This window comes from Paenibacillus pasadenensis (genome assembly GCF_023715725.1).
GTDB classification, from domain to species: domain Bacteria; phylum Bacillota; class Bacilli; order Paenibacillales; family Paenibacillaceae; genus Paenibacillus_O; species Paenibacillus_O pasadenensis_A.
This window is the reverse complement of sequence record NZ_JAMBOT010000005.1, coordinates 1-57,144: the sequence shown is the minus strand read 5'-3', so window position 1 is coordinate 57,144 and position 57,144 is coordinate 1. Positions and strand designations below refer to the sequence as shown.

Here is a 57,144-nt window from a genome sequence, read left to right as displayed (position 1 = left end):
CTGGAAGGCCGATTCAGCGTGGACGTACTCCATCGGCCGTCCAAGACCAGCTGCGGCCCGGCTGATGGATGCAGCCAAACAGGCGATGCTGCGGGGCATCGCGGAATGCCGCATGGGCAGGCGAATCGGCGATATCGGAGCCGCCGTCATGCATTCGGCAAGGCAGACCGGGTATTCCGTTGTGACGAGTTTTGCGGGACACGGAATCGGCCGCTCCATCCATGAGAGCCCCGAGGTTGGCAACGGAGGTCCAGCGGGCAGCGGCATGCGGCTGGAGGCGGGAATGGTGCTGACGGTCGAGCCGATTTTGTCGGCGGGAGCGGGCGAAATATGGCTGGACCGCGACGGCTGGACGGCGCGCACGCGGGACCGTTCCTGGTCGGCGCAATTTGAGCATACCGTCGCCGTGACGGAGCAAGGCCCGGTTATTTTGACCTGCTTGTAAAGGGATTATCCACGGAATTATCCACATATACACATTTTGTATCCACATTATCCACATCCCTGTGCGGATAAACAAAAGCTTGATAGAACAGTGATTGAGCGATCTGTGGAGAACATGAACGCCAAAACAGGTTGTCCCCCTGTGGATAAAATAGCGAAGCCTTTCCTTGAAATAGGGAAGGGCTTTTTAGGTTTTTCGCCAGGGTTTATCCACAAGCGTCTCTTTTGGTTGACCCGGAATGCGTCAGGTGAGACAATGTTCCCGGTTGCAACTCCGGCCGCGAGCCGGCACTGTGATTGTTAGGTATTTTAAAGCAGATACAGCAAGCCCAAGCCCCGTATTATTGTAAAGATGCGGAGTTAAGGCAACTTGTTCATAGAAGAACTGGAGGAGTGCAGACATGCTGAACAAACTTAAAGTCACGCAGGCTGTTGCCGATGCAGGCGTTGTAGCGGTGCTTCGCGCCGATACAGCGGAGGAAGTGGCGCGTATGGCCCGTCATGCCGTCAAAGGCGGCATCAAGGCGATTGAGATTACGATGACGGTGCCGGGCGCGCTGCGCGCAATCGAGCAGCTGGCAGCGGAATATTCGAGCAAGGAGGACCCTTCCTCCGACAAATATGCCGTTATTGGCGTAGGGACGGTGCTTGATCCTGAAACGGCGCGCGCCGCTATTTTGGCTGGAGCGGAATTTGTCGTGGCGCCTTCGCTTAATCCGGCGACCGTACAGCTGTGCAACCGTTACTCGGTTCCAGTCATGCCGGGCACGATGACGATTCAGGAAATTCAAAGCGCGCTTGAGCTTGGCGTGGATATTGTGAAGCTGTTCCCGGGAAGCGCGTTTGGACCAAGCATTGTGTCTGCGATTAAAGGGCCTCTTCCTCAAGCGAACGTAATGCCGACGGGCGGCGTATCGCTCGGCAACTTGGCGGAGTGGGTAAAAGCAGGGGCAGTAGCGGTCGGAATCGGCGGCGATTTGACCAAGGAAGCGGTCAAAACCGGCGACTTCACGCTGATCGAGCGTCAGGCTGAAGCCTATATGAAAGCCTATCGCGACGCCAAAGGGCTTTAGAGGCTTCGGACGGAAACCGGCTTTTGCCGCAGCGCTGCCTATATACTCGGAGCTCCGGCCTCAGGACAAGCCTGCCCCTGCTTTCATAAAGCGGGTGGCAGGCTTGAATTTTTTCCGTTAAAATGAATAGCGGTAAAGCTCGGACGGAGCGTCCCGGCGCAAGGCGGACGGGCGAACTGGCACAGGCATGGCGGGCGGACGGCCCGCATCCATTCAGCAAGTTGAGTAAGCGGTTTAACGAGTTCAAGGAGGCGGACAACGAATGACGGAATATCGGATTGAGAAGGACACGATGGGTGAAATCAAGGTTCCCGCAGATAAGCTGTGGGGCGCGCAAACGCAGCGCAGCCGCGAGAACTTCCGAATTGGCTGGGAGAAAATGCCCCTTGAGATTGTAAAAGCAATGACGATCGTCAAAAAAGCGTCGGCTCAGGCGAACGCCAAGCTCGGCGTGCTGGAGCAGGAAAAAGCGGATGCGATCTGCCGCGCTGCGGACGAAATTCTGGATGGCAAACATGACAGCGAGTTTCCGCTGGTCGTTTGGCAGACCGGCAGCGGCACGCAGACGAATATGAACTGCAACGAGGTAATCGCCCGCCGCGCCAATCAGCTGCTCGAAGAAGGCGGCTCCTCAGTGCGCATCCATCCGAACGATGACGTCAACCGTTCCCAAAGCTCCAACGATACATTCCCGGCGGCGATGCATATCGCGGCTGTTATTGCCGTGCAAACCCGCCTGCTGCCTGCGCTGGAAACGCTGAAGGCGACGCTGCATGACAAAAGCGTGCAGTTCGACGATATCGTCAAAATCGGCCGCACTCATTTGCAGGATGCAACTCCGATTACGCTCGGCCAAGAAATCAGCGGCTGGGAAGCTATGCTGGAGAAGTCTTCCTGGATGCTGACGAGCAGCACCGACGCAATCCGCGAGCTGGCGCTGGGCGGAACGGCGGTCGGCACGGGCATCAACGCCCATCCGGACTACGCGGTACAGGTAGCTGCTCAAGTGACGGAGGTTACGGGCCATAACTTCGTGACCGCCTCTAACAAGTTCCATTCCTTGACCTCGCATGATCAGATCGTATGGGTGCACGGCGCAATCAAAGGCCTGGCGGCCGACCTGATGAAAATCGCCAACGACGTTCGCTGGCTGGCAAGCGGCCCTCGCAGCGGCATCGGCGAGATTACGATTCCCGAGAATGAGCCGGGCAGCTCCATTATGCCGGGCAAGGTTAACCCGACCCAGTGCGAAGCCATTACGATGGTTGCCTGCCAGGTTATGGGCAACGATGCGGCGATCGGTTTTGCCGCCAGCCAAGGCAACTTTGAGCTGAACGTATACAAGCCGGTTATTGCCTACAATTTCCTGCAGTCCGTCGTGCTGCTCTCCGACTCCATGCTGTCGTTTAACGAGCATTGCGCCGTCGGCATCGAGCCGAACCTCGACACGCTGAAGCACAATCTGGAGCAATCCTTGATGCTCGTTACGGCGCTCAACCCGCATATCGGCTACGAAAATGCGGCCAAAATCGCCAAACAAGCGCATAAGGAAGGCACAACGCTCAAAGAGAGCGCAATCAAGAGCGGCCTGCTGACGTCCGAGCAATTCGACGAATACGTTCGTCCGGAGAAAATGACCGGCAAGCGTTAAGCTAGTGAGCTTCTTTTTCGATTGCGCTCCTTCCTAGCGTAACTTTAAAGCCATTTCGCGCTAATTCTCCCGATTCGGGATAGCTTGGCGACACTTCTAACGCAACTGTAAAGCCCTATTTGCCGAAATCGGCGCGTTTCGGAAACCTAACGCAACTGAGCCGCCTTATTTAAGCATTTTGACTGCGAGATGTGCTGAAAAGCGCTTAATAACGCTTGTCAGTTGCGTTAGAATTTCAAATTGGCGAAAAGAGGATGAATAACGCTTGTGAGTTGCGTTAGACGTTCCAGCGGGTGTCCCGACGTCGGGACACAAGCGTGAGACATCCCGGAGGAAGCGCTAAGGAAGAGCTGCGTGCGAGGCGTTCTAACGGAGCAGCCGTGACGAAAAGCGAATGGTAGTGTTCAAGTAAACAAGGGACCTTCTCCGCCATCCACAAGAATGGCGGGGACGGTTCCTTTTTGATAAGAGAGCGCCAGCTTGGGGACGTCAGCAAGGCATCCATGAACAGCCACGCCGCCTGTGGTATGATGGGAGCACGACAGTTCGAGATTCCAAGCAAAGAAAGACGGGGCCTGATATGCATCTGTTATCGGTAGAACATTTGACAAAAACCTACGGCGAGAAAAAGCTGTTTGAGGATGTCAGCTTCGGCATCGCCGAAGGGGACAAAATCGGCATTATCGGCGTGAACGGCACGGGCAAGTCCACTTTTCTGAAGGCGATCGCCGGCATGGAGCCAGCCGATTCCGGCAAGGTCATCATTCCGCCGCGCGTCAGCGTGCGCATGCTGCTTCAGAATCCGGAGTTTGATCCGGAGGAAACGGTGCTGGAGCATGCGCTTGGCGGCGATACGCCTCAGCTGCGCGCCGTACGGGAGTATGCGGCGGCGCTGGAAGCGCTGGAGCTCAGCCCGTCCGACGAGGCGCTGCAGCAGCGGCTGCTGCGGGCGAATGCGGCGATGGACGAGCAGGATGCCTGGCAGCTGGAGAGCGACGCCCGTACGGCGCTGTCCAAGCTTGGCCTGAACGATTACGAGGCCAAGCTCGGCACGCTTTCCGGCGGCCAGCGCAAACGGGCGGCGATGGCTGCGGCGCTGCTGTCGCCATCCGACGTGCTTATCCTGGACGAGCCGACAAACCATATCGACAACGAGTCGGTTGCCTGGCTGGAGGGGATGCTCCAGAAACGGCGCGGAGCGCTGCTCATGGTCACGCATGACCGCTACTTCCTGGACCGGGTGAGCAACCGGGTCATTGAGCTGGACCGCGGCCGCGCGTTCTTTTATACGGCGAATTACAGCCGTTTCCTTGAGCTTAAGCTGGAGCGAGAGGAGCGCGAGGCGGCAAGCGAGTCGAAGCGGCAAAATCTGCTGCGGAACGAGCTGGCCTGGATTCGCAGAGGAGCAAAAGCCCGCACCACCAAACAAAAAGCGCGCATCGAACGCTTCCATGACCTGAAAGAGGCTGCGCCGGAGAAAGCCTCCGGCAAGCTTGATTTGTCCGTTGCTTCCTCGCGGCTCGGGCGCAAAATTGTCGAACTGGAGCATGTGGGCAAATCGTACGGGGATCGCACGCTCATCCGGGACTTCAGCTACATTGCTGTGCCGGAAGATCGCGTTGGCATCATTGGCCGCAACGGAAGTGGCAAGTCGACGCTGCTCAAGCTGATTGCCGGACGGCTGCAGCCTGATGCCGGAGAGGTCGCGCTTGGGCCGACCGTGAAGCTCGGTTATTTTTCGCAGGAGCATGAGGAAATGGATGAGTCGATGCGCGTCATCGAATACATCCGCGAGCAGGCGGAGCAGGTCCGCACAGGTGACGGAACGACAATATCCGCAGGACAGCTGCTGGAAAGATTCCTGTTCCCGCCAGCGATGCAGTGGTCGCCGATTGCGAAGCTGAGCGGCGGCGAAAAACGGCGCCTGCAGCTGCTGCGCATTTTGAGCGGCGCGCCGAACGTGCTGCTGCTGGACGAGCCGACCAACGATCTGGACATCGCGACGCTTAGCGTGCTTGAGGATTATTTGGAGGATTTCCCTGGCGTTGTGCTCGTCGTTTCCCATGACAGGTATTTTCTGGACCGCACGGTGGAGCGCATCTTCGCTTTTGAGGGCAATGGGGCCATTACGGAGCACACCGGCAATTACACCGAGTATGAGGAAAGCCAGTCGAAGCGAGGCGGTGCGGCAGAAAGTGCCTCTGCAGCCGGCGGCGGCAAGCCGGCCGCCAAAACAGCCAGTCCCGCAGAATCCGCCGGAACGGAGTGTTCTGCGGAAGGTTCCTCCCGCCGCGAAGCCCGTCTGCGCATGTCCTACCAGGAGCAGAAGGATTTCGAAGCCATTGACAGCTGGATTGCGGAGGCTGAAACCAAGCTGGCCCGCGTTCAGGATGACATGGGCGAGTCGGGCAGCGATTCTGTTAAGCTGCAGGCGCTGATGGCCGAGCAGGAATCGCTTGAGGCGCGCCTGGAGGAGCTTATGGAGCGCTGGACCTATTTGAACGAGCTGGCCGAGCAGATTGAAGCCCAAAAATCCAGAGGCAGGAGCTGAGCAAACCGATGACCAACGATTACACCGATCATTCTGCGATCCGCAACATTTACTGCATTGGACGCAATTACCGCCTGCATGCGCTGGAGCTGGGCAACGAGGTGCCGAAGTCGCCGATGGTATTTACAAAGCCGACCCATGCGCTCGTTCCGATGGACGGCCGCGAGGTGGAGCTTCCCGGGGATCAGGGAGAGATCCATTTTGAGCTGGAAATCGTGCTCCGTGCGGGGCGCGACTGGGAGCCGGGCATCGCGGCGGACGAGCTGTTTGATGCGATGGCGCTTGGATTGGACCTGACGCTGCGCGACGTGCAGAGCAAGCTTAAGGAAAAAGGCCATCCGTGGCTTGCCGCTAAAGGTTTTCTCGGCTCCTCGCCGCTCGGGCCGTGGCTGCCCTTCCCGGGACTCGCCGGACTGGCAAAAGCGGATTTCTCGCTGCTGCGAGGAGGGGATACCGCTCAGCTCGGCAATGCCTCCGATATGATTTTTCCGCCGGATGTGCTTGCCGAGCATATCGGCTCGCGTTACGGGCTGCGCCGCGGCGATATCATCTACACCGGTACGCCGGCCGGCGTTGCAGCTCTGCTGGACGGAGAGAGTCTGACCGCGCTGTGGAACGGAGAAGCGGCGGGCTCGCTTAGCATACGCCTTCGTTCTTAGCCCAGATTCTTTTAGCTGAAAATGCCTCTGCAACCGGCTCTTTGTCCTGCGCGGACCGAGGGCTGGTTCTTAGGCATGGCCGCCGCCGCATAGTCTTGTAAAAGGAACAAGAGGCTGCGAAGGCGGTGAGGCAGAGGTGACGAAATACAAGCGGAAGCCGGAAGCCCATGACCGGGCCAACCGGCTGAAATTCCACAACGTCAAGGAACAGCATATGTCGGTGGACGAGGTCGCTGAGCGCCTGCTGCGGTTTGTGGCGGAAGACCCGCGGGCGAGCTATCATTTTGCAATCGGTACGGACTGCCAGGTGCATCCCAATCATACCAAGTTCATCACCGGGCTGGTGCTGCATCGGATCGGCCGCGGAGCATGGGCTTGTTACCGACCTTATGTGCTGGGCCGCGAGCTGGATTCCATTCACGAAAAGCTTGCCTTTGAGACGACGCTTTCTCAGGAAATGGCCGCTTATTTGGAGGAGCTGTCCGTTGTCCGCCGGATGGAGGAGCTGCTGCTTCCTCATGTTTATCAGGGAGCGGAGCTGTGCACCTTTATCGATATCGATGCGGGAACCGAACCTTGCGTCAGTCCTACGGCGCTGTATGTTCAAGAGATGGTGGCGCGTATTCAAACGATTGGCAGCTACGTTGCGCGCGTCAAACCGGAGGCGTATGTCGCCTCCAGTTATGCTAACCGCTTTACCAAACGTCCGGCTCGACTTGTCATGTAAACAACATGGCAAGTCAAAAGCCCTTCCCGAAGCGTTCGGGAAGGGTTTTTTGCGTTGCAGAGCCAGGCTCGGAGAAATGCCAATATAAAGAATCGCTTGACACCTAAGATAAATTCGGATAGATTTAAACAATCATTTAAAACACTTGTTTAATTTAGTCCTAAAGGGAGAGATCAGAGTGAGTCAAGCAATCATAATGTTTTTGAAAAGACCGACTACAATAGCCGGGTTCGCGGTAGCCCTTATGATGCAAATTATTTTTTCGGTATTGTGGATGACGGGATACGACGGCGTCGGGGGAAGAGCCAGTGAGCTCGGCATTGCTGTCGTCAGCGATGACCGCCAGGCTGGGGATGCCGCAGCAGAGCAGATTACCAGCACATTGCCATTTCAAATGTCGCGGGTAAAGACTCTTGACGATGCCAAAAATATGCTTGATGAACGTAAAGTCCATTTGGTCGTTTATTTCCCGGCTGACTTCACGGCCAAGGCCGCGGCGGCAAAAGAGGGAACAGCGATTCAATATTGGATCAACGAATCGAACCCGATGAATATTAAAAGCATTATGTCCGGAGTGATTCAGCAAATTACGCAAAGCGTTAACAGTCAAACGACAGCGACAGGCATAAGCGCCGTGCTGGAAGGGCAAGGAATGGACAAAACGGCAGCTGCTGCCGCAGCGGGACAGCTGTCCGTCCGTGTCCACGCCGAGACAAACTCGATGCACGCCGTGCCCAATTTAAAAGATCAGATGGTGCCGATGATGATCGTGCTTTCGTCTTGGGTCGGAGCGATGATCATGGCGCAAAATTTCAACACATCATCGATGGCGATGGGAGCATCCGTCGGCAAGTGGAAAAAGTTTGGCGCCCAGCTTATCGTTACAATCGGTGCGGGAGTGGTCATCTCGCTGCTGAGCGCTACGCTGCTGTCCTTGCTCGGCGACAAGATGGAGAGCGGCTTTCTAGCCTTCTGGCTGTTTGAATTGCTGATGCTGGTTACGTTTATGCTGACCGCTCAAATGTTCATTTATTTGCTGGGCACGACCGGCATGTTCTTGAATGTCCTGTTCATGTCGCTGCAGCTGGTAAGCTCGGGAACGACCGTGCCGCGCGAGCTGCTGCCAACCTTTTTCCACGATATCGGGGCGTTCCTGCCGGCAACTTATTCGGTTCAAGGCATTATGAACCTGCTGTTTGGCGGACCTTCCGCTGGTCAAGATATTCTTATTCTGGCGCTAATGGCGGCGGCCGCGCTTATTATCAGCATCGCATCTGTCGGCTTGAAGAAAAGCCGGACCGTACCTAATGCGGTTGCGGCCAACGCCGTGCAGCGCTAAGCTAAAGACAGGACAGAATTTTCGGTTAAGAAAGGGTGGGAAGGGATCGAAAAGGCGGAGGAAAAGGACGTAAGAGCCCGAATACTGCGTGCGGCCAAGAGCCTGTTTGCTTCCCAGGGCTTCGATAAAACGACGGTAAGGCAAATTTGCGAGAAGGCAGATGCGAATATCGCGCTCGTATCGTATCATTTTGGCGGAAAAGACGGCGTGTTCAACGCGCTTTTTGACACATACTTTCCGCTAGATACGATCAGGAAGATATCTCCTGTGCTCAGGCCGGACATACACTTGTGTATGTTCATCCGGGAAATGGAGCTGTTCCGCTTTAAGGATCTGGAGCTCGGCGCGATTTTAAAGCAGGAAGTTGTGTTTCCATCCCCGCGCAAGGAAGTGATCCAAAGCCGCCGAAACATAACGTGGGGCGTTTTGGACCAGCTGCTCGAGCTTGGGCGGAACGAGGGCTATTTTCACTTCCGGTCGCTGGACCGGACAAAAGCGTTTATCATTGGCACATTGCTCTCCGTTCCGGGTCTGGCAGGGCTGCAGCAGACACCTGAGATGGAGCTGGACGAGCAGGAGCAAGAACTGATTATTGAAGATTTGCAGGTGTATATTTTCGGCGCGTTGCGCTGTCCGCTTCCTGAGAATATGCACTGAGTTTTGGAACAAAATCAGGCCGTACCGGCTTTCTCCCGCAACAAGCGGGCGTTAGCCGGTACGGCCTTTATCTTATTCAGCTTATTCGGCTGCAAATGCATCCAGCATCCAGATATGCTTTTCCAGCCCTTCTGCGATCCCAATCAGCATGTCGGCGGTCGCCGCGTCGCCAGCCTCCTCAATCGCTGGAATGGCTTCCTTCAGCTCCTTGGTCATCGTCCGGTAGTCGGCAGCGACAGACCGTACCATATCCAGGGCGTTTTCACGGCCGGTTCCTTCGCTAAGCGTCGAAGCGGTCAGGTAGTCCCGCATCGTGGACAGCGGGCGGCCTCCAACGGCCAGCACGCGCTCCGCCAGCTCGTCCGTCCGCAGTGCGGCTTCTTCGTAGAGCTCCTGGAATTTCTCGTGCAGAGTGAAGAAGTGAGGGCCTTTTACGAGCCAATGGAACTGATGCAGCTTGACGTACAGCACGCTCCAGTTCGCCAGTTGGACGTTGAGCGAGGAGGAAATATCCGCAACGGAAGAGTTTACGTTAACAGCAGCTTGAGTCATGAAGAACAGCTCCTTTTGTTCTAGATTATTATTTTTATTAAATTAAAATTATTATAAATAAGAACGAATGTCAAGCAGTCTTTTCACTTTCGGATGAAATATTTAGAACATTCGGATAGTGCCCTCCTGCAAATCAGTCCGCCCGCCGATAACGATAGCATTCAAATATATAAATACAGAGAGAACCGAGGGGGAGAGAGCGATGTTTGACTGGCTTGGTTTTCGTACGGGACTGCCGTTGTGGGTTTCCTGCCGCTTGAATCGGAACCGGATCGGGGACGTCAAAGAGATATTTGAGGGCATTGCGGCTACGCGAGCGGCGCTGCTGCAGGATTGGGCCGCCGAATATTGGGGGCATATGGGCAGGCTGCGCCAGCGGCTGGAGCAGGAAGCCGGGGAACGATCTATAGCTGAATTCGCGGCGAGCGAAGCGGGAGCCCATTTTCAATTGGAGGAAGCGTACCGGCGGGCCGTTCATTTCACGGAGCTGTTTTTTGTTGACGGAGACGGAGCAGTGACCGCAACAACGTACGCTCCTCATCTGGGCCAAGGATATGAGCTTGAGAGCAGGGGCGGATTAGAGCTTGGACTGTCGCATGCCAGCAGCAGCGGGGGACGCTGTTTGTATGGCCCGTTTCGGGATGAGATTACGCTGGCGGCCGGTCCGCGAACGTCTAGTTTTCACGACCGTGTCACGCTGATGTTTATTGAACCGTTTTTCAAGGATGGAAAGTGGTTAGGGGCGCTGTGCGGACGGGTGCCGGGGGATGTGCTTGGCGATCTCATTCAACGGGAGTCCGGCCATGTATATCCGGATTCGGGGGATAATTATCTGTTCATGGCCAAGCCGGAGCTGGACCTCTCCATTGAGCCTGGAGTTGCGCTTTCGCGCAGCCGCTTTGAGGACCGCACGTTTACGCATGGCGATAACTTGAAGGATGGCGTCCGCACCGACTACGGCATCGTTAAAGTTGAGGAGCATACGGAGCTTGAGCTGAAGTTCACCGATCCGTCCACGGGAGAGCTGCATCCGGGCGTTGCCAATACAATTCGCAGCGGCTCCAATCTGTTTGTAGAGTTTCCGGGTTATTCGGATTACCGCCACATTCCCGTCATTGGAAAAGGAGTTACGTTCCGTCTGCCGCATCATCCTGATCTGTGGGGAATGATGTGTGAGGGTGACTTGGAGGAAGTGTACCGGATTCGCGGAATCGATTGGCAAACCCGCCGCAGCACGATGCTGTCGCTGTTCGTAAGCGTGCCGCTGTTTGCGCTGCTGATGCTGGCATTGGTGCTTATGGAAAGCAGCGCAGCTGTCGTTGGAGCCGTCGCGGTAGGTGCTTATACGGCGCTTGGCATCGTTGTGCCGATGTTGTCCCGGCGGCGCATCACAAGGCGTACGGCGGAGCGTCTGGGAGCTGTTACCCGTTTCATTCGGTTGAATGCCGAGGGCGGAGGAGATTTGACGCAGCGGCTGCGGGTTGAGGATTACGGACAGGATGAGACGAGAGAGCTCGCCAAATGGATCAACAATATGATCGACTCCTTAGAGGGAATCATGCTGCGAGTCCGCTTGGCATCGGGAGACGTCAGGCTGAGCCAGGGGGAGCTAAGCGTGAAGGCGGTGGAGCTGGCTTCCAATACGGAGCGTGTCGGAGAAGCAATGGGCCAGATGATAGCCGGAACGGCCAGCCAGCTGAAGGATATTGAAGGCGCAAAGGCGTCTGCTTTTGAAATGCGGCAGCAGCTGCAGGAGCTGGAGGAGCAGGCGAACCGCGAAATCGGCGTTGCCCGCAGCGAGGTCGAGCGGATCGGCGAGGCGATGCACGATATTTCCCGCAGCATGGAGCAATCGGGGCAGAAGATCGGCGGTCTGGTCGGGGCGGTGAACCAGGTGCGCGAGGTGCTTGGCGCTATTGAGCAGATTTCGTCCCAAACGCATTTGCTGGCGCTAAACGCATCCATTGAAGCGGCGCGCGCAGGCGAGAGCGGACGCGGCTTTGCGGTTGTCGCAGGGGAGATTCGCAAGCTGTCGGAGCTGACCCGCCAATCGACGGAAAGCGTACGGAACATCATTGCTCAAATTTATGAGGAAATGGAACGGACGACGGCCTCGATGGAGGAAGGCGGCCAGGCGGTTGAATCCGGGCGTCTGCTTGTTGAGGCGGCCAGCGGCATGCTCATGGCAGCGGCAGCGGGTGACGGCCGCAAGCAGGAGGTAGCGGGCGAGGTAGCCCGGCTGATGGAGCGGATTGCGGAGGTCAGCCTGCTTAACCGCGAGACGAGCGCCAAGGCGGAGCTGCACATGCAGGAGCTGCAGCGGGAAATGGCCCGCGTGAAAGCGACCGCCGGGGAGGCGGAGGCGATTACGGGGCTGCTGGAAGGAATGGTCGCCCAGTTCCGGTTGACGGAATCGCGGAGGAGCGGCTGAACCGGCAGGCGCTGCGGCAAAGCGCCGAAAAGTGGGATATAAGGGCGTTAAACGCCCTTAAGGAAGGCTCAAAGCGCTGAAAAATGGGATAGGGGCGGTTCAACGCCCTTATCCCATTTCCATCTTGTGAGCTGAAAATCACCGAGGCTGCTCTCCTTCGTAATTGCAGTCCCCTCAGCGCCGGATCGCCAATTTTTGCACAGCAAGCACATCTGCAAATGGTTACCGCAAAGCGGCGTCGGCTAATCGTCGCTTCTCAGCCGGATCCGGAACTCGCGGGAGCGCGGGCCGTCAAACTCGCAGAAGTACACTCCCTGCCAACGGCCCAGAGCCAGCCTCCCGCCCTCAATCGGAATCGTTTGGCTGACACCGGTCGTCAGCGCTTTAAGATGCGCGGCGGTATTGCCCTCGGCATGGCGGTAGCGCGGGTGCTCCCACGGGTATACCTCATCCAAGCGCAGCAGAATATCGTGCTTGACGTCCGGGTCGGCATTTTCCTGAATGGTAATTCCCGCAGTGGTGTGAGGACAGTAAATGAGCGCCTCTCCGTTTACCATTCCAGCGGCCTGGATATGGGACTGGATCCGGCGGGTAATGTCGATCATTTCGTCTCTTTTGGAAGTGCGAAGCGTTTCGGTAACCAACATGACAATCACTCCTTAGCCATATAACTGTTAAAGCGGTCTTGTAAGCATAACGCGATGTGGCGCTGTCGTTCAAGAATTGGTACACTATATGGAATGAGGATCTCGTTCTCTATCCCGCCTGACGGGTACAGTGCTAATGACGAATGACTTTATATCTTTAAGGAGTGGTCCAATCTTGACGCATATTCGTAAAGCGATTATTCCCGCCGGCGGTCTCGGCACCAGGTTTTTGCCCGCGACGAAGGCGCAGCCGAAGGAAATGATGCCGCTGATCGACAAGCCGGCCATTCAATACATTGTGGAAGAAGCGGTTGCTTCCGGCATCGAAAGCATTATGATCGTCAGCGGCCGCAATAAACGCGCCATCGAGGATCATTTTGACAAATCGGTCGAGCTGGAGGCCGAGCTGGAGGACCGCGGCAACGAGGAAATGCTGGAGCTGGTGCGCGGCATTTCCCGGATGGCGGATATCGTTTATGTGCGCCAGCGCGAGCCGCTTGGGCTGGGGCATGCCGTATTGTGCGCGCGCAGCTTTATCGGCAGCGAGCCGTTTGCTGTTTTGCTGGGCGACGATATTTTGCGTTCCAAACAGCCGTGCTTGGGCGAAATGATGAAGTATTACCAGGAAACAGGCTCATCGGTCATATCGGTTATGGAGGTTCCGTGGGATCAGACCCATAAGTACGGGATCGCTGATCTGGAAGGCGACGGATTGTTCCCGCGCATTCGCAATCTTGTGGAGAAGCCTGCACAGGGAGAGGCCCCTTCCAATTGGGCGGTCGTCGGCCGTTATGTGCTTGATCCTGCGGTGTTCCGCCTGCTGGAAAGAGCCGAGCCGGGCAAAGGCGGAGAGATCCAGCTGACGGACAGTCTGCAAAAGCTCAACTCCGTTCTGCCCATGCATGCTTACAAGTTCCAAGGACGTCGTCACGATGTCGGCGACAAGCTGGGCTTTGTCCAGGCGACGATTGACATGGCTCTGGAGCGCGAGGATCTTGCCGACGCGGTGCGCGAATACATGCGTGGCAAGCTGACTGCCGTTCCAGCTGCAACCTGACGGGCGAGAATTGAATGTACAGAAGCCATCCAGATGATTGAAGCGTCTGGGTGGCTTTTTCCTTTGGTTTAATGTAAGGGATTGGAAAAGGGTTTTTCTTGGGCTCAAGCTGTGCTTGAGGTACAATTGTTATAGAGTTAGTAAAGAATATCGGAAACGCGAGACGCCTATCGGCGTAAACAGGAAACATCTGCTGCTGCAAAAAAGGAGCGGCGTTTACCAATAGCGGAGGCATGACATTCATGAGCAGGGATTCAGAACATAAACCAATTGGGACGATAAGAACTCCCTGCCCGTACTGCGGTTTCAAGACGCTGGACGATGAAGCGAGCTTTTGCAGCCGCTGCGGCAAACCGCTGCATACGGCGGCATTGCTTGTGCGCAGACGCGAGCGCGCGGAGTGGCTGGAGCAGATTCAGGAGCTCGGCACACCGGGTGAAGCCCGTCCTACGCCAAATGCAGGAGAGCTGCTGCATCGCATGAAAGCGGACGAACATGCAGATATGGCCGAGAACGGGAACGCGGATTTGACCGAATCCGATTCCGGCAGTCAGCAACAATCCAAGAAGCGTTTCCGTCGCAGAACGATGGCGCCCGCATATGCGGAAGCATCCGTATCGGCGGATGACGCGGATAACCCGGAAAGGGTAAGGCGCCGCCGCAAGTTATGGCTGCCTCCGGCGCTTGCGCTGCTGCTGAGCGTCATTCTCGTGATAGGCGTGTACTGGCAGGACAGCCGCACGAATACTCGCGTGCAGAATTTGCAGAAGCAGGCGGAGCGAATGGCGCTTGACGGCAACTATTCAACGGCAGAAAAGCTGCTGCAAAAAGCGGCAGATCTGCGTCCGAGCAGCACCGGCATAATGCGGGATCTTGACATTGTGGAGCAGGCGGACCGCCTGGACGAACAGGTGAAAGAAGCGGCTGACCAGCTGGAGAGCGGCCAGCTGGAGCAGGCGGAGGGGGCGCTTCGGCAGGCTCAGGCTGCCATTGCAAGCCGCCAGGAGCGCTTATTTGAACCTGTGCGCAGCCGAATTGCTACCGAGGGCGCAAGGCTCGCGGTGAAGCGAATTTCGAAGGAGCTGGAGCAGCTGGACAGCGTGCCGGAGCTGGCGGATAGACTGCAGCGTCTGCGTGGAATTCAGGAAGCAGACGCGGTACAACTGCGCCAGCGGATTCTGGATCTGATCGTCGAAACCGGCGTTGCAAATGCAGAGAAGCTGATTAAAAGCAGGGATTTTTCTGCGGCTCAGAATGCGGTTAACGAAGCTCAGAACCATGCGGGAGCGGTGCAGCCGCTCAAGGACATGACAGAGCGTATTAAAGCTGAACGTGAGGAATTCGAACGAAAAGAGCAGGAAAGGATCGATTCCGCGCTGCAGTATGCCTATAACGAGCAGCTTCAAAACCGTACCGCTGCCGTGCAGATTAACGATGTAACGGTTAGCCGCGACGGCTCGGGTAATATGGTCGTTAGCGGGCAGGTGGAGAGCAAGGCGACTAGGGGAATCCATACCGTCCAACTGGAATACAAGCTGGTGAACGAGGAAGGAACGGTCATCGGGGCGGGCACAGCCCGAACGAAGGATAAAGCAACAATTGAGCCGGGCGGCAAGATGGAGTTCCGGGATGTCCATTCGCCTATAGCCGGCAATGCTTCCGTTTTTATCACAAAGGTTTCCTGGTATGTCGAGTAAGAGGTGCCAGGCGGCGAAACGAGGACATAGATCATGAAATGGAACGAAAAGCTGTCCATTGCCGCTGCGATATGTCTGTTGGCGGCAGGGGGAGCAGCAGCTTTGACGCTGCATCATTATATACCTCAGCGGGCAGGAGCTGAGCCGCTGCTGGCGGTGTCTCCCGACCCGGGAGACGGAGCCGGTACGGCTGGAGCGCTGAAGGAGATTATTTTTAATACTCAAAAAAAGGTCGTCACCATTAAAAGCGACAGCGGTCTCGGCTCCGGTTTTTTGTATAACGATCTGGGTGATGTAATGACAAATGCGCATGTGGTGGCGGGCTCGCGCAAGGTCAAAGTAACGACTTCGGACGCGCGTGAGCTTAGCGGCGAAGTTATCGGCATTAGCACCGATGTAGATGTCGCCGTCGTCCGGGTGCCAGAGCTTGCAGGCGTGCAGCCGCTTAAGATGGAGCGCGGGGGCCGCGTAGAGGTAGGCGATCCCATCATTGCCGTGGGCAGTCCGCTTGGCCTGCAGAGCACAGTGACAACCGGCATTGTCAGCGGTCTTGACCGCCGCTTTCAGATGAAGCCGTATAACTACAGCAATATGATTCAAATTTCGGCTTCTATCGCTCCGGGCAACAGCGGCGGGCCGCTGGTCGATCAAAGGACCGGAGCAGTGCTCGGCATGAATTCGGCAAAGATGCAGGACGGCGAAATCGGCTTCAGCATCCCGATCTCGGATTTGCTGCTGCTTACGGAGCAGTGGTCGCGGAATCCGATGGAGGAACTTCCGGGCGTTGCTGAGCATGGCAATTCGGCCACGGAGGATAAACAGACGATTACGGACTACGCCGGCTACCTTGTCTCTCGTTTTTATGAAAGCTTAAGCAATGGCGATTACGTGTACGCGTACTCCCTGATTGGTTACGTGTGGAAGCAGCAGGACCCTTATGAGGAGTTCCGGAAAGGTTATCTGCCGACCAAAAACGTCGTTATCAAAAGCCTGAACGTGACGAAGGAAAGCGAGCGCAGCGCATCCGTTAAAGCCGTTATCGAGGCGGAGGAGCATGCGCAGGGCGGCGAAACCGTGCAGCGGAACTTTGAAGTCGTGTACAAAGTAGGATACGAAAACGGCGAGCTCAAGCTGATTGACGGCCGGGGCAAGGAACTGGACAGCAAGGGTATTCCTTTGAAAAAGAAATAAACGGTCCAAAGCAAGCAGGCGCCCAGCCTGCTTTTTTCATGACTATTCGGAGTGCTCCCGATAGCCTGTCAGCAGGAGCATTCCCATTGTTCCTTCTTGACAAGAAAAATATGGGCATGGTATATAAACGATGCTGGCACTCGTAGGATGAGAGTGCTAATGGTTCGTTAAATTGAACAAGAGGAGAGATTCGAATTGGAAAAGAAACAGTTTCGAGCGGAGTCGAAACGTCTTCTGGAAATGATGATTAACTCCATTTACACCCAGAAAGAGATTTTTCTGCGTGAGCTGATCAGCAATAGCAGCGACGCCATCGATAAAATCTACTATAAAGCGCTCACTGACGACAGCCTGACCTTTGATCAGGATAACTATTTCATCAAGGTGACTGCGGATAAAGAGGCCCGCACGCTGACTATCGCTGATACGGGCATCGGCATGAGCCAGGAGGATCTTGAAAGCCATCTGGGGACGATTGCCAAGAGCGGATCGCTGGCATTTAAGCAGGAGAACGAAGCGAAGGACGGCCGCGATATCATCGGGCAGTTCGGCGTCGGATTTTACTCCTCGTTTATGGTGGCTGACAGAGTTGTCGTCATTTCGCGTCCATTGGGCAGCGAGACAGCTTGGAAGTGGGAATCCGAAGGAACCGAAGGGTACACGATCGAGCCGGCGGAAAAGGCCGGAATCGGCACAGAGGTCACTCTTTTCATCAAGCCGAATACCGAAGAAGAGAGCTACGACGACTACCTGAACGAATATCGATTGAAGGCGCTCATCAAGAAGTACTCCGATTTCATCCGCTACCCGATCAAGATGGATCTCACGTCCAGCCGTCCCAAGGAAGACGCGGAAGGCGAATTTGAGGAGTTTACGGAAGAACAGCGAGTTAATAGCATGGTGCCGATTTGGCGCAAAAACAAGAGCGAGCTGAAGCCGGAGGACTACGAGAACTTCTACCAGGAAAAACGCTACGGCTTCGACAAACCGCTTAAACATGTGCATATCAGCGCGGACGGCGCGGTTGTGTATCAGGCGATTCTGTACATTCCGGAGACGATCCCGTTCGATTATTACACGAAGGAGTACGAAAAAGGGCTGGAGCTTTACTCCAGCGGCGTGCTCATCATGAACAAATGCGCCGACCTGCTGCCGGACTATTTCAGCTTCGTGAAGGGGATGGTCGATTCTGAAAGCCTGTCGCTCAATATCTCCCGCGAGATGCTGCAGCATGACCGCCAGCTGAAGCTGATTGCCAAAAACATCGAGTCCAAAATCAAGGGCGCGCTGCAATCGATGCTGAAGGACGACCGCGAGAACTACGAGAAGTTTTTCAAAGCGTTCGGCCGCCAGCTGAAGTTTGGCGTATACAGCGATTACGGTTCCCACAAGGAAACGCTGCAGGATCTGCTGCTGTTTACTTCGTCCAAGGACAAAGCGCAGACGACGCTCGCCGAGTATGTGTCCCGTATGCCGGAAGACCAGAAGTATATTTATTATGCCAGCGGCGCGTCCGTAGAGCGTATCGAGAAGCTGCCTCAGGCTGAGCTTGTGCTTGATAAAGGCTATGAGCTGCTCTATTTTACCGACGATATCGACGAGTTCGCGATCCGCATGCTGGGTGCCTATAAGGAAAAGGAATTCCGTTCCGTCGCCAGCGGCGATCTCGGCATCGAGGAAGAGAAAAAGCCGGAGGATGAAGCGGCTGACGAAGAAAATAAAGCGCTGTTCGACGAAATGGCGGGACTGCTGAGCGGTAAAGTAAGCTCTGTCCGCGCTTCACGCCGACTGCGCAAACATCCGGTCTGCTTCGCCACCGAAGGCGATCTGACGATCGAGATGGAAAAAGTGCTGGCGGCTATGCCGGACAGCACGGGCGTGAAGGCGCAGAAAATTCTTGAGCTTAACACAGGCCATGAAGTATTTGCCGCTCTCAAGGACGCTTACGCAAACGACCGCACGAAGCTGGAGCTGTTCACCTCGCTGCTTTACAGCCAGGCGCTGCTCATCGAGGGACTGCCGGTGGAAGATCCGGTTGAGTTCACGAATCAGATTTGCCAGGTAATGGTTTAAGGAAAGTCCGGCCAATGATGCGGGCAGAGAAGATTATTTAGAGCATGGAACAGAAAAGTCCGGCATGCCGTTTGTAAAACGGCTGCCGGACTTTTTTTGGTTCTTTTAGCCGATTAACACGAGCTCAACCGCGATGACATCTCTGCGGTGCACCGGGAAGCTGAGCAGCGAATGCGGGATTTGCCGCCCGTTTAAGCGCAGGATGTATTGCACGCCTTCGCCCATCCGGACGTCGTCGGAAATGTCGTTACGGACTCCGCCTACGGACTGCAGCCCGCTTGGAGTGGCGCGAACAACCCCGGTGAGCTCCAGCGCTTGAGCGATGTTCATTCCGTCGTAAAACGGAATTTGGTAATCGTCCGTTACAAACGGAAACGATTCGCCGCCGTCGATCCGCACCGTTATCGGCGCAGTAGCATGCGGAGCCGATGGCGGCGCGCCGGGCGGGTTCACGGCTTGTGCAGCCGGGGCCGAAGTGTCCACGGCAGAGATGCTAAGCTCCGGGGCAAGGCTGGCCGACGAGTCCGGCCTTGGCGGAGGGAAGGGTCCCGGCCCTGGAGGCCAAGGTCCCGGCCTCGGCGGAGGGAAAGGCCCCGGTCCCGGAGGGAAAGGTCCGGGCCCCGGAGGCCAAGGTCCCGGCCTTGGCGGAGGGAATGGCCCTGGCCCCGGAGGGAAAGGTCCAGGCCCAGGAGGCCAAGGTCCAGGCCCCGGAGGCCAAGGTCCAGGCCCCGGAGGCCAAGGTCCGGGCCCCGGAGGCCAAGGTCCGGGCCCCGGAGGCCAAGGTCCAGGCCCCGGAGGGAAAGGTCCAGGCCCCGGAGGCCAAGGTCCAGGCCCCGGAGGCCAAGGTCCAGGCCCCGGAGGCCAAGGTCCGGGCCCCGGAGGCCAAGGTCCAGGCCCCGGAGGCCAAGGTCCGGGCCCCGGAGGCCAAGGTCCAGGCCCCGGAGGCCAAGGTCCGGGCCCCGGCCAAAAGATTGGCGGAAATAGCCCGCCAATAGGTGGAAACAATGTAGGCGGACGCGGCGGAACCGGCGGCGGCGCAGGCTGAAAGGCGCGTTGTCCTCCGCATCCGCAGTCTGCTCCGGCGTTTGCGTAGCGGTAGTCGTAGGGTGGCTGGTACAGGTAGGATTGGGACATATCGGAACGATGCTCTCCTTTCCATAGGACGCACGAATGGTTTAGTTTATGCGCCCAGTGCCTATCCTCTTGACCAGCCCTCAAAAACTTTTCCAATAAATTTGTTCAAGCTGAAATTTAAGCAGAATGAGTGATGATAGAACTCGATGGAGGAGCTAAGTCCTAAAAAATGTAGTCGCAATGCAGGGACTTTTAGCAGCCTCAAAGGCGCATTAGCTAAGCCGCTTCGGCCCTCGTCCGTCTGCGGAAGTGTAACGCAACTGAGCGGCGTTATTCCGGGATTTTCGCCGATTTTTCAACGCTAACGAAACTAGGAAGTGTTATTTGCGTGTAAATGGGACTTTTTACGGGGGAAAGGGGGAAATAAGACGGCTCAGTTGCGTTACATTGCAAAACGAGCTGAAAAGAATCGAATAAGGCTTCTGAGTTGCGTTAGAGTTTGAGTAATATGTGCGCTTGCGAAAGGAGCCAGTATGGACGGTTAAGTGTGAATCGGGGAAGAAGGAGCGGGCGATTGCGCGGGAAGCAAATGAAACGTTACTTGAAGTAAAAGTGAGAGGTCGAGGCACGGGAGCATATAGAGCGGCAATTGCCTCAAATGCTTCCACCTCGCGGACCAAAAACAAACCCCCGCAAGCAAAAGCCTGCGGGGGTTTTAAATTCAGGAATTACTTCGCAGCCGCTTCGTAGCGCTTGCCAACTTCTTCCCAGTTTACAACGTTCCAGAACGCTTTGATGTAGTCTGGACGTTTGTTTTGGTATTTCAGGTAGTAAGCGTGCTCCCATACGTCCAGGCCGAGCAGAGGCGTTTCGCCTTCGAAGATCGGGCTGTCTTGGTTAGGAAGGCTGTACACTTTCAGCTTGCCTTGTTTGTCAGCTGCCAGGAACGCCCAGCCGCTGCCGAAACGCGTCGTAGCCGCTTTTGCAAAATCCTCTTGGAATTTTGCGAAACCGCCCAGCTCGCTCTCAATTGCATCAGCCAGCTTGCCCGTAGGAGCGCCGCCGCCGCCCGGGCCGATCGTTGCCCAGAACAGGCTGTGGTTAGCGTGTCCGCCGCCATTGTTGCGAACGGCAGTGCGGATGGACTCAGGTACGCTGTTCAGATCGGAGATCAGGTCCTCCAGGGACTTGGAAGCCAGTTCAGGAGCGGACTCCAGAGCGGCGTTAAGGTTCGTGACATACGTGTTGTGGTGACGGTCGTGATGGATTTCCATCGTTTGAGCGTCGATATGAGGCTCCAGTGCGTCGTTAGCATACGGAAGAGCTGGAAGTTCATGTGCCATGATTGAAAAACCTCCTCAATGAAATATGTAGCGGTTCGACAATATTATCCCTCAGGCTTTTGAATAAATCAACTTTTTTGTTTCAAAAGTCCCCTCGAAATAATTAAACTCCCATGCGAAAACCAGGATAAATCAAAAAAAGGCCGACTCCCTTTCTTGAAAAATCTTGTTCGTATGTTGGGGCCGAATTCTAGAATGCCACGAAAAAGAACATTTATTCTACTACCCGGACGTTATAAAGTCCAAACGGACATGTAAGCGTTAGCATTTAAGCGCTTTCAGTAGAATGTAAGCGCAATGTTAAATTTAATTGAGTTTTTTGGACAAAAAAGCTGGATTTCGTTAACTTTTGTCGTATAATCGAAAATAGTTTTTACTACGACTGTGTGCGAACCAAAGTTTCACAACGACATTGAATGTAAGGGAGCTAAGCATTCATGCATGTTCGTTCTTTCCAGCTTGCGGACTATAGCGCCGTAACCTCTTTGCTGCAATCGGTGCTGTCCGAGGAATGTTATGACGAGACGAAGGAAGCTCTCAGCCGCCAACTGTCCTGGGACAGCGATCTCGTTATGATCGCAGCGGATGGAGACGAAGTGGCCGGCATTATCATCGGGACGATTGACAACAATCGCGGTTATTACTATCGGGTTGCCGTGCATCCGGACTTTAGGGGCCGCGGCATAGCCAAAAGTCTTATTTCACGCCTGCGCAGCCGCTTTGAGCAGCGCAACGTATCCAAGATTCTTGTGTCGGCGGACAAGCATAACGAGTCGGTTCTTACGCTCTACAGCTCTCTCGGCTTCGCGCCGAGCGATTTTTATCATTCGTTCCAAAAGTTAAGCATTGTAGCGGGATAGGACAAGCCTTCTGGCTGCGCCATGCGGCGTTCATTCCCCGTTCCAAGCTATCATTCCTGCAAGCATGTCCGGCGTCCATTGATTTTGGCGCTTGGATGTGCTTTTCTTATTAATAAGATGTTTATGTCAGGGAGTGCGTAAGTGGACACGTATCGGCGCTGTTTCATAAAAAGCTTCAAGCATGACGGCCATCTGCATCGCCAGTGGCAGCGGAATTGGCTTATGCCTTCCGGCATGCTGCTTCCGCAGCATACGCAAGAGAAGATGCTGGTGCTCATCAACAACCAGACGCCGATTACGGAGGCGGACGGATCCGTGTGGGTGAGCCGGGTACCGGCTGTGTCTTTTTTCATTCCAGGCAAATGGTTTAATGTAGTAGCCATGATGGAGGAATACGGCATCCGATACTATTGCAATCTCGCATCCCCTCCATATTTGACGGATAATGTGCTGACTTATATCGACTACGATCTCGACGTAATTCGTACGGCGGGAGGGGATTTAGCCGTAGTCGACCGGGATGAGTACGAACGGCACAAGCAGGAGTACCGCTATCCGCCAATAGTAGAAACAAAGGTTAGTCAAGGGCTTAAAGAAGTCACGCAGCGTATCCGGGGAGGCAAGCCTCCCTTTGAAGATCAAGTTGTGCTGGACTATTATGAGGCCTGGGCAAACCGTCCGGACCGCGAAGCGGAGGAAAACCCGACATGACAGATCCCCTTGGGGAAGAGTTAGCGGGAACGGAATCGAACCGGCTGCCAGACTCGCAATCGGGCAGCCGCCTTACGGGATGGCGCAAGGAGCTGTCCGCGCTGGCGCGTACAGCAGTCGTTGCAGCTGCGGTAGTGCTTATATTAAATAAATTCGTTGTGAACCTGTCTATCGTCGAGGGGAGTTCCATGCGTCCCACGTTAGTGGAGGGTGACTGGCTGTTAGTCAGCCGGTTGGCCGGCAGCGTTTTGCCCGTTGAGCGGAACGATGTCGTTATCATTCGGGACCCGGAGCCGCTGTCCGGCAGCACGGGCTATCTGGTGAAGCGGATTATCGGCTTGCCGGGCGATACGGTAGAGCTGAAAGAAGGGAATTTGGTGCGCAACGGCCTGCAGGTGGTGGAACCGTATGCGTACCATATCGCCGAGGAGGAGAGCTTTCGAGCCGTAACGGTTGAGCCTGGCCATCTTTTTGTGCTTGGTGATAACCGGCAGCGGCGGGCAAGCCGTGACAGCAGAGCGTTTGGCACGATCGACGAGTCTGCAGTGACGGGCCGTGCGGAGCTCGTCCTATGGCCGATGCAGAGGCTTGGGTGGCTGTAAGCGGTGGAGCCTTACTTTTAAAGCCGACTTTTAAAGGAATGCACGAAGGGAGAGAATGGAATGAAAGAGGTCACCATCTATACGGACGGCGCATGCTCCGGCAATCCTGGTCCTGGCGGATGGGGAGCGGTGCTTTTTCATGGGGATAAGCGCAAGGAAATTTCCGGGGCGGAGCCGCATTCCACGAACAACCGGATGGAAATTCAAGCCGTCATTGAGGCGCTCTCGCTGCTCAAGGTGCCGTGCCGTGTGACGGTGTACAGCGATTCGGCTTATGTAGTGAACTGTTTTCAGAACAATTGGCTCAAGGGCTGGCTGCGCAACGGCTGGAAGAACAGCAAAGGAAATCCTGTGGAGAACAAGGAGCTTTGGCAGAAGCTTTGGGAGCTGATGGGCATCCATGAGGTAACGTATGTGAAGGTGAAAGGCCATAGCGATAATCCTTGGAACAACCGTTGCGACGAGCTTGCCGTAGGCGCTATCAAACAGATGAGAGCGGCGGGACGAGACTGATGGCTGCGTAAAAGTAAAAGGGCGGTCTGATCATAGAGGAAGACCAGGTGAGACCGGAACTTTTTATGAAATAAGGAGGGGGGAAGATGACGGAGCCGATTCGCGATGCAGCATTCTGGAGCTGGTTGAAGGCAGAGATGAAAAAAGCCGCGTTTGGGCTTGGGATCGACGACATAGGCGTTGCTTCGCCGGAGCCGTTCACAGAGCTGAAGGGCCGGCTGATTCGGCACCGCGAGCTTGGGTACGAGTCCGGTTTTGAAGCATCTGATCTGGACAAAAGAACCGATCCATCGCTGTTGTTCGAGGAGCCCCGCTCCATTATCGCAATTTCCGTCGCTTACCCGAACAAGCTGCCGAATCCGCCCCGCTCCGAGCCGGTCGCTAGACGAGGCATCCTGTCCCGCTCCGCCTGGGGCGAAGATTATCACAGCGTGCTGCGCCTCAGGCTGCGGAGGCTGGAACAATGGCTGCAGGAGCGTGTGCCGGAGCTGCGCGCGGAATCGATGGTTGATACCGGAGAGCTGTCCGACCGTGCGGTAGCGGAACGGGCGGGCATAGGCTGGACCGGCAAAAACAGTTTTATTATGAACCGTAAACACGGCACGTTTATGTATCTCGCTGAAATGATTACGAATTTGCCGCTGGAGCCAGATTCGCCCCTGCAGGACAGCTGCGGCAGCTGCACAAAATGCATCGATGCCTGCCCGACGGGCGCGTTGGTCGGTCCGGGGCAGCTGAACGCGCAGCGCTGCATCTCCTATGTCACGCAGACAAAGGAGATGGTCAGCGACGAGCTGATGCGAAAAATCGGCAATCGCCTGTACGGCTGCGATACTTGCCAAATTGTTTGCCCGGTGAACAGAGGCGTCAACGTAACCCGGCATCCCGAGTTCGAGGCTGATGCGGAGCAGGTGAAGCCCCTTCTATTGCCGCTGCTGAATATGTCCAACAGGGAGTTCAAGGAACGGTACGGAACCAATGCCTCCTCTTGGCGCGGCAAAAAGCCGATTCAGCGCAATGCGGTTATCGCGCTGGGCAATTTCCGCGAAACGTCCGCGGTGCCGGAGCTTGCCGCACTGCTCAAGGATGATCCGCGTCCCGTGCTGCGCGGCACGGCGGCATGGGCGCTGGGCCGCATCGGCGGAGCGGAGGCGGAGGCGGCGCTGGAAGCGGCTGTGCAGCGGGAGAGCGACGATGAAGCGCGTTCCTGGGCGGAGCGCTCGCTTGCTGCGCTGCGCGCTGAGAAACCAAGCGAGACGGATCAGAAAGATTTTGAGACCGCAAAGCTCTAAATTGCGCGATAAAGGCGATAATGCTAAGATGAAGTAGCTTTTAAAGCGTGGTGAATAAGAGGGCTATCAAGGCTGAACCTGAAGCAGCGACAGCGACCGGAGGGCCAAGCTTTAGATCCAGCAGCAGCTTTATCACCGGGCTTTAATGAACATCGATAAAGGACAGGTGAACCGCGCGTGGAATGGTATAATATCGTCATCCCGATCGTGACGCTTATCGTCGGCTTGGTCGGCGGATTTTTCATCGGGGTCTTCTATCTCCGCAAACAAATGGAGAAGATGCAATCCGATCCGGAAATGCTGCAAAAAATGGCTAAACAAATGGGCTACAACCTGAACAACAAACAAATGCAGCGCGCTCAGCAAATGATGAAGGGCCAGCAGGGCGGCGGCGGGCAGCAAAAATTCATTCCCAACCAGCGCGGCGGCAAGCGTAAATAACCGAGCCAGCGTCCGGTAAGCGAGGAAGCGAGGCAGCAGCAATGGCAGGTCTTAAAGATTACTCCAACTCGATGGTTGCGCGCAACCGCGAGCAAATCGAATATCATATCCGCGAGATTCTGAAGCTGGTCGGCGAGGATGTCGAGCGTGAAGGACTGCTGGACACGCCTGCGCGCGTCACTCGCATGTACGAGGAAATTTTCGCGGGATACGAAGTGAATCCGGCCGATGTGCTCGGCGTTACGTTTGACGAGAACCACGAGGAGCTTGTCATCGTGAAGGATATCGTCTACTACAGCCAATGCGAGCATCATATGGCTCCGTTTTTTGGCAAAATCCATATCGGCTACTTGCCGAACGGCCACATTCTGGGGCTGAGCAAAATGGCTCGCCTCGTCGAGGCGGTCACGCGCAAGCTGCAGGTGCAGGAGCGCATCACGTCTCAGATTGCCGACATTTTGGACGAGGCCTTGCAGCCGCAGGGCGTCATGGTTGTCGTTGAGGGCGAGCATCTGTGCATGTGCTCCCGCGGCGTCAAAAAGCCCGGCAGCAAAACGATTACCTCCGGCGTGCGCGGAGAGTTTCGCTCTAGCAGCGCGCTTCGCTCGGAATTTTTGGAGCTGCTGAAGCAGTAGCAGGCGCTTAGCATAGTGGAGCTGCTTGGAGCAGCTCCGGCACGCAAAAACCCGCTTTCCTGTGGAACAGGAGGGCGGGTTTTTGCGTATATGCGGCGAACGGGAGAGGAAAGAGAGCGAGTTGCTTGTGTTAAGGTCGTTTGACGCCCTTAAGGGGCGGGAAAGAGGGCTGGTTGCCTGTGTTAAGGTCGTTTGACGACCTTAAGAAGCGGGAAAGAGGGCGAGTAGCCTAAGTTAAGGTCGTTTGACGCCCTTAAGAAGCAAGAATGAGCCGGAAGTGCCAGTGTTAAGGTCGTTTGACGACCTTAAGGAGCAAGAATGAGCCGGTAGAGCTTGTGTTAGGGTCTTTTTGACGCTTTAATAGGCATCACCGTGGAGCCGCGAGCCTTTTTCAAGCCATTCAAATGTACTAATGTCTAATGTCAGTAGGGTTCCCAGGCGAGCGTTCTGGCTTTTTCAAAACGCTGATTGACGTAGGGCCAGTTGACGACGTTCCACCAGTCCTTCACGTAATCGGCGCGCATGTTCTGATGTTTGAGATAGTACGCATGCTCCCACACATCGAGCGGCAGCAGCGGTATCGCGTCCCACTGGGACAGGTCCTGATGTTTTTCAGCTTGGAGAATTTCCAGCCTGCGGCTGCGGGGGCTCCATACAAGGATCGCCCAGCCGCCGCCCTCTACCTTGTTTGCTGCCTCGGTATATTGTTTTTTGAAGGCGTCGAAGCTTCCAAAGTCGCGGTCGATCGCGTCGCCGAGCGTACCGGTCGGCCGTCCGCCGCCCTGCGGCGACATTGCGCTCCAAAACAGCGTGTGCAGATAATGCCCGGCGCCGTTAAAGGCCAGCTCTCTCTCCCAATGCTTCACGAGGTCAAAATTCCCGGTTTTCCGCGCTTCCTGCAGTTGCTTTTCGGCTTTGTTCAAGTCGTTCACATAGGTTTGATGATGCTTGTCGTGATGGATGCGCATCGTTTTTTCGTCGATATAAGGCTCCAGAGCGTTGTAGGGATAGGGCAAGGGGGGCAGCTCATGCCCCCCGATCGGCACCTGCTTCCAATCGCCTGCATGTGCAGGAGCGCGGCCTATTTCCGTTATGGCGGGAGGCGCCGGGGCGTCTTCCTCCTGTTTTTGCGGCTCGGGATGTAATGCAGCTTCTTCGTGCGTGAGTGCCGCTTGCCGTCGCTGCTCTGCTTCTACTCGGGCTAAACAGGCCGTTGATTCGTTGAGCGTATGCTGAATGACAGCGCGCGCCGCGGCATCGCTCCCAAGCGACCGGCTGGTTCCAAGCAGCTGCAGCAGCTGGCCCACAAGCTCGCTGCTCTGCGCAGCGGATGCCTCCAGCAGCTCGGCAGCAGCAACATCCGCTTGAGCCTCTGATTGGCGCAGCTCGGCTGCCGCTTCTGCAACGGGAGCGGAGGAGCCGCGCTCCGCCGTCTCTCCTTCCGCAGAGGCGGATGTTGTGACCGGCTCAGCACGGAAGAGCTCCGAATTATTTTTAAATCGCGACTCCAATTGCTGCTCGGCTTCCGCCGCCGTTCGTTCCAGCAACACTCGCCACTGCTCCAGCACGGCTTGATAAGTCGGCTCCAGTCTAGGAGCGGATTGTAAAATAAGTGAGATATGCCCGGCCTCTTCAAGTTTCCAGTCCTTGATATTTTCCAGCAGCAGCTGCTGTCCGGGGGATTGCCGCCATCGGGCCATGCGCTTGCCTCCTTTTAACATCCGGATATAGAAGCCGTGAAACCCGCCGTTTCGTGCACCAATATAAAATGTATTCGGCATGAGGTCATGGATATGTCGGACTCTCTGTCCCCGGTTAAATCTGCATAACAAAAAAACCGAATCCGGCAGGCGGATTCGGTTTCGGCGTATGGGGCGCGCTTAGGCGCTCAGCCCTTTTTCCTTCAGCTCGATCGATTGATTTACCTGACTAAGGAAAAGAGCGGCCCGTTGAATATATTCTTTGGGATGCTGCTGGAATAACAGCTCATGCTGGCCGCCATTAACGATCCACTCGCGGGACAGCGGATTGGCCTGCTTTTCGTAGATCGATTCTGCGGACTGATAAGATGCCTTGGCATCCATCGTGCCGTGAATCATATAGATCGGGATGGAATAGGATGTGTTCATGACCTTTTCGGCCGGTATTTTGTTAAAGTCGACTCCCGTCCACAGCGGCAGCAGCTTCTCGATCAGCGGCAGCGAAGGGAAGCGGGGCAGGTCGAGAATGTTGCGCACATTTTCGAACAGAGTGTCCGGGCTCGGAACAAAGGTGCTGTCGAGAATCATCGCGTCAATCCGGTCGGTCTGAAGCGCGGCCTGCAGCGCTGTGCCCGCTCCCATACTAAAGCCCCAGACGACAACCTCTTTGGAGCCTTGGGTGCGCACATAATCCACGGCAGCGAGCAGCTGCTGCGATTCCTCCCAGCCGCCCGTGGCTGGAGCGCGGTACTGCTTGGAAGCGTAGCCATAATCAAACATCAGCACATTATAATTCAGCTTGTGAAGCAAGCTGGCCAGATCATACATAGGCACCCATGTTTCCTCGCGGTTCGTGCCGTAGCCGTGGCTCAGCACAATGGTGCGGTCGGATTCGCTCTTAAGCGAGCGTCCCGGCGCCGCCGGAATATACCAGCCGCTAACGGTTGTGCGCCCGCTCAGACTGGGGAAAGTAACATCCTCGTAAGCCAGTCCTTTGGCCTCCATTGGATTGGAAGTTACAGGCGCGACATAGGGATAGGCGACCATCCAGGCGATATAGCCGTGGAAAGCGACGACGAGCAGAAGCACAAGCGCGGTCGTGGCGGATACGGCGGCGGCAAGCGCGTTGCGGCGCGTATCCCGGCGGGGAACGACGGCGGCAAGCGGAGCTTCCAGCTGAAGCGGCGTGCGAAGAGTGGAACTGCTCATATCGTCTTCCCCTCCCATGTCATGAAAGCGTTCTAGATCGTATGTACTACTACTTTATGTGCCATTTGGCCGGGCTGTCAATTGATGTCGATCAATTGTTAAGCTCTTGTAATGTTGCTGTAAAATAGGTCAGTTTCTTTACGAAAAAGAGGATTCTGGTTATACTAGGAGAATCTAAGTTTCATTGTGTGAAACTACAGAGGGCTAGACGAAATGGCGGATATCCTCTATACTGATAATGATTCTCAATTGGATGGACAACATGCCACAGAGGAGAAAGCGGGTGAACCTATGGAAGCATCGCGAGCGCTAAAGACCTCCGAGGACGGCAAGTCCAATGTTCGGGCGGTTGAACGGGCGCTGGATATATTGCTTTGTTTTACGACGGACAGTGACCTGCCGATGACGGAAATTGCGGAGCGTGTCGGCCTGCACAAAAGCACGGTTCACCGCATGCTGGCGACGCTGGAGGATAAAGGCTTTCTGGAGCGCGACCGCAGCTCCGAGCGTTACCGGCTCGGCATGAGAATATGGGAGCTGTCCGCACACCGTTCCCGCTCCGGTGATCCAGCGGTCATCTGCCTGCCCGAAATGGAACGGCTGCGCGATACGCTCGGCGAAACCGTCAGCCTGTACGTACGGGACGGAAATGAGCGGATTCGCATCCAGGCTGTGCAGAGCAACCAGGCGATCCGCCGCGTCGCTCCTGTCGGCGTGCGGCTGCCATTGTACGTTGGCGCGTCAAGCAAAGTGCTGATTGCGTTCGCTGAGCCGTCGTTGGCGCAGCTAATGATGGCGGCTGAGTCGCTGCCTCCTAGCATCGACGCGCAGAGCTTCCGCGAGCAGCTGGAAGAGATTCGGCGCAATGGTTATGCGACGAGCATGGAGGAGCGGGAGCCCGGCGCAGCCGCCGTATCCGCTCCGGTGTTCGACCGCAGCGGCCGTCTTGCCGCTGCATTGTCCGTATCGGGCCCGGCGGCCCGGTTCACGCCGGACATTATCCGCGAGCAGGCGGCGCTCGTAATCCAGTCCGCCACGCGTATGGGCGCGATGCTGCCGGGGTGATTTTCAGGCATTCGCGCAGGTTGGAATCCGCGACTTTAATGATGCAAGGCGCTTCCTCAGAGAAGCGCCTTTTTTGTGCTTGTCCGGTGGCAGTGGCTTATCGCTTAGTTTGGTTACACTCCGGAAACCGTTCAGGTGTCGTCCTTCAATGCATCTTCCAGATGTACTTTATAAAGCTCGCTAGCGCATGCCAGGATGCCTTTGGCCGTTCGCATCGTGCTTACAGTGTTGTTAGCTCAATGAAAGGCAAGTCGATAGGAGCTTGTAAGGAATTGGACTAGACTTGGAAACAGGAACGGCGGCTGCGGGGCCGTCTAGCGAATATTTTATAACAACCGGAGATGCAAGAGATGAGAATAAAAAAAGAAACCGTTTCAAACATTGTACTCGTTGCGACGATAATGATTGCTTTTTTAAGCAGACTATATCTAGTTGATGGGGGCAGATCAATTGCTGGAGATGAGATCGGATATCACAAATCGGTCATTCAATTTATCGAAAAAGGCGTTTATGGTTATAAGCCATACGGTTTTTCCATAACGGCTAATGCTTTTACAATGCCGGGTTATATCGTGTTTTTAGCTCCCCTGTATCTTATATTTGGTTATTCCGAGTTTTCTCCTCCCCTAGCCGCGATACAAATGGCGCAAATCATGATTCAGATTCTGGCAGGAGTTGTTCTGTTCAAAGTATGTAGAATGTTCCTGACTACGATGTTTTCTATATTGGCGGTTATCATTTTTTATTTTCACCCGACATTTTTATACGCTCATACGTTCATGTTGACGGAGACGTTATACGGATTGTTCTTTCTGACGTTTTTATTACTGACGCTTTATTTTTTCAAAACCAAGAAAATGAGTTTTTTAGCGGGAGCGGCTGTCATGCTTGGAATAAGCATTTTAATCAGACCTTCTTTTATTGTGGTCATTCCTATTGTGATTTTATTTATTTTTATTCTCCTGAAAAAGAAAGCCTTTGCCCCAAACCTGGTGTTTTTGCTCTGTTTTTGTGCCGTGATGTCGCCGTGGTGGATAAGAAACTATTTATCGTTGGGGGAAGTTACACTATTGGCTTCCCAAGGCGGAAACCCGCTATTATGGGGGACTTATCCGTTTAATAACAACCCTCTATTCGATCAAAGCATGCCGCCGGAAGAGATGGGCAAACTGGCGATGGAGCGGATAAAAAACGGCTTTTTACATCAACCGCTGCTTTATATAAGCTGGTACTCTTGGGGAAAAACGCTGTATTTAATTAAAGATATTTGGCCGGGTAATAAATTTTTGGCGAGTTTAACGCTAATTAAGTGTTTCCATTATTTGATTGTTTCAACGGGCTTTATCGGATTGATTCTGATGCTGGTCAAAAGACCGCCGTTTCAATATGCGAGCCTAATTTTCGCCTTATGCGCCATGACTAGCTTTGCCGTTTATTTGCCATTTGCACCAACGTCACGCTACTTTTATTCCGCTTTGCCGCTACTCATTATTTCGTTTTGTTACGTGTCTCAGCTGTTATTTTTCCGATTTAAAGATCGACAGAATTGACCTAAGGAAATCTTATGTCCCACAGAATCAAATCGATCTTCAGTTTTTGTATGTCCGACATAATTTGGAATTTTGGATAGACGAATGCAATATCCTCGAATTAAAGTAAGGTGCGAACCCCAAGCTCACATGAAATCCCCGGGAGGTTCGCACCATAGATGCAGCAAGGTATTGCGGCGTTTAGGTGCAGGTTCTGAGTGGAAATTGCGCTCGCAAAAAAGGGGTTCGCACTTTTGGGGCTGAAAACCCAGGCGTAGCAAGGGTTTTTCGGGTATGCTGTCGCTCCCCGTGCGGGAGCGTGGATTGAAACCAGTGTTGGCGATGGATACGATGAGGGAGGCAAAAGTCGCTCCCCGTGCGGGAGCGTGGATTGAAACCTTCGGTAGTCAAGCGCGGCGGGTCCTTTGTGACGTCGCTCCCCGTGCGGGAGCGTGGATTGAAACCCGTCCTGCGCCGCACCTAGCGGGCCTTTACGCTGTCGCTCCCCGTGCGGGAGCGTGGATTGAAACATGTAGCGCCGCTCGATTGGATATTTAATTACAGTCGCTCCCCGCACAAGAGCATCAAGTAAATATCCATTCCTGTGCTGTCATGAATTAAGGAACAGCTGTCATTCCCACTAAGGTGAGTGCCCCAACCTAACAAACCAATCAAAAAAACGGCCCCAGGCGATGTCCCTTCAACGGGAAATCGCCTTTTCCCATTCCTACTAACCTAAGAATCCCCACCGGAAAAGAACCCGCTAAACCCTTGATACTACGCGTTTTTGCCGCAATACATATAGAATATTCGATTGCAGTGATGCTTTAACTTATTACAGCATAGAATATTATGGCTATAAATTATCGTTGACATAAATCTTCCCCGCCGCTAGTATACAATAACATAGTAAAACACTAGGAAATAAAGGGGATGGCTTCATTGTCTAACAACAATCTTGTGCATGCCTTTGAGACGAACTGGATTAGCCTCTTAATTTCAATCGTCGTCATCGGGCTGCTTGTCTGGCTTGCTCGCCGCAAGGTGAGCTTCGGTTACCGCGTACTTATTGCGCTCGGCATCGGGTTGGTCGTCGGGATTAGCCTAAACTCGCTGGAGCTCGACGCTACGAGCATCGGCACGCTCGGTTCAATTTACGTGAATCTGATTAAAATGCTCGTTATGCCGCTCGTCGCGGTGCTGGTCGTATCCAGTATTTCGTCGATCTCAAACCTTGGCCAGCTTCGCAAAATCGGCACCAAAACGATTTTGCTGTTTCTCGGAACGACGGGTATCGCAGCTATAATTGGCGTGCTCGTGGCACTGGCGATTAATCCCGGCTCTGGAATTTCCGCACAGACTACAGAAGGCTTTGAAGCGAGAGAAATTCCAACGTTTTCGGAGGTCATTCTAGATCTCGTTCCGTCGAATCCGATCGGTAACATGGCGGACGGCAAAGTTGTTCCGGTTCTTATTTTCGCAATATTCATCGGTGTTGCCATCGTGCATCTGAGCTCCCGCAAGCCGGAAGCCGCCGAGCCTGTCCGTAACTTTGTCGAGTCGTTCAAACAAGTGATGAATCAGGTTACCAAGTACATTATTCGCCTGACTCCATATGGCGTGTATGCATTGATCGGCTCCATGGCGGCCCGTTACGGCTTTGAGACGCTCAAGCCGCTGATTGGCATCATTATTGCAACTTATTTGGCGCTTCTGATTCACTTTGTATTCACGTTTGGCGCTCTTGTTACGTTTGGCGCGAAGCTTAACCCGATTAAGTTTCTGCGCAAAATCTACCCGACAGTGGCGGTTGCTTTCACGACGCGGAGCAGCTACGCAACACTGCCGGTTAACCTGGAAGTAATTACGAAAAGACTGCGCGTGTCGCCGCGTATCGCCAGCTTCGTCGCTCCGCTTGGAGCAACGATGAACATGAACGGCTGCGGCGGCGTATGGCCTGCTGTTGTCGCCATTTTTGTCGCTGAGGTGTACGGCATTCCGCTCGACATTTCGGATTACATTCTTATCGTGCTCGTCAGCACAATTTCCTCCATCGGCGTAGCCGGCGTTCCCGGTCCGGCTTCGATCTCGACAACGGTTGTGCTTACCGCACTGGGACTGCCGCTGGAAGGCCTCGGCCTGGTGCTGGCAATCGACGCTGTTGTTGATATGGGCCGTACGGCGGTAAACGCAACGGGTACTACGGTGTCTTCCTTGCTGGTCGCTGTGTCTGAAAAAGAGTTCGACCGCGACAGCTACAACCGCGATGAGGAAGAAGAGCTCGAGCTGAGCCGGGCTTAAAAGGCGCGGCTTGCATAAAGAACCGGTCTGGAGAAATCCGGACCGGTTTTTTGCTTTTTTGCTGCTGCGATTTTTGTATGGTGGGGTATAGACAGAAAAGAAGCGGCATACACGGATCAAAATGAGTGAATGTATGGTAACCTAATGCCCAGGAGCGTGATTCCCATCGAAAAAGGAGAGCGGAACATCCATAAGTTCGAGGAAACTGCTAATCAGCCGCCGCCAGCAGAAATGTTGTGCCCGCTCTGCAGCAGGGATAATCGCTGCGCGGTAGCGGCAGGGGATAATCCAGCGAGCTGCTGGTGCGTTAACGCCGTATTTCCAAGCGGGCTGTTGGAGCGGCTGCCGGAAGCGCTGCGCGATAAAGTCTGTATTTGCATGAGCTGTCAGCAATCTTTTTTGCGTGAGAGCGGAGAGTAGAGTGGAAAAAGCAGCTAACCAAATAGCTCCCGCAAAAGAATGGCTTATTTAAGGGCGTCGGACGCCCTTAAAGAACGCTAAAGCGATCGAACGGGCTTGTTTAAGGGTGTCAAATGCCCTTAAGGAGCGCGAAATCGTACGAAATGGCTTGTTTAAGGGCGTCAAACGACCTTACGGGGAGAAAAAGCGAGCGTAGTAGCTTGCGTAAGGACGTCAAACGACCTTACGGGGAGCAAAAGCGAGCGGAGTAGCTTGCGTAAGGGCGTCAAACGGCCTTATCGAGCGGCGCCGCTTCGAGTTAGGACGCTAACCTAAACGCAGCAAAGCCCCCGATTGCCTGGCATCGGGGGCTTTGCTGCGTTAGGTCTAGAACACGCTAATTCTAGAAGAACAGCGAAAAGAAACGTCAGCGTTCGCCTTTAACTTCTGATTTCAACTGCAACCGTAGCGCAATTCCAGGAAATCCGAAGTTAACAGCGAGCGGAGGGCCGAGCGGTGGCGCAGCGGCAATCTTTTCACCAGCCTTACAACATGCGCCGAGTTACATCGAGAACTGAATGTGAATATCCGAGGATTCGATGAGGTTATGCCTTCTCCAGAAGGCGGTGGCGGGAAACGGCATCGCTTCTCTGGACGTTGGCTCCAGAGCCTTGCGCAGAAGGCGGTCCCTATGGTCGCTGATCCATTCAGCGTCATAATAGAGCACCGACATCGCTTCATCGCTCGGTACACCGACAAATGAATGAAACCAGCTGCTCCAGCTCTCCCAATCGGAAGGAGCCTCGGAGTAGGGCATGGTGACGACAGCGCGGCACAGGGAGGACCCTGCATAAATGTGAAGTGCGACCAAGTAGTCGCTGCTGCCCGCAATGGACATCGTGCCTGTGCGGCTGATAAACAGATCCATGCGGCGGATGCGCCGGTCTGGCGCTAGCAGCTCCTGTCCGTTCAAAAGCTCCTCGGCGACGAGCAGCTCTTCGGTGACTAACTCCGCACTGGCCGCAAGCAGACTATCCGTGGACAGTATTTCGCGGATACGTGCATCCTCTGAAGCTTCCGGCATGGCCGGGCAAGCGGAGGAGTCTGTAAAGACGGGAGCGCCGGGAACGGACAGAGACGAGGGGGTGGAGCGGAAAGCCTCCGATTCCGCGGGATGCGCGGCGGAGCGACGGGCGGCTCGAAGCCTGCGGGCTTCCGGACCGCCCGTAAAGCGTTCCTGCAAAGACATGGTCGAACCTCTCCTTTGTTTGCTTACGGGGTTAGCTGACGGATTCGGGCCAGAGAGTAGCCCTACCGGACTGGATCGCCGCGGCTTCGGCAGCCGGGCAGAGGAGTCCGGATTCACCCCGGCAGGCTCACGCCTGCAGTTGGTTCCCCCGCTTCCACAATCGTGGAATTCAGCAGAATAGAAATGTGCTGAACTTTATCATACTGCACGGCAGCATGTCTTGTAAAAGACCAATATTAGTGAAATTTCGATGGAATTCTCTCGCTAACTCGTCCTTAGAGCGGTTAAGCTCTGAATTATTCGTTATCTTAATTTTCTGAAAACAAACAAACCTTTCAAATCCGACTCATATTCCCGCGCCCGTCCCACATAGGATGATTATTAAGATGGAGAAATACCGTTTAGAAAGGTGGAGAAGGGGATGCCGCGCATTAAGGTTGGGAAAAAGCCGCCTGCTGCTGCCGAGCAGCGGAATACGGAGCCGGAGGGCTGGCGGGGAGCTGTCCAGCGGTATGTGAACGGCTGCAACCAGGCGGAGTTGGAGCTGCGGGACACCGCCCTCGCCGGTATTATGGCGGACGCCGATCATCGGCTCCGTCTGCTGCACCGGCTGCAGCGGCTGCGCGACCGGTACGAGGAGCGCGGCATCCTGACCTCGCACTGCGAGACGAAAGCTTCTATTGTAAAGATTAACGAAGCCGGCTCAGAGGTGTCGGTTGTGCTGCAGCTCCATTTAAAACGGCATGTGGAGCATCAGGGGCGCAACTATATGGAGGAGCGCATCGAACGGGAGCGGCTGTGGCTTACCTCTGACGGCTCCGAAGGCGCGGGCTGGAAGCTCACTCGGATCGAGCCGGTTGTAGGAGAGCGCCGTCCCCGGTACGGTCCTTCGGCGGCGGATATCGCATTGGCCGAAAACCGCTCCTTCGGCAGCGGTTGGGGGAGCAACGGACAGAACTTGGGAGTGCCGCAGCCCTTTTTAAACCATGGAGTCGTGCCTAGAGTGAACACCAGGTCCAGAGCGGTCAAATACCGGCGGGAGCTGGCGGCAGCTTATGCGGATCAGTGGTGGAAGGACCCTAATCCCGCCTATGAGGAATTCGACGTGAATTGCACCAACTATGTCTCGCAGTGTGTCTTTGCAGGGGAAGCGCCTATGAACTATACTGGTAAAAGAGAATCGGGCTGGTGGTACAAGGGTCGTTCGGGAGGCCAGGAGCTGTGGAGCTACAGCTGGGCGGTGTCAAATTCGCTGCAGATGTATCTATCCTTTCCGCGCTCTTCCGGCATGAGGGCAACCGCTGTCGAAAGCGCGGCTGAGCTCAGCCTTGGCGATGTCATAGCGTATGACTGGAATGGAGACGGGCGGTTCCAGCATACGACGATCGTAACGGCTTTTGACGGGGACGGCATGCCGCTCGTTAATGCCAACACGGTTCCGAGCCGCCACCGCTATTGGGATTACAAGGATTCTTACGCCTGGACGGAGCATACCCGTTACCGCTTTTTTCATCTTAACGATACGATGTGACACAACAGGATGCCCGCAGCCGGTCCGCATGAGCGGGAACGGTTGTTGGCATCCTAATTTCTAGAGGTTACCGGAGGGCTAACATGGGAGAGAAAATACGCGTCGGGCTAGTTTACGGCGGCAAATCGGGCGAGCATGAGGTGTCGCTGCAAACCGCGCTGGCGGTTATGGGGGCTTTTGATTTCGATAAATACGAGATCCAGCCTTTCTATATCACCAAGGCGGGAGAGTGGCGCTCCGCAGGCGTGCTGCTGCAGGCGCCGGATAACGTGGAGCAGCTGAAGCTGGCCGGGGGCGAGAACAGTTCCGCTCTTGCGCCGGTGTTCCGCGGACTGGCAGGCTCGCCGTCCGGGGAAGCCGCGCTGCAGACTGCTGCGGCAGCCGCAGCTCCTGAGAAGCCGATCGATGTGATTTTCCCGCTGCTGCACGGCACCTTCGGGGAAGACGGCACCATTCAGGGGCTGCTGGAGATGGCGAACATTCCTTATGTCGGAGCGGGCGTGCTGGCATCGGCGGTTGGAATGGACAAAATTTTCATGAAAAAGGTATTTGCCCATGAAGGCTTGGCCCAATGCGTATACCGGCATTTCAACCGCACGCAATGGGAAAAGGACCATACGTTTTTCATTATGGAAATTGAAGTGGCGCTCGGTTACCCTTGCTTCGTCAAGCCGGCTAACCTGGGCAGCAGCGTCGGCATTTCCAAAGCCCGCAACCGCGAGGAGCTGATTGCGGCCGTTGATTTTGCGCTGCGTTATGACCGCAAAGTTATCGTTGAGGAGTTCATCGACGCGCGCGAGATCGAGGTGAGTGTGCTCGGCAACGACGAGCCGCGCGCATCCGTGCCGGGCGAGGTTATCAGCTCCGCCGAGTTTTATGATTACAACGCCAAGTACGTGGACGGCAAGTCGGTCATGCAGATTCCAGCCGATATTCCGGCGGAGACGGCGGAAGCCGTGCGCGAGTTGGCGGTTCGCGCATATCTTGCTATCGACGGCTCAGGCTTGTCGCGCATGGACTTTTTTATGCGCCGGAGCGACGGCCAGCTGCTGATCAACGAGGTCAACACGATGCCGGGCTTCACGCCGTACAGCATGTACCCGCTAATGTGGAAGGAATCCGGCGTCTCCTACCGCGAGCTGCTCGATACGCTAATCGAACTGGCTATAGACAGGCATGCCGATAAGCAAAAAATCGAGTACGGCGGCTAATTCCGCTCCACGAGCGTGCTTTCTCCGCATTCCGGCGGGGAAAGCGCGTTTTTTGACCGCCAGGCGTCAAATGACTCCAGTAAACAATGAATGTAAATCGGCAGCCGCCCCCGGTATCGGGCAGGCGCTGAGCCGGCATCCACTAAGGAGGGACGAGCCATGGGCTTCGCGACAGAGTTCAATTCCGTCTGCAAATTCAAATCCGCGCAGGAGCTGTACGAGCTGCTGGAATACGGCAAGGGAAAAATGGTCAAAAGCGGCTTCCGCGTATTCCCGACGGGACAAAAGGTCATCGCTTATACGCCGAACAACGAGGCCATCGCCATCGTGCGCATCCTCGCTTCCATCGCCGAGATCAATTTCCAGGGAGATGAAGTAACCCAGGTAGAAATGGAATTGGTGCGCAAGCTGACCGAAGAGGAGGCGCGTGTGCAAACGGCGCTCGCCCATGAGATGTTTTTTGGTGAGCGGGGATGATTGTCCGTTTCGGCTTTGTCGCGATGAGCCTGCTGCTGGAGAACGCTTCTCCTTCGCGCACGATGACCTATACAAACTTCGCGAAGCTGGACGACCGGGAAGCGGGACTGGCCAGGCTGGAGCGGATTGCCGAGGACAATTTGCAGAACACGCTGCGCATTCTCAAAAACAACCGTTACTCCGATATTCATATGTACCGCTTCTCGTCCAAGCTTATTCCGCTTGCCACGCATGAGGCGCTCAAGGATTGGAACCCTTATCCCGCGCTCGCCGCATCGTTTGCGGAAATCGGGGAGTTCGTGCGGAAGCACGGCATGAGGGTGAGCTTCCACCCGGATCATTTCTGCGTATTCAGCACGCCGAGACCGGAGGTGCTGGCCAAATCGGAGGAGGATCTGGAGCATCATTTGCGCATGCTGGAGGCAATGGGGCTGGATGAACGGTATAAATGCAATATCCACGTTGGCGGCGCGTACGGAGACAAGCCAACCTCCGGCGAGCGGTTCATCCGCCAATTCGAAGCGCTGGATGCCCGGCTGCGCAACCGGGTAACGCTGGAAAACGACGACAAAACGTTCAATGTGCGGGAAACGCTCGATATTGCCGAGAGGACAGGCAATCCGGTCGTGCTGGACATTCACCATCACTGGGTCAATGCCGGAGGAGAGACGCCGGAGTCGCTGCACGGGGAGCTGTGGCCCCGTATCGTACAGACGTGGATGAAGGAGCAGGATCGGCTCGGGCTAGACGGTGGGCCGGACGGCCTGCCGCCGAAAATTCATGTTTCCAGTCCGAAAAGTCTCAGCGACCCGCGCGGCCATGCAGACCATGTGGAGCCGGGACAGCTGCTGGAGTTTCTGCGCGGAGTCAAGGATTCCGTGCCTAATCTCGACTGCATGCTGGAAGCGAAGGCTAAGGATCAGGCGCTTACAACGCTTATGGACGAGATGCGCCGTCTGGCCGATGCCGGAGAAAACATCCGCATCGTGGACGGCTCGACCATAGAGCTGCAGCGGTAGGGAGCAAGGAGAGCGGTGGAACGAGCAGCAGAGCGGCCGGTATTTTTCACCGTGCGTTAGTGCAGCCTCTACATCGCCGGAAATGGAGATAACGAATACATGCTGGAATGGGTACTGATTTTGCTGACGGGTGTCGTAGCGTCCGTGTTCGGCAGCATCGTCGGGTTAGGCGGAGGCATCATTATCGTGCCGGTGCTGCTGCTGCTCGGGGTGCAGCTGACCGGAGCTCCAATCCCGGAAGCGACAGCCGTTGGCACCTCGCTTGCCGTGCTGATCGTAACGGCGCTGGCATCTTCGATGACCTACGCCAAACAGCGCAAAGTGGATTTCCGCAGCGCATGGCTGCTGTTCATTACGAGCGGCCCCGGCGCGATGCTCGGCTCGGCGCTGACGTCGGCTTTTCACGGGGGCGCATTTCAGCTGAGCTTTGGCATTTTTATGCTGCTGATGGCTCTGCTGCTCATTATGCGCGACCGCATCAAGCCGGCTCAGCGCAGCTGGCCGATTACCCGCACGCTGACGGACGGAGCGGGCGCCGTCCACGAATATGGATACAGCCTGCCGCTGCTGCTGGGCATCGGGCTGCTGGTCGGCCTCGTATCGGGCTTGTTCGGCATCGGCGGCGGATCGCTTTTTGTTCCGGTCATGGTGCTGCTGTTCCGCTTCCCGCCGCATGTGGCAACCGCCACCTCGATGTTTGTTATTTTTCTATCGTCGATTAGCGGTAGTGTTGTGCACGGAGCGATGGGCGAGATCGATTGGCTGCTCGTGCTGGCGCTTGCGCCGGGCGCATGGCTGGGCGGCAAGGCCGGGGCCTGGATAGCAGGCAGAATGAGCGGCTCGGCGATTTTATGGCTGCTGCGGATTACGCTGCTTGTGCTGGCGGTCCGGCTGATCTGGCAAGGGACGTCTCAGTTATAGGCAAAAAAATAGGAAACAACATGCGAATGCCGCCCGTATTGGAAGGCATCCGCATTTTGCATGGGCATTATGGAAAGGCTTCCACACAGATAGGGGAAAGAGGGAACAGGATGAATGAGCAGATAGTAGGCAGTAAAAGCTTCGCCGCCGTTGCGATCAACTGTGCGGCGAAGGCTGGGGAATGGATTATGTCCAAGATGGGCTCACACGGGACGCTGAGCCAAAAAATGTCCTCGTCCGATCTGGTGACTGAGGTGGACAAAGGCTCGGAAAAGCTGATTCGCAGCTTAATCCGAATGAACTTTCCGACACATTCCTTCCTTGGGGAAGAAGGAGTAGAGCCGGGAGCGGAGGCTTCGGCCAAAGCTTTGGCGGATGTGCGCGACGCGGAATACTTGTGGATCGTCGATCCGATTGACGGCACGACAAACTTTGTTCATTCCTATCCGTTTTTTGCGGTGTCCATCGCTCTGGCCCACCACGGAGAGGTCATATTGGGCGTCGTGTACGATCCGTTCAAGGATGAGCTTTTCATCGCTGAAAAAGGAAAAGGCGCCTATGTGCGCGGCCGCCGCATGAGCGTATCGGGTGAAACGACGCTGAACACAAGCCTCGTCGCAACTGGTTTTCCGGCGGATCAAATGACTACGCTGCCGCACAATATGGCGCAGCTGCAGCATCTTGCGCCGAAGGTGCGCAACATCCGCGCAGGCGGCTCCGCGGCGCTTAACCTTGCTTACGTGGCGGCAGGCCGGCTCAGCGGCTACTGGGAGAGCGGCCCTAACAGCTGGGATCTGGCCGCAGGATCGATTCTCGTCCAGGAATCGGGCGGACGCATCGGCGATCAGGACGGTACGCCTTATCATTTGGGCGTGCGCAGCGTGATTGCCACCAACGGTCATATTCACGATGAGCTGCAGACCGAGCTGGCTAAAGTCCAGGCTTAAATCGCAGAGGCTGAAAAGGGATCTCGGAGCGCCGCAATGACTATAACTGTTTTGCGCATGGCGAAAAGGGACAAAATAAGCTAAACTACAACTAGATTGAGATTCAACAATCGGTTAAGTATGGAGGGATAACTATGACAGAACGTAACGAAGCCGTAGAGGCGGAAGCGTCTGCCGTACAGGCTGAGAACGAGGCGCAGGAAGCCGAACAGCCGAAGAAGATGTCGCTCGCCGAGGCGGCAAAGCTGAAGCTTCAGCAGAAGAAGCAGGCTCAAGCGGTTGGCAAGCAAGGACAAGGCGGCGCTCAAGGCGGAGCCAAGGAACTGCGCAGCCAGCTGAACAAAAAGCCGAACAATCAGCGCAGACGCATGGGCGTCTAACAAATTACATCACATCGCTGCCGCTTGTCGGCGCTTCAAGCCGTTCCGCAGATGCGGGACGGTTTTTTGCTGTTTTTTAGCGCTGCCGGCGATCGCAATTTTTACATCTCCAGCGGCGACCATTTTTGGACATAATAATGGGCGAGCCCTATTTCCAAATCAGTTGACATCAAAATAGTTAAAGTAGTATAAATATATCATTGGTTTAATATTAAGGGGGTGCGCAATGGCAGCGGAGGCGCAACGATTTCATGCCGCTGTTCAAGCGTTGATTCAAAGCCTGGAGTTATCCATGCAGGATGTGTTAAAGGAATGCGGCATGACGAGGACACAATTGTTCGTTTTGCATTTCGTTAAGCTTCACGGCCCCTGCAAGCTGGCTTTGATCGCGGAGAAGATGGATGTGAAGCCGAGCGCTGTCACCGTCATGATGGACCGTTTGGAAAAGAGCGGTTACGTGAGACGGAGGCATGACACGGTGGACCGGCGGGCTATCTTCGTGGAAATTACCGAGGTGGGCGAGCATGTGATGAAGGAGTTCAGGCGGCATCGGGAAAAGCAGATGGGCGGTTTATTATCGCGGCTGAGTCCCGAGGAAATGGGCACCATAACGAATCTGATGGAGAAGCTGGCGGCAAGCGAGATTAATTAATGAATCCTGCAATCTTCATGGAATTGTTTAGAAACAAGGAGTGAGAATAGGGATGGAGCATTTAACACATAAACGCAAAGTATCGATTATGATTGCCGTCATGGCGGCGATGTTCTTTGCAGCTATTAACCAGATGATTACGAGTACGGCGATGCCGAGAATTATTGCGATTCTGGACGGCATGGAATATTACACCTGGACGATCAACATTTATTTGCTGACGTCTACGATCGCCACCATTTTGGTCGGCAAGCTGTCGGATATGTTTGGGCGTAAGCCGTTTTTGCTGATCGGTATTTTATTGTTTATTATCGGCGCTTTCCTGACCGGTACTTCAACGGATGTTTATCAATTTATTATTTATCGCGGTATTCAAGGTATCGGAGCGGGTATTATTCAGTCCACCGCTTTTATGGCTGTCGGTGATTTGTTCCCGCCGCGCGAGCGTTCCAAATGGATGGGCCTGATGACGGCCGTATTCGGCTTCTCCAGCGTGCTTGGCCCGACGCTTGGCGGATATTTGGTCGATCACATGGATTGGCACTGGCTGTTCTGGATCTTCCTGCCGCTTGGCGTAGTCGCGTTTTTCATGATTCTGCTTCTGTTCCCGAAAATGGAGCGCAAACAGGGCGAGCAGGTGGACTATTTCGGCTCGCTGTTCATTACAACGACGATTGTTCCGCTGCTGCTAGCCTTCTCCTGGGCCGGCACCACCTACGCGTGGGGCTCGTGGCAAATTTTAAGTCTGCTTGGCGGAGGGATCTTGTCCGCAATAATTTTCGTGCTGGTGGAGCGTTACGCACGCAACCCGATATTGCCGCTGCATCTGTTCAAAAACCGTATCGTTACCGTATCCAATACAATCGGTTTTCTGATGAACTTCGGCATGATGGGCGCGATGATTTACCTGAGCTTTTACGTTCAGGGCGTTCAGGGCGTATCGGCTACGTATGCAGGTTATGTCACCATGCCGATGTCGGTCTTTATGGTCATTACGAGTGCTTTTGTTGGTCAAAGAATATCCAAATCAGGCAAGTACAAACGTTATGCGCTGATCGGGGTTCCGATCATGATTATTGGCATGGCCATTATGATTTTTATGGATAATGTATGGATGGCCGCACTTAGCATGGGGATTTTCGGCATCGGAATCGGCATGGGCATGCCGGTATTTTCGCTGGCAACGCAAAATGCCGTGTCTCATACGGAGCTTGGCGTCGCGACAGCGTCGTCCCAGCTGTTCCGTAACCTTGGCGGCACAATCGGCATTGCCGTAATGGGCACGGTTATGTCCAACAATCTGGAGCGTCATCTGAAGGAAGCGATGACTTCGCCAAGCGCGCCAGACCTCAGCAAGCTTGATCCGACGCTGAGGGATCAGCTCATTGCATTTGCCAATCCGACGAATCTGATGAATCAGCCGCTGATCAAACAAACCGAGCAGGCTCTGCCGGAAGAAGCGAAGGCGCTGTTCGCCGCGATGCTGGATGGGATCCGCCACGCGCTCGGCCAAACGCTGTCGCTCGTTTTCCTTGTCGGCACTCTTGTACTGTGCATTTCCCTGCTGCTAGTGTTTTTCCTGAAAGAAATTCCGCTGCGCACAAGCAATCAAACGATCGCAGCCAAAAAGGAAGACAATGCGACGGTAAAGCTTCAAGGCGAGCATTAAGCTGACTGCATGTGTATGACAAATACAGCCCCCTGCCATCATGGCAAGGGGCTGTATTTTTTGGAAAAGGATGTTCGAACAGCAGCCAGCATTAATCTCTTGCCGCCTCCACCAGCTTGCGGGCGATCAGACCGGGATTCGTTTTAACGGTGGACATATGGTCGCCTGGCGCTTTAATAAGCCGAAATACGCCAAGCCGCAAGGACATATGGGGATGCCAGCCGTACCCCTCCCCTTGCGGGAGCACGCCGTCCGTCGTCAAATACAGATAACTTCTCGGAATGGGCAGGGAGTAGAAGCGGCTTAGATTCAGCTTTTCAAATAAAGGTCCGGCCGGTTCCGGGAGCATGCGGCTGTATAAGTATTGGGCGAGCGGACCGTCGGCAAGATTGGCAAACGTCTCCCGGAACAGCCCGTAAGGCAGCATAATCGTGTTGTTTCCGGACGCTTGAGTCAGCTGTTTGAACGCTTCCACAGTAGGCGGCGGGAGCTGATCGGCGAGAGTTTGGCCGTCCTGCAGCACAAAAGCGTTCATGAACACATTTCTTTTCACACGGTCGGGAATCAGCTGAGACGTCGTTTGGACGATTGTGCCGCCGAAGCTGTGTCCCACTAAAATAATGTCCTTCAAATTCCGGGATGTGATGTAGTCCGCGACGGCCTGTGTAATTTGGGCTTGTGTCACGTTCGGATTGTTGTCCCCTCCATGACCCGGGTATTCAGGGACATACACGGTATGGCCCATTCTTTGCAGCTCTGCTGACGTCTCCTGCCAGTAGCTCGCGTCCGCCCAGGAGCCATGAATGAGAACAAAGTTCAGACGCTCTGTTTCCTTGCTTGAGCGGTATACATGTGTCATGCGGGTTCCTCCTTGCCGATCGCGGATCCGCGTTGGGCTCATTGTGCGGGATTGCCAGCAATCAGGCGTTTCATGTTCTTAAATCTATATGATTAAACCGAGCGGCAGATTCCCGGGCTATGCCAGGTGTGATAAGCTTGGTGGTGAGAAGGACTTATTTTAACCGTTGACGAGGTGAACAACATGGCTGATGCTTCAAGCTTTGATTTCGGCCTAATTAAGACGTTTAATCATATTTCACCCGAGGGAGTGGAAGAGCCGGCCTTCGAAATGGAGGCGGAGCACTTTTTGAACCCGGAGCTGCTTGGCGGGGCGCTGGATATGGGCGGTGCTACCGTTCAGGCGACAAGCCGTACGCTGCCGGCCTCTTTTGTCGGTACAACGCTCGGCAAGCTGCTGCTCACGCAGGCGTATCTGTATGCGATGTACGAAAGCGTTGCGGATCTTGGCGCGGACAACCTTCTCTTCCAGGTGGAGCTGCATGACGATCACGCGCATCTGGGCTTCCGCATTAAGGAGCTGCGCCCGACGGCCGTGCCGGCGGAGTCAGCGAAGGAATGGCTAAGCGAGTATTTCAGCGCTTATGTACAAAGCTTTCTCGGCCCTGCCGTGGAGGCAGTCGCGGACGCCGCTTCGATTAAACCTGCTGCAATATGGCAGCAATACGGCGGGATGCTGGAGTATATGAGAGAATATCTGGGGACAGTGCCGCTGCCGGAACTCATTAAAGCCCGCTTCGAGCTGGGCTTTGATGTTTTGACCGGGCTGGCGCCGGACATTTTCGGGGTTCGCCGCAATCCGTTTGTGTACAAGCCGCGTTACTGCGACAATCCCTATGAAACCGGCGGCGACAAGCTGCTGATGCAGTCCTCCTGCTGTTTATACGATCAGCGCCAGAACGGCGAAAAATGTTACACCTGCCCGATGCTCACGCCGGAACAGCGCGATGAGCGCAGAAAACAGATTGTGGCGGAGCTTGCTGCGGGATAGAGTCTAGCTGGAAAAATGAAATGAGCCGCCTCTCCTGTACGGGGGGCGGCTCTTGCTTTTACGATCATCCTTCGGATATATAGTCCAGCACATGGTCTATATTTTTCAGTCCGTATTCGTAGCCTCTCTGGAAGCATTCATCCGCCCTGCGCACCTCAAGTACCGTCACATCAAAGATAGCAGGATTTAAATAAATTCCGAAATCAGCTACGTTACGGTCAACATTGCGTTCCGACACGATATCCAGGCTATGTTTGAGGATCGAAAATGCGCCGCCGACCTGGACGACCTCGCCCGCGTAACCCAGATCGCATGAAATGACTTTTTCGGCTCCCGCCGCCCATGCCAAGTCAGAAGGAAGATTGTTGACGACGCCTCCGTCCACTAACACCCGGCCGCCCAGCTTTTTAGGGATGAAAATGCCCGGCATCCGGCAGGAGGCCGCCACCAGCTCGCTCAGCTTGCCTGTCGTTAATGGCAGAACTTCAATGTGGTCGTCATTGATTTTTGCCGGGTCAATGGAGGGCTCGTTGGTGAAAATGACCTGCGTGCCGTTAATCACGTTGGTGGCCACAAAAGCCAGCGTGGACTTGGCAGAATAGAGGCCTAACGCGCTTTCCAGCTGGGTTTCCAGCTTCTGCCCTTTATAAAGGCCTTGTATTTTTTCCGGCGTAAAAACAGAGCGGAGTATTTCCCAATAAGCGAGGTCCTGCACGCTTGAAGTTTTTTTGTAAACATCGAGAGCGTTCTGAGGGGTATATCCAACAGCTAAAAGAGCGGCGACAATCGCTCCGCCGCTTGTACCCACATAAATATCCGGCTGAATTCCGTGCTCCAGCAATACCTGGGCGATGCCAAGCTGAGCCGCACTCCGAACGCCGCCTCCGGATAAGGCCATTCCGATCCGCAACTTGCCTTCCTCCTCACGCGCGATGCACCGTTTGCTAAGCAGAGGAGATGGCCGTTTCGGCGATTTGCTCTGCTGGAGCAATATATGTGAGCGGAAAAAGGGAGGTGACGGCGTGTCTGGGGCGCAAGTAAAACGGCAGCGCCCGGCCCCGCCAACGTATTTCGTCAAATCATCAGGAGATGCCGGCAGCTGACCGTTTGTTTTGATGGAGGCCGCTTCGGTTAATTCGGCAAAGAGGCGATGAGCTGCTCCAGAGCCGTTAGGCATTCGTCCGCCGAGCGGAAGCCGGGTTCATTTTTCTGCAGAAGTCGTTTAATGAACCGTTTCACTTCGAGTGGAAGGTCAAGCTCATCTTCCCAGTCCAGCTCTTCCTGTTCTCTCTCATACTCATATTCGGCGTATATCATGAACAGGAAAAAATGTCCCAGACCGTACAAGTCGCTGGACGGATCGGGCCGTCTCATTCTGCGTTTGTCGTTGGACCAGCCGCTTCCCGCCGGTGAATTCCTGTCTTCGAAAGGGTGATATTCCTTTAAAGCGATTCTCAGGTGTTCGGGCAGAACTTCGCCGATCCGGCAGGCGAGTCCGTAATCGATCAGATACAGGCATCCGTCCTTGTCGATTACGTTTGGAATGCGCACGTCCCGATGCACATAACCTGCCTGATGCAAGTGTGCAAGCGGGTGGAGCAGGTCTTTGAGAACGTTTAGAGCTTGTTTTAACGTGAAGGTTTTTTGCTGATCGATTAATTCATGCTCTAAATTGTCCCCATCGATAAGCTCCATGACAAGCGCGGTGCGGCGGCCTTTTTGTTCGTAGCGGAGCCACTTTGGAATTTGCGGATGGTTTAATTGCCGCAGTATATTGCTTTCCCGTTCCAGCAGCTCTGCGCTGATATTCTTTTTGCTCGGCAGGCTGCGCTTCAGCAGGACTCGTTCGCCGGTTGTTGTGTCGGTACAGGCGTAAGCTTGGCCGTAGCTTCCGCGCCCCAGAAATTGTTCAATCCGGTACCGGCCCAGCCAAACGCTGCCGTCGGCAAGGGGAAAGTCTCGCCAGGTTAAGATGAAGTCTTTATATTTGTTAACGATGCCAGTCCACATAACGTACCTCCGGGGCCTAAAAAAGGATTATGAGCAAATTTTCAGAAACTTGGTGGCCGGTCAATCGTATTAGCATCTAAGTACGGAAGCATACGCATGGATGTCCGCAATGTTTCGCCAACCTTACTATTTAGGAGGTTAATGATATGATCAAACAAATCATCAAACGGTTATTGTCCTCGGCAATGGGCAGCAAAGGCCATCATGGCAACCACTACGGGCACGGACCACGGAAATACAGCAGCAGCGATTACAAGCATCGCCACGGCCGCCCGCATCAAGGGCACGGGCATTACAAGAAGAAGTATAGCAGTTATTCGAGCTAAGCAGCGTACGGGGAGTCGGTTCCCCGTGCGGGAGCGAGATCAGCCGGTCGCCTTGGGGCGGCCGGTTTTTTGTGTTGTGGGGAAGGGGCAGAGCTAGGAGAGAGATCTAGACAGCTGCTTGAGGGAGCATTTACAATTAGTGCGAACCCCAAGCTCACATGAAATGCCTGGGAGGTTCGCACCTGGCTCTGGGCGCGGGTTCCGAGGGATATGAGGGCGAATTTCGAGTCATTTTTGTAGCTAAAAAATCATTCGCACTAAAGCGCTTCCAATACCTTGCTGTATAAGGGCTAAAAACGCCCGCCGTCGCTCCCCGTGCGGGAGCGTGGATTGAAATGTTCCAACGCTGACAATGTCGGTTCCTCCGTCCGGGTCGCTCCCCGTGCGGGAGCGTGGATTGAAATACAGCCCCATTGCCAGGCGCAGGAGGCGACAGCCTAGGTCGCTCCCCGTGCGGGAGCGTGGATTGAAATCACGGGTTGAAGGTGAGCGTGAGCTGCTTGTAGTGTCGCTTCCCGTGCGGGAGCGTGGATTGAAATAACTAAGGAACAGATTGTGATGCCGGTTGTTGAGACGGTCGCTCCCCGTGCGGGAGCGTGGGATTGAAATCAGTGGAGGAGCTATACGGCCCATCGGTGCCGGGCGTCGCTCCCCGTGCGGGAGCGTGGATTGAAATTGTACAGCTTGAAATGAGCATGCACGTACTCGGACGTCGCTCCCCGTGCGGAAGCGTGGATTGAAATTGGATCACCATCCCACATCCCGGCATCGGCTATGTCGCTCCCCGTGCGGGGGCATAAATTGAAGTAAGTGATTTAGATAGGTACGACTTTAAAAGTATGAATTCGTTGCTATTCAGACTATGAATCTCCTCAAAAGAACCTCATCCATAACGGTGGGGTTCTTAGTGCTGAAAAACTATTGGGGGCGTGGTCGATCACCGCTTTTCCAATTCTTTTAGTTCCCTTCTGATTAATCACCTATGCTCCTATCACATCCAGTAAACAACGTTTTGACAAAAAGATCTATAATTTTCCTTGAATGAAAAGGAATTGGAAGAAAAATGTTGAAATAAGAGGTCTATCGGACTATTTGGCATCAATTACCTGATTCTTTAATACTAAAAAAGGTTTTTAAATGTGCAACAATATTTTTACAAGGAGGGCGTAAATGGTCTTTATAGCCCATATTCGAGAAAGCGACAAAGAAATTCAAACCGTGTCAGAACATCTGATTGGAGTGCAGACTTTAGCCGAGCTGATCGGCAGCAAGATGCAGATTAGTCATATTACAGGGTTGAAAATCCGCCGGTCCGGGGATCTGTAGATCATGCAACAGCGGGTGGGCGTCTGTTGTTCCGTCTCTTTCATCCTTCCAAGGTGAGTGCAAAGTCACAAGTTGAAGGTCTTCCTTTCGATTGTGTTCAGTAAAATCCCGTAAGGCTGAGAACGCCTTGGAGATAGAGAATTCGGTTAGATTTCAAGGCTCAGTTAAGGTAATAGGCCGCTGCAGCGTAACTGTGGATGACCCAGGTTCATCTATAGCTAAAGATAAAAACAGCGAGGGAATAGTCTTCTTGATTAGAAATATAGGTCCATAGATATGATGAGGTGCGAGAATTGTTTGGATTCGACAGGAGGGGACGGATTGTTATTTTATGCACACAGCCGGGATGACGGATGTTTTCAACTGTTAAAGGAACATTTGGAAGAAGTTGCCAAGCTATGCAGGGAAAATGCGGATGCTTTTGGCTCCGGGGAGTTGGCTTATCTTGCAGGGCTGTTCCATGACATTGGGAAATATTCCGAGCTATTTCAGCAAAGGGTGCGAGGACGTAACGTACGCGTAGACCACTCCACCGCCGGCATGCAGTGGATCATGGACAAACGTTCGTACCACAAGTATATCGGAACGATCGGAGCGGCCAAGTATTTGGCGCAGCTGGTTGCAATGGCGGTGGCGGGTCATCATGGCGGACTCCAAAATTACGGTACTCGGGATGAGGATGGCTCGTTTATGAAGCGGCTGTCCAAAAGCAGCGAAGAAATTCCGCCTTGGCTGTCGGCATGGGAAGAAATTGCGGTTCCTGCGGCTAAAATATCATTACCGCCTTCGTTATACCAGGAACTGCTGTCCGAGCAGAAGGCGCTGCTTGCCTGGAAATATAGCTTTCTAGGCCGCATGCTCTATTCTTGTTTGGTGGATGCTGACTCAATTGATACACGCAATTTTACAAGCGAAGCAGACCGTCTTCTGGTTAAAAAACGTCATCAGCCGTCGATGGCGGAATTGTTGACCCGCTTGAACCACTACTTGCACCTTCTCGAGAAGAAAAAGCAGGGCGGCATTAACAACCAGCGCAGACGAATTCAGCAGACATGTAGACGGCGAGCGCGACAGGAGAAGCGGCAGTTGTTTACATTGTCGGTTCCGACGGGCGGCGGCAAGACGCTTTCTTCTATGGCCTTTGCGCTGGAACATGCGGTGGAGCATAAGTTGCGGCGCATCATTTATGTCATCCCTTTTACGAGCATTATCGAGCAGAATGGCTATGTGTTCCGCAAAGCGCTGGGAGACGATGCGATTTTGGAGCATCACAGCAATTTTAATTTCGAGGAATACGAGGAAAATACCGATCCTGAAAAGGCAAGGCTGCTCAAGCTCAGTGCGGAAAATTGGGATGCGCCTGTTGTTGTAACGACGTCGGTTCAATTTTTTGAATCGTTATTTTCAAATAAACGCAGCAAATGTCGGAAGCTGCACCAGATTGCAGGCTCCGTCATTGTCATTGATGAGGCGCAAAGCTTGCCAAGGGGATATATGGCGCCTTGCTTGTATGCGCTGCAAGAGCTAGTTGATCATTATAACTGCTCGGTTGTGCTCTGTACGGCCACACAGCCATCATGGGACAAGCTGGGCTTTCCTGCGAAGGAAATTATGGACGAGCCGTCCCCAGAAGATCTGATGGACGCATTTGAACGGGTCAAAATGAACCCTTACGGCTCGGTCGACGAACCGGTATTGGATGAGACGGTAGTCGATTGGATGCTGGAGGCACAGCAAGTTTTATGTATTGTAAACACGCGCAAGCATGCCAAGCTGTTGTTTGAGCGGCTCAAGGTACAGGCGTCCGAAGCGGACGGTCTGTACCATCTAAGTGGGCGTATGCATCCTGCACATCGGCAAAGCGTCATCAAAGAGATTCGTGAGCGGCTGGAAGATCCTCGCGGATTGCCTTGCCGCGTAGTTTCGACACAGTTAATTGAAGCAGGCGTCGACATTGATTTTCCGCTTGTTTTAAGGGCGATGGCTGGTCTGGACTCGATCGCGCAAGCGGCTGGACGCTGCAATCGCGAGGGCAAGCCAGAACTGGGTGAATTGCGCGTTTATTATCCCGAACGACATGGTATGCCCTCCAAAGGCTGGATGAAAGAAACGGCGGTGGAAGCGCAGCATGTGCTGCGCTACGAGGAAAATGGCCTGTCGTTATCGGCGATGAACAACTATTTCGACCGCATCCATGGTCTGAATGACAATACGATGCGCCAAAAAACGGATGCTCGCGGCATTATGGATCTGCTAAAATCCAAAAATTCGAACCTTGAAATTCCTTACGAAGAAATTGCGAATCGGTTCGAGTTTATCGACGGTCAAATGATAAGCATCGTCATTCCGTTTGATCCGAAAGCACAAGAGGCGCTTTCAGAACTTATGCATAGCAAGTATCCGGCGGCTGCCTTACGCAAACTACAAGTTTATTCTGTTCAAGTATATCAGTATGAGTTACAGGCGATGCTTGATGCCGAGTTGCTGGAAAGTAAGCGAGGCGTGCTTTGTTTGACAGGCTCTGCTTTCTATGACAGACAATTGGGTTTACTACAGCTTGACGATTTGTAGGAACATGAAACTCGAATTTTTTAGAAAGGAGCTGCCCTAATGGGTTTTGGAATCAAGCTCAAAGTATGGGGAGATTACGCCTGTTTTACACGGCCTGAAATGAAAGTGGAGCGGGTCAGCTATGATGTCATGACGCCATCAGCGGCTAGAGGCATTTTGGAAGCAATTCATTGGAAGCCCGCGATTCGCTGGGCAGTGGATCGAATTCATGTGCTGCAGCCGATCCGATTTGAGAATATACGGCGCAACGAGGTGGAGTCCAAAGCTTCGGCCAAAAAAACGGCGATTTATGCTTCTGATTCGAAGGAGCGGCAGCAACGGGCTGCCCTGGTGCTCAAAAATGTCGTCTATATTATAGAGGCACATTTTGAGATGACTGACCGTCAAGGGGAAGAAGACAACCCTGAGAAGCATTACAACATTTTTTTGCGGCGGGCGAGGCAGGGACAATGCTTTCATCGTCCGTATTTCGGGACGAGGGAGTTTCCGGTCAGCTTTGAGCTGATTGAGGAAGCGTTGCCTAATACGGTCTGCCCGCATCCGGGAGCGATTGATCTGGGCTATATGCTGTATGATCAGGATTTTCAGCTCAATAACAAAGGCGAGGTCGTATCAGTAACCCCTTATTTCTTCCGGGCGCAAATGGTGGATGGTGTCATCCAGTTGCCGACCCGGCAGGAGGTATTCCTATGATTTTGCAGGCGTTACATGCTTATTACTACAAACTGCTGGAGCAGGACGGGGACAGCGTGCCGAAGGACGGTTATTCGGAGGCCGCAGTATCTTTTGAAATTCATCTAGATACCGACGGGCAAGTTTTGGATATTACCTCCGACACGAACCCAAAGGGGAAAACAATCAAGCGAAGCCACAAGGTGCCGGAACAGGACAAACGCTCCAGCAATATTTATCCGTATTTTCTATGCGACAAAGGGGAGTATTTGTTCGGCGGTGCGCTGGGAATGCGGGCTGGCTGCCGGAAAGCACTGCAGATACTGTGGCGAGAGGTGCTAAGCTATGCCGCCGTCGACAAGGCGGAGTCGCTGCCGGAACTTGAGGCTTTACTACGGTTTGTCGAGTGGACGGAAGAGGAACTTGCCGATCAGCTCCATTCGCGAATACCAGAAGAAACGCGTACCGAGCTGACCGGCGGCGGCCTGTGCATATTAAAATATGCGCCTTCCGGCCGGTTTCTGCATGATAATCGGACGGTACAAGCTGCCTGGGAGAGGTATTTGCGCCGTAACGAAAGCGGTGCGGACGATACGGACCCGCTGCAAACCTGTCTGGTGTCCGGCGAGCAGGTGCCAGCAGGCGAACTTGCCCGACTGCACCCCAATATTAAAAATGTAATCGGCGCTCAATCATCCGGAGCGGCGGTTGTATCTTTCAACAAGGAATCATTCGTTTCTTACGGTAAAGAGCAGTCCTATAATGCCCCGACTTCCAAAAAAGCGGCCGATGCTTACGGCTATGTGTTGAATAAGCTGCTCGCCGTTCCTAGGCATCACGTTCGTATGAACGATATGACCGTCGTGTTTTGGGCGCATTCCGAGCTTGATCACGAGCAGCTTTTTGTAGCCAGTTTGATGCAGGAGGAGCCGAGCGGCGAAGATGAGGTAGGCCGCGGGCAGCCGCCCGATCCCGACAGTATCCGTGAACGGGTTAAAAGCGCAGTCGCTAGAGTTCGTTCTGGTCAGGAGTTCCGCGACACGTTTGCGGATTTAAACCCGAAGACGACCTATTACGTGCTGGGCTTGTCTCCAAATGCGGCCCGTTTGTCCGTGCGCTTTTTTTATCGGGGGACGCTTGGCGAAGTCGGGGAAAAGGTGTGGCAGCATTACAAGGATTTGTCCATTGTCGGACTGGAGCGGACGCCGACAATGCGGCAATTACTGCGCGAGCTGGCGGTTGGCCGGGACTCCAGCAACATTCCGCCGAACATGGAGGGCCAATTATTTCGTTCCATATTACAAGGGTTGCCGTATTCAAAATCAATTTTTGTCCAACTGATGAACCGGATACGGGCGGATGCGGATGAGCCGCGCAAAGGACTGTACAAAATCGGCAGTGTCCGAGCGGCGATGATTAAAGCCTATTTGCTGCGTGTGTATCGAAACAAAGGCCAGAATACAATGGAGGAGGATTTGACCGTGGCGGAAAATATACATTCAAACAACGTAGCTTACAATTTAGGCAGGCTGTTTGCTTGTCTGGAAAAAGCGCAGACAGATGCGCTAGGCAGAGGAATTAATGCAACGATTCGCGATCGTTTTTGGGGGGCGGCGTCCGCTTCACCGGCGACTGTATTACCGCGTCTGATTAATTTGGCTCAGCATCATATTTCCAAGGATGAGAAATGGGGCAGTCGCAATAACAAAAATATTCGCGATGTGGTCGACCTGCTGCCGGAAAGTCTTCCTTCCCGCTTGACGCTAGAGGAGCAGGGCATGTTTGCAATTGGTTATTATCAAAAACAGGCCAGCTTTTATAGTTCTACCAAAGGTGTGGATAAAACGGATGAAATTGGCGACGCGGCGAAGGATGAAACGTCCTAAAAGACGGAGTAGAGCTTGAGTTGACGCGCAGCCTCCTTTCTACCCGATAACATACAAATTAGAAATTTAGAAGGGATATGAGGACGATGGAAAAAAAACCGCTTACTAAGCGTTATGAATTTGTGTTGCTGTTTGATGTGGAAAATGGAAATCCGAACGGCGATCCGGATGCCGGCAACCTACCGCGCATTGATCCGGAAACAGGTTGCGGACTTGTGACAGATGTTGCAATCAAACGGAAGGTACGCAACTATATTGAGCTGGCGCAGGGGGATGCCGACTCCTATGCGATCTATGTGAAAGAAGCGGTTGTCCTGAACAATTTGAACAAAGAAGCGTTTCTTCATCATCCGGACATGGAATTAAAGGAAAACAAGCCAGATAAAATGGCGGCCAAAAAACGGGAGGATCAGCAGACGCTCGCCCGCTGGATGTGCGACAAATATTACGATATTCGGGCGTTTGGCGCAGTGATGACGACCGGAATCAACTGTGGTCAGGTGCGCGGACCGGTGCAGTTCAGCTTTGCCAAAAGCATTGAGCCAATCGCCCCGATGGATGTCACGATTACCCGCATGGCGGTCACCAATGAAAAGGATGCCGAGAAGGAGCGAACGATGGGCCGCAAAAGCATTGTGCCATACGGATTGTACCGCATGGAAGGATTTATATCCGCTCCTCTGGCTAATCAAACGAATTTCGGTGAGGAAGACCTAGAGTTGCTGTGGACGGCACTGATTAATATGTTTGATCACGATCGCTCGGCCTCCAGGGGGAAAATGGCTGCGCAAAAGCTAATCGTCTTCGAGCACGAAAGCCGTCTTGGCAACGCCCCGGCGCACAAACTCTTCCAGCTTGTGAAAGTGGAGCTTAAACCGGAGGTGAACCTTTCGCGTTCGTTTGACCATTATGATGTGACGATTTTACCGGCTCCGGCGGGTGTACATATTTTGGAAAAACTATAGCTCAACACTTTTTTGACCATGAATGGGCGGTTTCTTGCTAGGGTTATCGGTAAAACCAAAGAAAACGGCGCGGTCATAATGACCGATAAAGCCAGAAAAAAGTTTTTAGTCGCTTGGCAGAGTAAAAAGCAAGAAAAGATGACCCATCCCTATCTTGGAGAAACAATGCAATGGGGATTAGTACCGCATGTACAGGCGCTGCTTCTGGCCCGATATTTACGTGGTGACTTGGACGAGTATCCACCATTTATGTGGAAGTAGGGGTTGTATGCTAGTCATTATTACTTATGATGTAAGTACCTTGACGGCAGCGGGTCAATCTAGACTTCGCAAGGTTTCAAAACTATGCCAAAATTATGGACAGCGGGTGCAAAACTCTGTTTTTGAATGTCTGGTTGATGCTGCCCAATGGGCAGATCTTCGGCACAAGCTTGTTCAACTCATTGACCCCAAAGAAGATAGTCTGCGCTTCTACCAGTTGGGCAATAACTACAAAAATAAAATTGAGCATGTCGGTATCAAGGAATCACTTAATTTGGAAGGCCCATTGATTTTATAGGTGCGAACCCCAAGCTCACATAAAATCCCTGGGAGATTCGCACCTGGCTCTGGGCGCGGCTTTGGAGGGATTTAAGGGGGATTTCTGATTTATTTTTGCAACTAAAAAAGTCATTCGCACTAAAGCGCTTTCAAAACTTGTTATATAAGGGCTTAAATCGCTCGCTGTCGCTGTCGCTCCCCGTGCGGGAGCGTGGATTGAAATTGAAGGATATTGCTTATCTGTATGAAAGCAGCACTGGGTCGCTCCCCGTGCGGGAGCGTGGATTGAAATCATTACCAGTTCGGCACCCGATCCAGCACTCGGTGTCGCTCCCCGTGCGGGAGCGTGGATTGAAATATTTGAAAACAAAAAAAGCCACCCGCAATGGATGGTCGCTCCCCGTGCGGGAGCGTGGATTGAAATATTCGCCCCCCTAGAATAGTAGTATGTCGAACTCGCTCCCCGTGCGGGAGCGTGGATTGAAATGATCCATAAGGATGGATCGATGGCGTTCACTGG

General features: G+C 54.2%; 54 protein-coding genes, 2 pseudogenes, 1 CRISPR repeat array and 1 riboswitch (1 of these 58 only partly in view). Of the genes and pseudogenes, 45 read left to right on the top strand and 11 right to left on the bottom strand.

Going from position 1 to position 57,144, the window contains the following annotated elements; genetic code table 11:
- From map to M3223_RS13875, 9 genes and pseudogenes are all read left to right on the top strand, one after another.
- On the top strand, nt 1–445 hold the 3' portion of the coding sequence (map, locus tag M3223_RS13910; protein WP_251562432.1) for a type I methionyl aminopeptidase. Its footprint begins 302 nt before the window's first position; only the last 445 of its 747 coding nucleotides appear in the window; the start codon falls outside the window, past its left edge; it ends in the stop codon at nt 443–445.
- Between the two features lie 403 nt (nt 446–848).
- Nucleotides 849–1,517, top strand: coding sequence for a bifunctional 2-keto-4-hydroxyglutarate aldolase/2-keto-3-deoxy-6-phosphogluconate aldolase (locus M3223_RS13905; protein ID WP_251562986.1), 669 nt, complete (start codon nt 849–851; stop codon nt 1,515–1,517).
- Between the two features lie 262 nt (nt 1,518–1,779).
- The gene (fumC, locus tag M3223_RS13900) at nt 1,780–3,168 is read left to right on the top strand and encodes a class II fumarate hydratase (protein WP_251562430.1); all 1,389 of its coding nucleotides are present in this window, start codon (nt 1,780–1,782) and stop codon (nt 3,166–3,168) included.
- Nucleotides 3,169–3,748: 580 nt separating this feature from the next.
- Nucleotides 3,749–5,719, top strand: coding sequence for an ABC-F family ATP-binding cassette domain-containing protein (locus M3223_RS13895; protein ID WP_251562429.1), 1,971 nt, complete (start codon nt 3,749–3,751; stop codon nt 5,717–5,719).
- Between the two features lie 8 nt (nt 5,720–5,727).
- Nucleotides 5,728–6,378 (top strand): fumarylacetoacetate hydrolase family protein, encoded by a 651-nt coding sequence (locus tag M3223_RS13890; protein ID WP_251562427.1) that lies wholly within the window; start codon nt 5,728–5,730, stop codon nt 6,376–6,378.
- A gap of 136 nt (nt 6,379–6,514) precedes the next feature.
- The gene (locus M3223_RS13885; protein ID WP_251562425.1) at nt 6,515–7,105 is read left to right on the top strand and encodes a ribonuclease H-like YkuK family protein; all 591 of its coding nucleotides are present in this window, start codon (nt 6,515–6,517) and stop codon (nt 7,103–7,105) included.
- A 178-nt stretch (nt 7,106–7,283) separates the two neighbouring features.
- Nucleotides 7,284–8,444 (top strand): YhgE/Pip domain-containing protein, encoded by a 1,161-nt coding sequence (locus M3223_RS13880; RefSeq protein ID WP_251562423.1) that lies wholly within the window; start codon nt 7,284–7,286, stop codon nt 8,442–8,444.
- A 45-nt stretch (nt 8,445–8,489) separates the two neighbouring features.
- A pseudogene (locus M3223_RS24530) lies at nt 8,490–8,606 on the top strand (TetR family transcriptional regulator); the annotation flags it as partial.
- 126 nt (nt 8,607–8,732) lie between these two features.
- Entirely contained in the window at nt 8,733–9,101 is a 369-nt protein-coding gene (locus M3223_RS13875) for a hypothetical protein (protein WP_251562421.1), read from the top strand.
- A gap of 81 nt (nt 9,102–9,182) precedes the next feature.
- On the opposite strand, the gene M3223_RS13870 is transcribed toward M3223_RS13875, so the two are convergent.
- Nucleotides 9,183–9,653: a Dps family protein gene (locus tag M3223_RS13870; protein WP_251562419.1), complete on the bottom strand. Its 471-nt coding sequence runs from the start codon at nt 9,651–9,653 to the stop codon at nt 9,183–9,185.
- A 202-nt stretch (nt 9,654–9,855) separates the two neighbouring features.
- Between M3223_RS13870 and M3223_RS13865 the strand changes: the two genes are divergently transcribed.
- Nucleotides 9,856–12,084, top strand: a complete 2,229-nt coding sequence (locus M3223_RS13865; protein WP_251562416.1) for a methyl-accepting chemotaxis protein — start codon at nt 9,856–9,858, stop codon at nt 12,082–12,084.
- A gap of 242 nt (nt 12,085–12,326) precedes the next feature.
- Here the strand turns inward: M3223_RS13865 and M3223_RS13860 are convergent, their stop codons facing one another.
- Nucleotides 12,327–12,731 (bottom strand): secondary thiamine-phosphate synthase enzyme YjbQ, encoded by a 405-nt coding sequence (locus M3223_RS13860; protein ID WP_251562414.1) that lies wholly within the window; start codon nt 12,729–12,731, stop codon nt 12,327–12,329.
- A gap of 136 nt (nt 12,732–12,867) precedes the next feature.
- On the opposite strand from M3223_RS13860, the gene galU reads away from it, so the two are divergent.
- The 4 genes from galU to htpG all read left to right on the top strand — a co-directional run bounded on the left by galU (nt 12,868) and on the right by htpG (nt 18,749).
- Nucleotides 12,868–13,788 (top strand): UTP--glucose-1-phosphate uridylyltransferase GalU, encoded by a 921-nt coding sequence (galU, locus tag M3223_RS13855; protein ID WP_285891284.1) that lies wholly within the window; start codon nt 12,868–12,870, stop codon nt 13,786–13,788.
- A 242-nt stretch (nt 13,789–14,030) separates the two neighbouring features.
- Nucleotides 14,031–15,485, top strand: coding sequence for an FxLYD domain-containing protein (locus M3223_RS13850; protein WP_251562409.1), 1,455 nt, complete (start codon nt 14,031–14,033; stop codon nt 15,483–15,485).
- A 33-nt stretch (nt 15,486–15,518) separates the two neighbouring features.
- Nucleotides 15,519–16,676: a S1C family serine protease gene (locus M3223_RS13845; protein ID WP_251562407.1), complete on the top strand. Its 1,158-nt coding sequence runs from the start codon at nt 15,519–15,521 to the stop codon at nt 16,674–16,676.
- Between the two features lie 195 nt (nt 16,677–16,871).
- Nucleotides 16,872–18,749, top strand: coding sequence for a molecular chaperone HtpG (gene htpG / locus M3223_RS13840; RefSeq protein WP_251562405.1), 1,878 nt, complete (start codon nt 16,872–16,874; stop codon nt 18,747–18,749).
- Between the two features lie 105 nt (nt 18,750–18,854).
- On the opposite strand, the gene M3223_RS13835 is transcribed toward htpG, so the two are convergent.
- Both M3223_RS13835 and M3223_RS24525 read right to left on the bottom strand, forming a co-directional pair.
- On the bottom strand, nt 18,855–19,232 hold the full coding sequence (locus tag M3223_RS13835) for a hypothetical protein (RefSeq protein ID WP_251562403.1): 378 nt from the start codon (nt 19,230–19,232) through the stop codon (nt 18,855–18,857).
- Nucleotides 19,233–19,242: 10 nt separating this feature from the next.
- A complete protein-coding gene (locus tag M3223_RS24525) occupies nt 19,243–19,509 on the bottom strand; it encodes a hypothetical protein (RefSeq protein WP_353057699.1) in 267 nt (88 codons plus the stop codon).
- On the opposite strand from M3223_RS24525, the gene M3223_RS13830 reads away from it, so the two are divergent.
- Nucleotides 19,391–19,744 (top strand): hypothetical protein, encoded by a 354-nt coding sequence (locus M3223_RS13830; protein WP_251562401.1) that lies wholly within the window; start codon nt 19,391–19,393, stop codon nt 19,742–19,744. The genes M3223_RS24525 and M3223_RS13830 overlap by 119 nt on opposite strands.
- 807 nt (nt 19,745–20,551) lie before the next feature.
- Here the strand turns inward: M3223_RS13830 and M3223_RS13825 are convergent.
- Complete coding sequence (locus M3223_RS13825; RefSeq protein ID WP_251562398.1) at nt 20,552–21,166, bottom strand: superoxide dismutase; 615 nt, start codon at nt 21,164–21,166, stop codon at nt 20,552–20,554.
- Between the two features lie 437 nt (nt 21,167–21,603).
- Between M3223_RS13825 and M3223_RS13820 the strand changes: the two genes are divergently transcribed.
- The 7 genes from M3223_RS13820 to folE all read left to right on the top strand — a co-directional run bounded on the left by M3223_RS13820 (nt 21,604) and on the right by folE (nt 26,220).
- The gene (locus M3223_RS13820; protein WP_251562396.1) at nt 21,604–22,026 is read left to right on the top strand and encodes a GNAT family N-acetyltransferase; all 423 of its coding nucleotides are present in this window, start codon (nt 21,604–21,606) and stop codon (nt 22,024–22,026) included.
- Nucleotides 22,027–22,167: 141 nt separating this feature from the next.
- Complete coding sequence (locus M3223_RS13815; protein WP_251562393.1) at nt 22,168–22,737, top strand: DUF402 domain-containing protein; 570 nt, start codon at nt 22,168–22,170, stop codon at nt 22,735–22,737.
- Nucleotides 22,734–23,339 carry a signal peptidase I gene (gene lepB, locus M3223_RS13810; protein WP_251562392.1) on the top strand — a complete coding sequence of 202 codons (606 nt, stop codon included), beginning with the start codon at nt 22,734–22,736 and terminating at the stop codon, nt 23,337–23,339. Before M3223_RS13815 ends, lepB begins: the two co-directional genes overlap by 4 nt.
- A gap of 60 nt (nt 23,340–23,399) precedes the next feature.
- The gene (rnhA, locus tag M3223_RS13805) at nt 23,400–23,852 is read left to right on the top strand and encodes a ribonuclease HI (protein WP_251562390.1); all 453 of its coding nucleotides are present in this window, start codon (nt 23,400–23,402) and stop codon (nt 23,850–23,852) included.
- Between the two features lie 86 nt (nt 23,853–23,938).
- A complete protein-coding gene (queG, locus tag M3223_RS13800) occupies nt 23,939–25,144 on the top strand; it encodes a tRNA epoxyqueuosine(34) reductase QueG (RefSeq protein WP_251562387.1) in 1,206 nt (401 codons plus the stop codon).
- 177 nt (nt 25,145–25,321) lie between these two features.
- Nucleotides 25,322–25,585, top strand: coding sequence for a YneF family protein (locus tag M3223_RS13795; protein ID WP_251562385.1), 264 nt, complete (start codon nt 25,322–25,324; stop codon nt 25,583–25,585).
- 41 nt (nt 25,586–25,626) lie between these two features.
- Nucleotides 25,627–26,220 (top strand): GTP cyclohydrolase I FolE, encoded by a 594-nt coding sequence (gene folE, locus M3223_RS13790; RefSeq protein ID WP_251562383.1) that lies wholly within the window; start codon nt 25,627–25,629, stop codon nt 26,218–26,220.
- Nucleotides 26,221–26,642: 422 nt separating this feature from the next.
- Here folE and M3223_RS13785 read toward each other — a convergent pair whose 3' ends face one another.
- The gene (locus M3223_RS13785) at nt 26,643–27,920 is read right to left on the bottom strand and encodes a superoxide dismutase (protein WP_251562381.1); all 1,278 of its coding nucleotides are present in this window, start codon (nt 27,918–27,920) and stop codon (nt 26,643–26,645) included.
- 180 nt (nt 27,921–28,100) lie between these two features.
- Nucleotides 28,101–29,129 carry an alpha/beta hydrolase gene (locus M3223_RS13780; protein WP_251562379.1) on the bottom strand — a complete coding sequence of 343 codons (1,029 nt, stop codon included), beginning with the start codon at nt 29,127–29,129 and terminating at the stop codon, nt 28,101–28,103.
- A 291-nt stretch (nt 29,130–29,420) separates the two neighbouring features.
- On the opposite strand from M3223_RS13780, the gene M3223_RS13775 reads away from it, so the two are divergent.
- The 4 genes from M3223_RS13775 to M3223_RS24520 all read left to right on the top strand — a co-directional run bounded on the left by M3223_RS13775 (nt 29,421) and on the right by M3223_RS24520 (nt 34,444).
- Nucleotides 29,421–30,194 (top strand): IclR family transcriptional regulator, encoded by a 774-nt coding sequence (locus M3223_RS13775; RefSeq protein ID WP_251562378.1) that lies wholly within the window; start codon nt 29,421–29,423, stop codon nt 30,192–30,194.
- A 350-nt stretch (nt 30,195–30,544) separates the two neighbouring features.
- On the top strand, nt 30,545–31,744 hold the full coding sequence (locus M3223_RS13770; RefSeq protein ID WP_251562377.1) for a glycosyltransferase family 39 protein: 1,200 nt from the start codon (nt 30,545–30,547) through the stop codon (nt 31,742–31,744).
- A 921-nt stretch (nt 31,745–32,665) separates the two neighbouring features.
- Nucleotides 32,666–34,024, top strand: a complete 1,359-nt coding sequence (locus tag M3223_RS13765) for a dicarboxylate/amino acid:cation symporter (protein WP_435368017.1) — start codon at nt 32,666–32,668, stop codon at nt 34,022–34,024.
- Nucleotides 34,025–34,153: 129 nt separating this feature from the next.
- A complete protein-coding gene (locus M3223_RS24520) occupies nt 34,154–34,444 on the top strand; it encodes a cysteine-rich CWC family protein (protein WP_353057698.1) in 291 nt (96 codons plus the stop codon).
- A 541-nt stretch (nt 34,445–34,985) separates the two neighbouring features.
- Here the strand turns inward: M3223_RS24520 and M3223_RS13755 are convergent.
- Nucleotides 34,986–35,672 (bottom strand): hypothetical protein, encoded by a 687-nt coding sequence (locus M3223_RS13755; protein WP_251562375.1) that lies wholly within the window; start codon nt 35,670–35,672, stop codon nt 34,986–34,988.
- A gap of 5 nt (nt 35,673–35,677) precedes the next feature.
- A riboswitch (cyclic di-AMP (ydaO/yuaA leader) is annotated at nt 35,678–35,857 on the bottom strand.
- 236 nt (nt 35,858–36,093) lie between these two features.
- On the opposite strand from M3223_RS13755, the gene M3223_RS13750 reads away from it, so the two are divergent.
- The 9 genes from M3223_RS13750 to M3223_RS13710 all read left to right on the top strand — a co-directional run bounded on the left by M3223_RS13750 (nt 36,094) and on the right by M3223_RS13710 (nt 44,479).
- A complete protein-coding gene (locus tag M3223_RS13750; RefSeq protein ID WP_251562374.1) occupies nt 36,094–37,203 on the top strand; it encodes an amidase domain-containing protein in 1,110 nt (369 codons plus the stop codon).
- A gap of 83 nt (nt 37,204–37,286) precedes the next feature.
- On the top strand, nt 37,287–38,414 hold the full coding sequence (locus M3223_RS13745) for a D-alanine--D-alanine ligase (protein ID WP_251562372.1): 1,128 nt from the start codon (nt 37,287–37,289) through the stop codon (nt 38,412–38,414).
- A gap of 159 nt (nt 38,415–38,573) precedes the next feature.
- On the top strand, nt 38,574–38,891 hold the full coding sequence (locus M3223_RS13740; protein ID WP_251562370.1) for a hypothetical protein: 318 nt from the start codon (nt 38,574–38,576) through the stop codon (nt 38,889–38,891).
- Nucleotides 38,888–39,910 carry a UV DNA damage repair endonuclease UvsE gene (gene uvsE, locus M3223_RS13735; RefSeq protein WP_251562368.1) on the top strand — a complete coding sequence of 341 codons (1,023 nt, stop codon included), beginning with the start codon at nt 38,888–38,890 and terminating at the stop codon, nt 39,908–39,910. The genes M3223_RS13740 and uvsE overlap by 4 nt, the downstream gene beginning before the upstream one ends.
- Nucleotides 39,911–40,009: 99 nt before the next feature.
- Nucleotides 40,010–40,831: a sulfite exporter TauE/SafE family protein gene (locus tag M3223_RS13730; protein ID WP_251562366.1), complete on the top strand. Its 822-nt coding sequence runs from the start codon at nt 40,010–40,012 to the stop codon at nt 40,829–40,831.
- A gap of 110 nt (nt 40,832–40,941) precedes the next feature.
- The gene (locus M3223_RS13725) at nt 40,942–41,778 is read left to right on the top strand and encodes an inositol monophosphatase family protein (protein ID WP_251562364.1); all 837 of its coding nucleotides are present in this window, start codon (nt 40,942–40,944) and stop codon (nt 41,776–41,778) included.
- A 134-nt stretch (nt 41,779–41,912) separates the two neighbouring features.
- Nucleotides 41,913–42,158, top strand: a complete 246-nt coding sequence (locus M3223_RS13720; protein WP_251563027.1) for a hypothetical protein — start codon at nt 41,913–41,915, stop codon at nt 42,156–42,158.
- Nucleotides 42,159–42,384: 226 nt separating this feature from the next.
- Nucleotides 42,385–42,810: a MarR family winged helix-turn-helix transcriptional regulator gene (locus tag M3223_RS13715; protein WP_251562362.1), complete on the top strand. Its 426-nt coding sequence runs from the start codon at nt 42,385–42,387 to the stop codon at nt 42,808–42,810.
- A gap of 52 nt (nt 42,811–42,862) precedes the next feature.
- Nucleotides 42,863–44,479 carry an MFS transporter gene (locus M3223_RS13710; RefSeq protein WP_251562359.1) on the top strand — a complete coding sequence of 539 codons (1,617 nt, stop codon included), beginning with the start codon at nt 42,863–42,865 and terminating at the stop codon, nt 44,477–44,479.
- A gap of 91 nt (nt 44,480–44,570) precedes the next feature.
- Here the strand turns inward: M3223_RS13710 and M3223_RS13705 are convergent, their stop codons facing one another.
- Complete coding sequence (locus M3223_RS13705; RefSeq protein WP_251562356.1) at nt 44,571–45,338, bottom strand: alpha/beta fold hydrolase; 768 nt, start codon at nt 45,336–45,338, stop codon at nt 44,571–44,573.
- A 183-nt stretch (nt 45,339–45,521) separates the two neighbouring features.
- Between M3223_RS13705 and M3223_RS13700 the strand changes: the two genes are divergently transcribed.
- On the top strand, nt 45,522–46,328 hold the full coding sequence (locus M3223_RS13700) for a (2Fe-2S)-binding protein (RefSeq protein WP_251562355.1): 807 nt from the start codon (nt 45,522–45,524) through the stop codon (nt 46,326–46,328).
- A 64-nt stretch (nt 46,329–46,392) separates the two neighbouring features.
- Here M3223_RS13700 and M3223_RS13695 read toward each other — a convergent pair whose 3' ends face one another.
- Entirely contained in the window at nt 46,393–47,238 is an 846-nt protein-coding gene (locus tag M3223_RS13695; RefSeq protein WP_251562353.1) for a patatin-like phospholipase family protein, read from the bottom strand.
- Nucleotides 47,239–47,459: 221 nt separating this feature from the next.
- Nucleotides 47,460–48,338, bottom strand: coding sequence for a serine/threonine protein kinase (locus M3223_RS13690; RefSeq protein WP_251562351.1), 879 nt, complete (start codon nt 48,336–48,338; stop codon nt 47,460–47,462).
- Between the two features lie 146 nt (nt 48,339–48,484).
- Between M3223_RS13690 and M3223_RS13685 the strand changes: the two genes are divergently transcribed.
- The 9 genes and pseudogenes from M3223_RS13685 (at nt 48,485) to cas2 (ending at nt 56,643) form a co-directional block, all read left to right on the top strand.
- Nucleotides 48,485–48,664 (top strand): hypothetical protein, encoded by a 180-nt coding sequence (locus tag M3223_RS13685; RefSeq protein ID WP_251562349.1) that lies wholly within the window; start codon nt 48,485–48,487, stop codon nt 48,662–48,664.
- 602 nt (nt 48,665–49,266) lie between these two features.
- The gene (locus tag M3223_RS13680; RefSeq protein WP_251562347.1) at nt 49,267–49,404 is read left to right on the top strand and encodes a hypothetical protein; all 138 of its coding nucleotides are present in this window, start codon (nt 49,267–49,269) and stop codon (nt 49,402–49,404) included.
- Between the two features lie 430 nt (nt 49,405–49,834).
- Nucleotides 49,835–49,990 carry a hypothetical protein gene (locus M3223_RS13675; RefSeq protein WP_251562345.1) on the top strand — a complete coding sequence of 52 codons (156 nt, stop codon included), beginning with the start codon at nt 49,835–49,837 and terminating at the stop codon, nt 49,988–49,990.
- Between the two features lie 321 nt (nt 49,991–50,311).
- Nucleotides 50,312–52,561 carry a CRISPR-associated helicase Cas3' gene (gene cas3 / locus M3223_RS13670; protein WP_251562343.1) on the top strand — a complete coding sequence of 750 codons (2,250 nt, stop codon included), beginning with the start codon at nt 50,312–50,314 and terminating at the stop codon, nt 52,559–52,561.
- Nucleotides 52,562–52,600: 39 nt separating this feature from the next.
- On the top strand, nt 52,601–53,254 hold the full coding sequence (gene cas5c, locus M3223_RS13665; RefSeq protein ID WP_251562340.1) for a type I-C CRISPR-associated protein Cas5c: 654 nt from the start codon (nt 52,601–52,603) through the stop codon (nt 53,252–53,254).
- On the top strand, nt 53,251–55,119 hold the full coding sequence (gene cas8c, locus M3223_RS13660; protein WP_251562338.1) for a type I-C CRISPR-associated protein Cas8c/Csd1: 1,869 nt from the start codon (nt 53,251–53,253) through the stop codon (nt 55,117–55,119). The genes cas5c and cas8c overlap by 4 nt, the downstream gene beginning before the upstream one ends.
- An 86-nt stretch (nt 55,120–55,205) precedes the next feature.
- On the top strand, nt 55,206–56,084 hold the full coding sequence (cas7c, locus tag M3223_RS13655) for a type I-C CRISPR-associated protein Cas7/Csd2 (RefSeq protein WP_251562336.1): 879 nt from the start codon (nt 55,206–55,208) through the stop codon (nt 56,082–56,084).
- A 57-nt stretch (nt 56,085–56,141) separates the two neighbouring features.
- Nucleotides 56,142–56,345 (top strand): annotated as a pseudogene (locus M3223_RS13650) (subtype I-C CRISPR-associated endonuclease Cas1); the annotation flags it as partial.
- Between the two features lie 7 nt (nt 56,346–56,352).
- Nucleotides 56,353–56,643: a CRISPR-associated endonuclease Cas2 gene (gene cas2, locus M3223_RS13645; protein ID WP_251562334.1), complete on the top strand. Its 291-nt coding sequence runs from the start codon at nt 56,353–56,355 to the stop codon at nt 56,641–56,643.
- A gap of 172 nt (nt 56,644–56,815) precedes the next feature.
- Nucleotides 56,816–57,111: a CRISPR direct-repeat array (repeat unit 32 nt; unit sequence GTCGCTCCCCGTGCGGGAGCGTGGATTGAAAT).
- Nucleotides 57,112–57,144: the final 33 nt, after the last annotated feature.

What these genes read in the sequence shown, in the direction of transcription:
- M3223_RS13745 (WP_251562372.1), top strand. Translation starts at nt 37,287, where the DNA reads ATGGGAGAGAAAATACGCGTCGGGCTAGTTTACGGCGGCAAATCGGGC.
- M3223_RS13750 (WP_251562374.1), top strand. Translation starts at nt 36,094, where the DNA reads ATGCCGCGCATTAAGGTTGGGAAAAAGCCGCCTGCTGCTGCCGAGCAG.
- M3223_RS13730 (WP_251562366.1), top strand. Translation starts at nt 40,010, where the DNA reads ATGCTGGAATGGGTACTGATTTTGCTGACGGGTGTCGTAGCGTCCGTG.
- M3223_RS13850 (WP_251562409.1), top strand. Translation starts at nt 14,031, where the DNA reads ATGAGCAGGGATTCAGAACATAAACCAATTGGGACGATAAGAACTCCC.
- M3223_RS13845 (WP_251562407.1), top strand. Translation starts at nt 15,519, where the DNA reads ATGAAATGGAACGAAAAGCTGTCCATTGCCGCTGCGATATGTCTGTTG.
- cas2 (WP_251562334.1), top strand. Translation starts at nt 56,353, where the DNA reads ATGCTAGTCATTATTACTTATGATGTAAGTACCTTGACGGCAGCGGGT.
- M3223_RS13825 (WP_251562398.1), bottom strand. Translation starts at nt 21,166, where the DNA reads ATGGCACATGAACTTCCAGCTCTTCCGTATGCTAACGACGCACTGGAG.
- M3223_RS13715 (WP_251562362.1), top strand. Translation starts at nt 42,385, where the DNA reads ATGGCAGCGGAGGCGCAACGATTTCATGCCGCTGTTCAAGCGTTGATT.
- M3223_RS13775 (WP_251562378.1), top strand. Translation starts at nt 29,421, where the DNA reads ATGGAAGCATCGCGAGCGCTAAAGACCTCCGAGGACGGCAAGTCCAAT.
- M3223_RS13870 (WP_251562419.1), bottom strand. Translation starts at nt 9,653, where the DNA reads ATGACTCAAGCTGCTGTTAACGTAAACTCTTCCGTTGCGGATATTTCC.
- M3223_RS13705 (WP_251562356.1), bottom strand. Translation starts at nt 45,338, where the DNA reads ATGACACATGTATACCGCTCAAGCAAGGAAACAGAGCGTCTGAACTTT.
- galU (WP_285891284.1), top strand. Translation starts at nt 12,868, where the DNA reads ATGACGAATGACTTTATATCTTTAAGGAGTGGTCCAATCTTGACGCAT.
- M3223_RS13755 (WP_251562375.1), bottom strand. Translation starts at nt 35,672, where the DNA reads ATGTCTTTGCAGGAACGCTTTACGGGCGGTCCGGAAGCCCGCAGGCTT.
- uvsE (WP_251562368.1), top strand. Translation starts at nt 38,888, where the DNA reads ATGATTGTCCGTTTCGGCTTTGTCGCGATGAGCCTGCTGCTGGAGAAC.
- M3223_RS13725 (WP_251562364.1), top strand. Translation starts at nt 40,942, where the DNA reads ATGAATGAGCAGATAGTAGGCAGTAAAAGCTTCGCCGCCGTTGCGATC.
- lepB (WP_251562392.1), top strand. Translation starts at nt 22,734, where the DNA reads ATGACAGATCCCCTTGGGGAAGAGTTAGCGGGAACGGAATCGAACCGG.
- M3223_RS13690 (WP_251562351.1), bottom strand. Translation starts at nt 48,338, where the DNA reads ATGTGGACTGGCATCGTTAACAAATATAAAGACTTCATCTTAACCTGG.
- M3223_RS13740 (WP_251562370.1), top strand. Translation starts at nt 38,574, where the DNA reads ATGGGCTTCGCGACAGAGTTCAATTCCGTCTGCAAATTCAAATCCGCG.
- M3223_RS13890 (WP_251562427.1), top strand. Translation starts at nt 5,728, where the DNA reads ATGACCAACGATTACACCGATCATTCTGCGATCCGCAACATTTACTGC.
- M3223_RS13770 (WP_251562377.1), top strand. Translation starts at nt 30,545, where the DNA reads ATGAGAATAAAAAAAGAAACCGTTTCAAACATTGTACTCGTTGCGACG.
- M3223_RS13720 (WP_251563027.1), top strand. Translation starts at nt 41,913, where the DNA reads ATGACAGAACGTAACGAAGCCGTAGAGGCGGAAGCGTCTGCCGTACAG.
- cas5c (WP_251562340.1), top strand. Translation starts at nt 52,601, where the DNA reads ATGGGTTTTGGAATCAAGCTCAAAGTATGGGGAGATTACGCCTGTTTT.
- M3223_RS13820 (WP_251562396.1), top strand. Translation starts at nt 21,604, where the DNA reads ATGCATGTTCGTTCTTTCCAGCTTGCGGACTATAGCGCCGTAACCTCT.
- M3223_RS13865 (WP_251562416.1), top strand. Translation starts at nt 9,856, where the DNA reads ATGTTTGACTGGCTTGGTTTTCGTACGGGACTGCCGTTGTGGGTTTCC.
- M3223_RS13780 (WP_251562379.1), bottom strand. Translation starts at nt 29,129, where the DNA reads ATGAGCAGTTCCACTCTTCGCACGCCGCTTCAGCTGGAAGCTCCGCTT.
- M3223_RS13785 (WP_251562381.1), bottom strand. Translation starts at nt 27,920, where the DNA reads ATGGCCCGATGGCGGCAATCCCCCGGACAGCAGCTGCTGCTGGAAAAT.
- M3223_RS13710 (WP_251562359.1), top strand. Translation starts at nt 42,863, where the DNA reads ATGGAGCATTTAACACATAAACGCAAAGTATCGATTATGATTGCCGTC.
- folE (WP_251562383.1), top strand. Translation starts at nt 25,627, where the DNA reads ATGGCAGGTCTTAAAGATTACTCCAACTCGATGGTTGCGCGCAACCGC.
- queG (WP_251562387.1), top strand. Translation starts at nt 23,939, where the DNA reads ATGACGGAGCCGATTCGCGATGCAGCATTCTGGAGCTGGTTGAAGGCA.
- M3223_RS24520 (WP_353057698.1), top strand. Translation starts at nt 34,154, where the DNA reads ATGTATGGTAACCTAATGCCCAGGAGCGTGATTCCCATCGAAAAAGGA.
- cas8c (WP_251562338.1), top strand. Translation starts at nt 53,251, where the DNA reads ATGATTTTGCAGGCGTTACATGCTTATTACTACAAACTGCTGGAGCAG.
- M3223_RS13685 (WP_251562349.1), top strand. Translation starts at nt 48,485, where the DNA reads ATGATCAAACAAATCATCAAACGGTTATTGTCCTCGGCAATGGGCAGC.
- M3223_RS13675 (WP_251562345.1), top strand. Translation starts at nt 49,835, where the DNA reads ATGGTCTTTATAGCCCATATTCGAGAAAGCGACAAAGAAATTCAAACC.
- cas7c (WP_251562336.1), top strand. Translation starts at nt 55,206, where the DNA reads ATGGAAAAAAAACCGCTTACTAAGCGTTATGAATTTGTGTTGCTGTTT.
- rnhA (WP_251562390.1), top strand. Translation starts at nt 23,400, where the DNA reads ATGAAAGAGGTCACCATCTATACGGACGGCGCATGCTCCGGCAATCCT.
- fumC (WP_251562430.1), top strand. Translation starts at nt 1,780, where the DNA reads ATGACGGAATATCGGATTGAGAAGGACACGATGGGTGAAATCAAGGTT.
- M3223_RS13895 (WP_251562429.1), top strand. Translation starts at nt 3,749, where the DNA reads ATGCATCTGTTATCGGTAGAACATTTGACAAAAACCTACGGCGAGAAA.
- M3223_RS13700 (WP_251562355.1), top strand. Translation starts at nt 45,522, where the DNA reads ATGGCTGATGCTTCAAGCTTTGATTTCGGCCTAATTAAGACGTTTAAT.
- M3223_RS13860 (WP_251562414.1), bottom strand. Translation starts at nt 12,731, where the DNA reads ATGTTGGTTACCGAAACGCTTCGCACTTCCAAAAGAGACGAAATGATC.